76 protein-coding genes and 1 tRNA gene (1 of these 77 running past the window's edge) are annotated in these 52,103 nt (G+C 60.9%); 51 read left to right on the top strand and 26 right to left on the bottom strand.

Features of this window, described 5'->3' with window-relative positions:
- Nucleotides 1-341 carry the 5' portion of a hypothetical protein gene (locus BN2476_RS37245; protein ID WP_087739201.1) on the bottom strand. Its footprint begins 19 nt before the window's first position, so 341 of the gene's 360 nt are visible here — the first part of the coding sequence; the start codon lies at nt 339-341; its stop codon lies off the left edge, out of view.
- Nucleotides 342-515: 174 nt separating this feature from the next.
- Nucleotides 516-740 (bottom strand): hypothetical protein, encoded by a 225-nt coding sequence (locus tag BN2476_RS37240; protein ID WP_087739200.1) that lies wholly within the window; start codon nt 738-740, stop codon nt 516-518.
- 263 nt (nt 741-1,003) lie between these two features.
- Between BN2476_RS37240 and BN2476_RS37235 the strand changes: the two genes are divergently transcribed.
- Entirely contained in the window at nt 1,004-1,279 is a 276-nt protein-coding gene (locus BN2476_RS37235; RefSeq protein WP_087739199.1) for a hypothetical protein, read from the top strand.
- 264 nt (nt 1,280-1,543) lie between these two features.
- The gene (locus tag BN2476_RS37230; protein ID WP_087739198.1) at nt 1,544-1,831 is read left to right on the top strand and encodes a DUF1488 family protein; all 288 of its coding nucleotides are present in this window, start codon (nt 1,544-1,546) and stop codon (nt 1,829-1,831) included.
- Nucleotides 1,832-1,932: 101 nt separating this feature from the next.
- Here BN2476_RS37230 and BN2476_RS37225 read toward each other — a convergent pair whose 3' ends face one another.
- Nucleotides 1,933-2,925, bottom strand: a complete 993-nt coding sequence (locus BN2476_RS37225) for an NAD-dependent epimerase/dehydratase family protein (RefSeq protein WP_087739197.1) — start codon at nt 2,923-2,925, stop codon at nt 1,933-1,935.
- Between the two features lie 143 nt (nt 2,926-3,068).
- Here BN2476_RS37225 and BN2476_RS37220 point away from each other — a divergent pair, with 143 nt between their 5' ends.
- Both BN2476_RS37220 and BN2476_RS37215 read left to right on the top strand, forming a co-directional pair.
- Nucleotides 3,069-3,803 carry a TetR/AcrR family transcriptional regulator gene (locus tag BN2476_RS37220; protein ID WP_087739196.1) on the top strand — a complete coding sequence of 245 codons (735 nt, stop codon included), beginning with the start codon at nt 3,069-3,071 and terminating at the stop codon, nt 3,801-3,803.
- A 124-nt stretch (nt 3,804-3,927) separates the two neighbouring features.
- Nucleotides 3,928-5,058, top strand: coding sequence for an enoyl-CoA hydratase/isomerase family protein (locus BN2476_RS37215; RefSeq protein ID WP_087739195.1), 1,131 nt, complete (start codon nt 3,928-3,930; stop codon nt 5,056-5,058).
- A 49-nt stretch (nt 5,059-5,107) separates the two neighbouring features.
- Here the strand turns inward: BN2476_RS37215 and BN2476_RS37210 are convergent, their stop codons facing one another.
- Nucleotides 5,108-5,527 (bottom strand): hypothetical protein, encoded by a 420-nt coding sequence (locus BN2476_RS37210; protein ID WP_087739215.1) that lies wholly within the window; start codon nt 5,525-5,527, stop codon nt 5,108-5,110.
- Between the two features lie 664 nt (nt 5,528-6,191).
- On the opposite strand from BN2476_RS37210, the gene ssuD reads away from it, so the two are divergent.
- From ssuD to BN2476_RS37175, 7 genes are all read left to right on the top strand, one after another.
- Nucleotides 6,192-7,349 carry an FMNH2-dependent alkanesulfonate monooxygenase gene (gene ssuD, locus BN2476_RS37205; protein WP_087739194.1) on the top strand — a complete coding sequence of 386 codons (1,158 nt, stop codon included), beginning with the start codon at nt 6,192-6,194 and terminating at the stop codon, nt 7,347-7,349.
- Between the two features lie 62 nt (nt 7,350-7,411).
- On the top strand, nt 7,412-8,251 hold the full coding sequence (gene ssuC, locus BN2476_RS37200; protein WP_087739193.1) for an aliphatic sulfonate ABC transporter permease SsuC: 840 nt from the start codon (nt 7,412-7,414) through the stop codon (nt 8,249-8,251).
- Nucleotides 8,248-9,264, top strand: coding sequence for an ATP-binding cassette domain-containing protein (locus BN2476_RS37195; RefSeq protein ID WP_087739192.1), 1,017 nt, complete (start codon nt 8,248-8,250; stop codon nt 9,262-9,264). Before ssuC ends, BN2476_RS37195 begins: the two co-directional genes overlap by 4 nt.
- Nucleotides 9,265-9,310: 46 nt before the next feature.
- Nucleotides 9,311-9,526, top strand: a complete 216-nt coding sequence (locus BN2476_RS37190; protein ID WP_087739191.1) for a TOBE domain-containing protein — start codon at nt 9,311-9,313, stop codon at nt 9,524-9,526.
- A gap of 40 nt (nt 9,527-9,566) precedes the next feature.
- Entirely contained in the window at nt 9,567-9,896 is a 330-nt protein-coding gene (locus BN2476_RS49575; protein ID WP_160111829.1) for a hypothetical protein, read from the top strand.
- 272 nt (nt 9,897-10,168) lie between these two features.
- Nucleotides 10,169-10,369: a hypothetical protein gene (locus BN2476_RS37180; RefSeq protein WP_087739190.1), complete on the top strand. Its 201-nt coding sequence runs from the start codon at nt 10,169-10,171 to the stop codon at nt 10,367-10,369.
- A 55-nt stretch (nt 10,370-10,424) separates the two neighbouring features.
- Entirely contained in the window at nt 10,425-10,676 is a 252-nt protein-coding gene (locus tag BN2476_RS37175) for a hypothetical protein (protein ID WP_087739189.1), read from the top strand.
- 284 nt (nt 10,677-10,960) lie between these two features.
- Here the strand turns inward: BN2476_RS37175 and BN2476_RS37170 are convergent, their stop codons facing one another.
- The 9 genes from BN2476_RS37170 to BN2476_RS37135 all read right to left on the bottom strand — a co-directional run bounded on the left by BN2476_RS37170 (nt 10,961) and on the right by BN2476_RS37135 (nt 15,113).
- Nucleotides 10,961-11,227 carry a hypothetical protein gene (locus BN2476_RS37170; RefSeq protein WP_087739188.1) on the bottom strand — a complete coding sequence of 89 codons (267 nt, stop codon included), beginning with the start codon at nt 11,225-11,227 and terminating at the stop codon, nt 10,961-10,963.
- A 611-nt stretch (nt 11,228-11,838) separates the two neighbouring features.
- A complete protein-coding gene (locus BN2476_RS37165; protein ID WP_235851131.1) occupies nt 11,839-12,093 on the bottom strand; it encodes a helix-turn-helix transcriptional regulator in 255 nt (84 codons plus the stop codon).
- An 18-nt stretch (nt 12,094-12,111) separates the two neighbouring features.
- Entirely contained in the window at nt 12,112-12,579 is a 468-nt protein-coding gene (locus tag BN2476_RS37160) for a hypothetical protein (RefSeq protein WP_143811133.1), read from the bottom strand.
- Nucleotide 12,580: 1 nt separating this feature from the next.
- Nucleotides 12,581-13,135: a YfbR-like 5'-deoxynucleotidase gene (locus BN2476_RS37155; protein ID WP_087739186.1), complete on the bottom strand. Its 555-nt coding sequence runs from the start codon at nt 13,133-13,135 to the stop codon at nt 12,581-12,583.
- A gap of 115 nt (nt 13,136-13,250) precedes the next feature.
- Nucleotides 13,251-13,409, bottom strand: a complete 159-nt coding sequence (locus BN2476_RS46800) for a hypothetical protein (RefSeq protein WP_160111828.1) — start codon at nt 13,407-13,409, stop codon at nt 13,251-13,253.
- 25 nt (nt 13,410-13,434) lie between these two features.
- Complete coding sequence (locus BN2476_RS37150) at nt 13,435-13,749, bottom strand: hypothetical protein (RefSeq protein ID WP_143811132.1); 315 nt, start codon at nt 13,747-13,749, stop codon at nt 13,435-13,437.
- A 41-nt stretch (nt 13,750-13,790) separates the two neighbouring features.
- The gene (locus tag BN2476_RS37145; protein ID WP_268958000.1) at nt 13,791-14,111 is read right to left on the bottom strand and encodes a Ref family recombination enhancement nuclease; all 321 of its coding nucleotides are present in this window, start codon (nt 14,109-14,111) and stop codon (nt 13,791-13,793) included.
- A gap of 82 nt (nt 14,112-14,193) precedes the next feature.
- On the bottom strand, nt 14,194-14,595 hold the full coding sequence (locus BN2476_RS37140) for a recombination protein NinB (RefSeq protein WP_087739183.1): 402 nt from the start codon (nt 14,593-14,595) through the stop codon (nt 14,194-14,196).
- A gap of 14 nt (nt 14,596-14,609) precedes the next feature.
- A complete protein-coding gene (locus BN2476_RS37135; protein ID WP_087739182.1) occupies nt 14,610-15,113 on the bottom strand; it encodes a siphovirus Gp157 family protein in 504 nt (167 codons plus the stop codon).
- A gap of 135 nt (nt 15,114-15,248) precedes the next feature.
- Here BN2476_RS37135 and BN2476_RS37130 point away from each other — a divergent pair, with 135 nt between their 5' ends.
- On the top strand, nt 15,249-15,455 hold the full coding sequence (locus BN2476_RS37130; RefSeq protein WP_087739181.1) for a hypothetical protein: 207 nt from the start codon (nt 15,249-15,251) through the stop codon (nt 15,453-15,455).
- Between the two features lie 30 nt (nt 15,456-15,485).
- Here the strand turns inward: BN2476_RS37130 and BN2476_RS37125 are convergent, their stop codons facing one another.
- The 10 genes from BN2476_RS37125 to BN2476_RS37080 form a co-directional block, all read right to left on the bottom strand.
- Nucleotides 15,486-15,722, bottom strand: coding sequence for a hypothetical protein (locus BN2476_RS37125; protein WP_087739180.1), 237 nt, complete (start codon nt 15,720-15,722; stop codon nt 15,486-15,488).
- Between the two features lie 515 nt (nt 15,723-16,237).
- Entirely contained in the window at nt 16,238-17,146 is a 909-nt protein-coding gene (locus tag BN2476_RS37115; RefSeq protein ID WP_143811131.1) for a ParB/RepB/Spo0J family partition protein, read from the bottom strand.
- Nucleotides 17,147-17,215: 69 nt separating this feature from the next.
- On the bottom strand, nt 17,216-17,653 hold the full coding sequence (gene ssb, locus BN2476_RS37110) for a single-stranded DNA-binding protein (protein ID WP_087739177.1): 438 nt from the start codon (nt 17,651-17,653) through the stop codon (nt 17,216-17,218).
- Nucleotides 17,650-18,312, bottom strand: coding sequence for an ERF family protein (locus tag BN2476_RS37105; protein WP_087739176.1), 663 nt, complete (start codon nt 18,310-18,312; stop codon nt 17,650-17,652). Before BN2476_RS37105 ends, ssb begins: the two co-directional genes overlap by 4 nt.
- On the bottom strand, nt 18,309-18,473 hold the full coding sequence (locus BN2476_RS46795) for a hypothetical protein (protein WP_160111827.1): 165 nt from the start codon (nt 18,471-18,473) through the stop codon (nt 18,309-18,311). Before BN2476_RS46795 ends, BN2476_RS37105 begins: the two co-directional genes overlap by 4 nt.
- Entirely contained in the window at nt 18,470-18,910 is a 441-nt protein-coding gene (locus tag BN2476_RS37100; RefSeq protein WP_087739175.1) for a hypothetical protein, read from the bottom strand. The genes BN2476_RS46795 and BN2476_RS37100 overlap by 4 nt, the downstream gene beginning before the upstream one ends.
- Nucleotides 18,911-19,007: 97 nt before the next feature.
- Entirely contained in the window at nt 19,008-19,553 is a 546-nt protein-coding gene (locus BN2476_RS37095; RefSeq protein WP_087739174.1) for a hypothetical protein, read from the bottom strand.
- A 16-nt stretch (nt 19,554-19,569) separates the two neighbouring features.
- Nucleotides 19,570-19,857, bottom strand: a complete 288-nt coding sequence (locus BN2476_RS37090) for a helix-turn-helix domain-containing protein (RefSeq protein ID WP_087739173.1) — start codon at nt 19,855-19,857, stop codon at nt 19,570-19,572.
- Nucleotides 19,858-19,867: 10 nt separating this feature from the next.
- Complete coding sequence (locus BN2476_RS37085) at nt 19,868-20,905, bottom strand: helix-turn-helix domain-containing protein (protein ID WP_087739172.1); 1,038 nt, start codon at nt 20,903-20,905, stop codon at nt 19,868-19,870.
- Nucleotides 20,902-21,195 carry a hypothetical protein gene (locus BN2476_RS37080; protein ID WP_087739171.1) on the bottom strand — a complete coding sequence of 98 codons (294 nt, stop codon included), beginning with the start codon at nt 21,193-21,195 and terminating at the stop codon, nt 20,902-20,904. The genes BN2476_RS37085 and BN2476_RS37080 overlap by 4 nt, the downstream gene beginning before the upstream one ends.
- Before the next feature lie 163 nt (nt 21,196-21,358).
- On the opposite strand from BN2476_RS37080, the gene BN2476_RS37075 reads away from it, so the two are divergent.
- The 3 genes from BN2476_RS37075 to BN2476_RS37065 all read left to right on the top strand — a co-directional run bounded on the left by BN2476_RS37075 (nt 21,359) and on the right by BN2476_RS37065 (nt 22,994).
- Nucleotides 21,359-21,766, top strand: coding sequence for a hypothetical protein (locus BN2476_RS37075; RefSeq protein ID WP_087739170.1), 408 nt, complete (start codon nt 21,359-21,361; stop codon nt 21,764-21,766).
- Nucleotides 21,767-22,392: 626 nt separating this feature from the next.
- A complete protein-coding gene (locus tag BN2476_RS37070; protein WP_087739169.1) occupies nt 22,393-22,770 on the top strand; it encodes a RyR domain-containing protein in 378 nt (125 codons plus the stop codon).
- Entirely contained in the window at nt 22,767-22,994 is a 228-nt protein-coding gene (locus BN2476_RS37065) for a hypothetical protein (protein WP_087739168.1), read from the top strand. The genes BN2476_RS37070 and BN2476_RS37065 overlap by 4 nt, the downstream gene beginning before the upstream one ends.
- Nucleotides 22,995-23,138: 144 nt before the next feature.
- Here BN2476_RS37065 and BN2476_RS37060 read toward each other — a convergent pair whose 3' ends face one another.
- Genes BN2476_RS37060 through BN2476_RS37050 form a run of 3 tightly spaced genes read right to left on the bottom strand, consistent with a single transcriptional unit; the run spans nt 23,139 to nt 24,921 of the window.
- Nucleotides 23,139-23,765 (bottom strand): hypothetical protein, encoded by a 627-nt coding sequence (locus BN2476_RS37060; RefSeq protein WP_087739167.1) that lies wholly within the window; start codon nt 23,763-23,765, stop codon nt 23,139-23,141.
- Nucleotides 23,762-24,169, bottom strand: a complete 408-nt coding sequence (locus tag BN2476_RS37055) for a YoqU family phage-derived protein (RefSeq protein WP_087739166.1) — start codon at nt 24,167-24,169, stop codon at nt 23,762-23,764. Before BN2476_RS37055 ends, BN2476_RS37060 begins: the two co-directional genes overlap by 4 nt.
- Nucleotides 24,166-24,921, bottom strand: a complete 756-nt coding sequence (locus tag BN2476_RS37050; protein WP_087739165.1) for a hypothetical protein — start codon at nt 24,919-24,921, stop codon at nt 24,166-24,168. The genes BN2476_RS37055 and BN2476_RS37050 overlap by 4 nt, the downstream gene beginning before the upstream one ends.
- Nucleotides 24,922-25,542: 621 nt before the next feature.
- Here BN2476_RS37050 and BN2476_RS37040 point away from each other — a divergent pair.
- From BN2476_RS37040 to BN2476_RS36865, 36 genes are all read left to right on the top strand, one after another.
- A complete protein-coding gene (locus BN2476_RS37040) occupies nt 25,543-25,722 on the top strand; it encodes a hypothetical protein (RefSeq protein WP_087739163.1) in 180 nt (59 codons plus the stop codon).
- On the top strand, nt 25,722-25,892 hold the full coding sequence (locus BN2476_RS46790) for a hypothetical protein (protein ID WP_160111826.1): 171 nt from the start codon (nt 25,722-25,724) through the stop codon (nt 25,890-25,892). Before BN2476_RS37040 ends, BN2476_RS46790 begins: the two co-directional genes overlap by 1 nt.
- A gap of 160 nt (nt 25,893-26,052) precedes the next feature.
- Nucleotides 26,053-26,128: transfer RNA gene (locus BN2476_RS37035), tRNA-Gly, on the top strand.
- 291 nt (nt 26,129-26,419) lie between these two features.
- Nucleotides 26,420-26,806 (top strand): hypothetical protein, encoded by a 387-nt coding sequence (locus BN2476_RS48760; RefSeq protein ID WP_235851130.1) that lies wholly within the window; start codon nt 26,420-26,422, stop codon nt 26,804-26,806.
- A gap of 108 nt (nt 26,807-26,914) precedes the next feature.
- On the top strand, nt 26,915-27,304 hold the full coding sequence (locus BN2476_RS37025) for a hypothetical protein (RefSeq protein ID WP_143811130.1): 390 nt from the start codon (nt 26,915-26,917) through the stop codon (nt 27,302-27,304).
- Nucleotides 27,291-27,653 carry a phage protein NinX family protein gene (locus tag BN2476_RS37020; RefSeq protein WP_160111825.1) on the top strand — a complete coding sequence of 121 codons (363 nt, stop codon included), beginning with the start codon at nt 27,291-27,293 and terminating at the stop codon, nt 27,651-27,653. Before BN2476_RS37025 ends, BN2476_RS37020 begins: the two co-directional genes overlap by 14 nt.
- The gene (locus tag BN2476_RS37015) at nt 27,650-27,967 is read left to right on the top strand and encodes a hypothetical protein (RefSeq protein ID WP_087739159.1); all 318 of its coding nucleotides are present in this window, start codon (nt 27,650-27,652) and stop codon (nt 27,965-27,967) included. The genes BN2476_RS37020 and BN2476_RS37015 overlap by 4 nt, the downstream gene beginning before the upstream one ends.
- A gap of 310 nt (nt 27,968-28,277) precedes the next feature.
- Nucleotides 28,278-29,114 (top strand): hypothetical protein, encoded by an 837-nt coding sequence (locus tag BN2476_RS37005; protein ID WP_143811129.1) that lies wholly within the window; start codon nt 28,278-28,280, stop codon nt 29,112-29,114.
- A gap of 425 nt (nt 29,115-29,539) precedes the next feature.
- Nucleotides 29,540-29,767 (top strand): hypothetical protein, encoded by a 228-nt coding sequence (locus tag BN2476_RS37000; RefSeq protein ID WP_087739156.1) that lies wholly within the window; start codon nt 29,540-29,542, stop codon nt 29,765-29,767.
- Between the two features lie 8 nt (nt 29,768-29,775).
- A complete protein-coding gene (locus BN2476_RS36995; protein ID WP_235851129.1) occupies nt 29,776-30,261 on the top strand; it encodes an HD domain-containing protein in 486 nt (161 codons plus the stop codon).
- A gap of 396 nt (nt 30,262-30,657) precedes the next feature.
- The gene (locus tag BN2476_RS45955) at nt 30,658-30,843 is read left to right on the top strand and encodes a hypothetical protein (protein ID WP_143811128.1); all 186 of its coding nucleotides are present in this window, start codon (nt 30,658-30,660) and stop codon (nt 30,841-30,843) included.
- Nucleotides 30,840-31,175: a hypothetical protein gene (locus tag BN2476_RS36985; protein WP_087739153.1), complete on the top strand. Its 336-nt coding sequence runs from the start codon at nt 30,840-30,842 to the stop codon at nt 31,173-31,175. Before BN2476_RS45955 ends, BN2476_RS36985 begins: the two co-directional genes overlap by 4 nt.
- On the top strand, nt 31,172-31,519 hold the full coding sequence (locus tag BN2476_RS36980; RefSeq protein WP_143811127.1) for a hypothetical protein: 348 nt from the start codon (nt 31,172-31,174) through the stop codon (nt 31,517-31,519). Before BN2476_RS36985 ends, BN2476_RS36980 begins: the two co-directional genes overlap by 4 nt.
- Before the next feature lie 426 nt (nt 31,520-31,945).
- Nucleotides 31,946-32,659 carry a hypothetical protein gene (locus BN2476_RS36975; RefSeq protein ID WP_087739151.1) on the top strand — a complete coding sequence of 238 codons (714 nt, stop codon included), beginning with the start codon at nt 31,946-31,948 and terminating at the stop codon, nt 32,657-32,659.
- Nucleotides 32,601-34,736, top strand: a complete 2,136-nt coding sequence (locus BN2476_RS36970; RefSeq protein ID WP_087739150.1) for a phage terminase large subunit family protein — start codon at nt 32,601-32,603, stop codon at nt 34,734-34,736. Before BN2476_RS36975 ends, BN2476_RS36970 begins: the two co-directional genes overlap by 59 nt.
- Before the next feature lie 17 nt (nt 34,737-34,753).
- A complete protein-coding gene (gene gpW / locus BN2476_RS36965) occupies nt 34,754-34,999 on the top strand; it encodes a gpW family head-tail joining protein (protein WP_087739149.1) in 246 nt (81 codons plus the stop codon).
- A gap of 125 nt (nt 35,000-35,124) precedes the next feature.
- Nucleotides 35,125-36,630 carry a phage portal protein gene (locus tag BN2476_RS36960; protein ID WP_235851128.1) on the top strand — a complete coding sequence of 502 codons (1,506 nt, stop codon included), beginning with the start codon at nt 35,125-35,127 and terminating at the stop codon, nt 36,628-36,630.
- A 74-nt stretch (nt 36,631-36,704) separates the two neighbouring features.
- Nucleotides 36,705-37,502: a S49 family peptidase gene (locus tag BN2476_RS36955; protein WP_235851127.1), complete on the top strand. Its 798-nt coding sequence runs from the start codon at nt 36,705-36,707 to the stop codon at nt 37,500-37,502.
- Nucleotides 37,503-37,522: 20 nt separating this feature from the next.
- The gene (locus BN2476_RS36950) at nt 37,523-38,146 is read left to right on the top strand and encodes a DNA primase (RefSeq protein ID WP_087739146.1); all 624 of its coding nucleotides are present in this window, start codon (nt 37,523-37,525) and stop codon (nt 38,144-38,146) included.
- Between the two features lie 28 nt (nt 38,147-38,174).
- Nucleotides 38,175-38,852, top strand: coding sequence for a head decoration protein (locus BN2476_RS36945; RefSeq protein ID WP_143811126.1), 678 nt, complete (start codon nt 38,175-38,177; stop codon nt 38,850-38,852).
- Nucleotides 38,853-38,934: 82 nt separating this feature from the next.
- A complete protein-coding gene (locus BN2476_RS36940; protein ID WP_087739145.1) occupies nt 38,935-39,999 on the top strand; it encodes a major capsid protein in 1,065 nt (354 codons plus the stop codon).
- Nucleotides 39,999-40,232 carry a hypothetical protein gene (locus tag BN2476_RS36935; RefSeq protein ID WP_087739144.1) on the top strand — a complete coding sequence of 78 codons (234 nt, stop codon included), beginning with the start codon at nt 39,999-40,001 and terminating at the stop codon, nt 40,230-40,232. Before BN2476_RS36940 ends, BN2476_RS36935 begins: the two co-directional genes overlap by 1 nt.
- Complete coding sequence (locus BN2476_RS36930; RefSeq protein WP_087739143.1) at nt 40,229-40,552, top strand: head-tail joining protein; 324 nt, start codon at nt 40,229-40,231, stop codon at nt 40,550-40,552. The genes BN2476_RS36935 and BN2476_RS36930 overlap by 4 nt, the downstream gene beginning before the upstream one ends.
- Entirely contained in the window at nt 40,549-41,103 is a 555-nt protein-coding gene (locus tag BN2476_RS36925; protein ID WP_087739142.1) for a phage tail protein, read from the top strand. The genes BN2476_RS36930 and BN2476_RS36925 overlap by 4 nt, the downstream gene beginning before the upstream one ends.
- 8 nt (nt 41,104-41,111) lie before the next feature.
- Complete coding sequence (locus BN2476_RS36920; RefSeq protein WP_087739141.1) at nt 41,112-41,291, top strand: DUF2635 domain-containing protein; 180 nt, start codon at nt 41,112-41,114, stop codon at nt 41,289-41,291.
- The gene (locus BN2476_RS36915) at nt 41,291-42,784 is read left to right on the top strand and encodes a phage tail sheath subtilisin-like domain-containing protein (protein ID WP_087739140.1); all 1,494 of its coding nucleotides are present in this window, start codon (nt 41,291-41,293) and stop codon (nt 42,782-42,784) included. Before BN2476_RS36920 ends, BN2476_RS36915 begins: the two co-directional genes overlap by 1 nt.
- Before the next feature lie 63 nt (nt 42,785-42,847).
- Nucleotides 42,848-43,213 (top strand): phage tail tube protein, encoded by a 366-nt coding sequence (locus BN2476_RS36910; protein ID WP_235851126.1) that lies wholly within the window; start codon nt 42,848-42,850, stop codon nt 43,211-43,213.
- 6 nt (nt 43,214-43,219) lie between these two features.
- Complete coding sequence (locus BN2476_RS36905) at nt 43,220-43,492, top strand: phage tail assembly protein (RefSeq protein WP_087739138.1); 273 nt, start codon at nt 43,220-43,222, stop codon at nt 43,490-43,492.
- A 115-nt stretch (nt 43,493-43,607) separates the two neighbouring features.
- Nucleotides 43,608-45,641 carry a transglycosylase SLT domain-containing protein gene (locus BN2476_RS46785; RefSeq protein ID WP_087739137.1) on the top strand — a complete coding sequence of 678 codons (2,034 nt, stop codon included), beginning with the start codon at nt 43,608-43,610 and terminating at the stop codon, nt 45,639-45,641.
- Nucleotides 45,638-47,059: a DNA circularization protein gene (locus BN2476_RS36895; protein ID WP_087739136.1), complete on the top strand. Its 1,422-nt coding sequence runs from the start codon at nt 45,638-45,640 to the stop codon at nt 47,057-47,059. The genes BN2476_RS46785 and BN2476_RS36895 overlap by 4 nt, the downstream gene beginning before the upstream one ends.
- A gap of 14 nt (nt 47,060-47,073) precedes the next feature.
- Complete coding sequence (locus BN2476_RS36890; protein WP_087739135.1) at nt 47,074-48,138, top strand: phage baseplate assembly protein; 1,065 nt, start codon at nt 47,074-47,076, stop codon at nt 48,136-48,138.
- Between the two features lie 44 nt (nt 48,139-48,182).
- Complete coding sequence (locus tag BN2476_RS36885; protein ID WP_235851125.1) at nt 48,183-48,782, top strand: phage baseplate assembly protein V; 600 nt, start codon at nt 48,183-48,185, stop codon at nt 48,780-48,782.
- 59 nt (nt 48,783-48,841) lie between these two features.
- Complete coding sequence (locus tag BN2476_RS36880) at nt 48,842-49,288, top strand: phage GP46 family protein (RefSeq protein ID WP_087739133.1); 447 nt, start codon at nt 48,842-48,844, stop codon at nt 49,286-49,288.
- A 1-nt stretch (nt 49,289) separates the two neighbouring features.
- Nucleotides 49,290-50,450, top strand: a complete 1,161-nt coding sequence (locus BN2476_RS36875) for a baseplate J/gp47 family protein (protein WP_087739132.1) — start codon at nt 49,290-49,292, stop codon at nt 50,448-50,450.
- A 10-nt stretch (nt 50,451-50,460) separates the two neighbouring features.
- Nucleotides 50,461-51,057: a YmfQ family protein gene (locus tag BN2476_RS36870; RefSeq protein ID WP_087739131.1), complete on the top strand. Its 597-nt coding sequence runs from the start codon at nt 50,461-50,463 to the stop codon at nt 51,055-51,057.
- 9 nt (nt 51,058-51,066) lie between these two features.
- On the top strand, nt 51,067-52,103 hold a 1,037-nt coding region (locus BN2476_RS36865; protein ID WP_218274576.1), incomplete at its 3' end, for a hypothetical protein.

Below are 52,103 nucleotides of genomic sequence, written 5' to 3'. Positions count from 1 at the left end.
ATCGAGCGGTTCTTCACGTTCGCCGACACCACGTTCGTGATCCCGCCGCCCGCCGTGCCGCCTTCGTCGGTGTCCTTCGACACGATGTCGTAGCCCGTCGCCCCGCACGCCTTGCCCGCCTGCACGTAGCACGATGCCCAGCTCGACGCCGCGTCCGCGCCGCTGCAGTTGACCGCGAAGCCCGATTCCCCGTTGGGCAGGTTGATCAGCGTCGTGTTGTTGGACGACGCGCATGCGCCGAGGCTCGCGATTCCAAGCGCGGCCAGTGCAGCAAGAGCCGCCGGGGGCAGGGCGGCAAGTCGCTTCGCGCGGGACAAAACGGCAGTCGACTTCGACTTCATTGTGTTTTCCTTCAAGAAATAGGGTGTGAGCGAAGAGCCGCATGGCGGTCGCTGCAAGGCCGCCGCCATGGCTGTTGCAGGGCCGGCCGACGCGCAGGCGCAAACTGTCGTCGGGAGGAGGGCTGGCGCAGCAGATGAGCGCCGATGGCGGCAAGGCGTGCCTTCGCGTGTGCATCAGCCTTCGGGTCTGAGGCTGGGGTGTCCCGTTTCGGACACGTCGATGCGAATGCCCGCCTGTTCGACGAGGCGCCGGCTCCCGGCGCCGTCCTCTGTCGCGGCGTCTTCCCAGATGCTGATCGCCTTTGGAATGTCGATGCCATGACTTTCCGCGTATGCAAACCACGCATTGGCTGCATCCGGCTCGGCGATTTCGCTGTCTCGAAGAAAATATTTTCCCATATCGTCGGTGCTCGTCCGGAAATTGCGGACGCTTTCCCTCGAATCGCGTTGAGCGCGCGTCGGGTTGGCGTCATGTCCGCGGAGCGGTTCGACCGCCGCCGCGTCCGAAAGTGCGCGACGATGCGCACTGCACGGCGCCGCTGGGTACGCCTCAACCTGTCGTAGAACTTATCGCGCGACGAAATGACTTACTGTGTATCGCACGCGGCGTGCCCCGTGCCTTTGATCTAACGAAACCGTAACTGAGAGAACGAGAGGCGAGTATGGCTGAGAGGGTCAGCGGCCCTTACCGGGGTTATTTCATCAGCGCATCGGCGCGTCTCGTGCCGCCGCACGACCAGGCGCGGCGCGCGGGCGAACGCGAAGGCGTGTACGTCGGGGCGGTCAGCCTGTCGGAGCGCGGACCGGACGATCCGCACCGGATGGAGACGCTCGTCGAAATCGGCGACGAACATCGCTTCGCGACGGAAGACGAGGCGCTTGCTTTCGTCGAACAGGCGGGCCGCGCGTACGTCGATCGGCTGCTCGACGGGCATTGAGCTCGCGCGGGCGACGGCCGGACCTGTCGCATGTGTGCTTTCAGGCGACGCGCGAAGGCCGCGACGCGCATGTGCCGACACGCAATTCGCCGGTGCGCAAGCCCGAAGGCCCACAGTCTGCAGCGTGGCCGTCGCTGGACCGCCGTATGCCGCTACGAGTACCATAAGGCCCGCTGACCGGGCCAGCCGTGCGCATCTCGCGCCGTTCGCGCGCTTACGCGGCCGCGTGTGCCTTTTCCTCCGGATTTTCCCGATGAGGTCACCATGGAGATTCGATTCCCTGCGGACGCACCCGATTACCGCGACTTCAACCTGACGCTGGAGTTTCCGGCGCTCGTCGATGGTGAGCGGGTGCCGTGCGCGATTTCCGTCGAAGCGCTCGAAGATCATTTCGGCGCCGAATCGAACGATACGGAAGGATGGCGCCGCGCGTTCGACGCCGGCCGCGCGCATATCGAAGCCGTCGCCCGAGAGCATCTGCTGATCAGCAATGGCACGCCCGTTCTGCTCAAGAGCGGCCACTTTCCGCCTGGCAATCTGGCGGGCGCGTAAGCGCGGTTCGTCCACGAAGTGCCAGGCGCGCGATCTTCCCCGCTTGTTCCTTTCCTCGTCCGCTCTTCGTCCGCTCACCCGATGGGCGCGGTCCGCGCCTGTTACGCGGGCTGCTCATCCGCGCGCTGCGCAGCCTGTTGTGCCACCTGTCGTGCAGCCGCAAACGACTGCGCGATGCCCGCTTCATACGACGTCTTTCTGACGGGGCCGATCAGCGTGGTCAGCGCTGTATCGTGGAGCACGACGGGGTCCGTCAGCAGGTAATGCATTTCCACGAGTTCTCGCAGCATCGGGTTGAAAAGGCCCAGCACGCGCAGCATCGTCTTGCCCGCGACCATCACCCTGGGCTCGCGTTGCGCGAGTGCATACGCGCGTTCGGCGATTTCGCGCTGGGTGATCGTGCCCGCGCCCGCGAGATGCAGCACGCGGCCGAAAGCCTCCGGCGTGCGCGACAGGCGTTCGACGACAGGCCCGACGTCCGGCATGAATACGAACTCGTGCGGCACGTCGATGGGGCCGATCATCTGCGCGCGCTTGCCGAGCGCCGCGCCTTCGAATAGGCCGTGAAGAAAGCTGCGTTCGACGCCCGGTCCGTAGAAGTCAGGCAAGCGCAGAACGAGCGTTTCGAGCCCGTCGCGTCCGTGCGCGTCGATGACGAGATTTTCCTGCGCGAGCCGCATCTTTCCCTTGAACGTATGCGGCTCGCGCGGATGCGATTCCGTGACTGGCCGGGCGCGCGCGCGGCCGTACGGGTACACGGTGCCGATCAGGATCAGCCGCTGCACGCCTGCCGCGCGCAGGCCGTCGAGCGTCTTTTGCATCAGCACCGGATGCTTTTCGAACTGGTGATAGGGCACGCCGACGAGATACACGGCCGTCTGCAATCCGGCGGCGGCCGACGCGACGGAAGCCGGATCATCCGGATTCCACGTGACGATTTCCGCGAGGGGATCGTGGCCGAACGACGCTTGCAGCGCTGCCCGCCCACGTCCGATCACGCGATAGCGGCGGCCCGCCGCGCTCAGCGCGTGGGCGATGCTTTGTCCAGCGGCGCCCGCCGCGCCGAACAGGCCGATCTGTGCTGCATTGTCCATGACGACTCCCGCAAACGCGCCCGCTGGTTGCCGCACCGTCGAAACGGTGACGCACTGAGCGCAAGAATTTTGATGAACAGTGTTCAGTGAACGGTGTTCAGTTTAATTTGACTTTTCAGTTTGTCAACCTGAAAATTGGTTGTATGGGAATCGCCGAAAGAAAGACACGTCAGAAGCTGGAACTGCGCGAGCGCATCCTCGATGCCGCACGGCGTATCGTCATGCGCGAAGGTTTTGGCGCGCTGTCGATGCGCAAGATTGCCGAGGCGATCGAATATTCGCCTGCCACGCTGTATCTGCACTTCGAAAGCCGCGACGCGATTGCGCGCGCGCTGTGCGCGGAGGGCTACGCGCAACTGCTGGCCACCTTCGAGCCGCTGATTCCGATCGCTGATCCCGCCGAGCGGCTGCGAGCGATCGGGCGCGCGTATGTCGCGTTCGGCGTCGCGCATCCGCAGACGTACCGGCTGATCTTCATGGAAGATCCGTCGTACACGGGCGCCGCACTGATCGGCGACGCCGGCGCGTCCGGAGACGATGCCGGCGATACTGCGTTTCGTCTGATGGTCGAGTCGATCGATGCGCTCAAGGCGCAGGGGCGCCTGCCCGGCTCGCTCGACAGCCCGATCTGCGCGGAAGCGCTGTGGGCGGCGATGCATGGCATCGTCGCGTTGCATCTGACTTGCCCCATGTTTCCGCGCGCGCCGCTCGATGCCGTGGTGGACGCGGCGCTCGTCGCGTGGTTCGGCGCACGGCAGACGGACGCATCCGGCGAGGCGGACGCGAGCGCCGCAGAGGACCCGGCCGACAGCGACGCGAAGGCATCGAAAGTATCGAAAGCACGCCGCGCGACTTCATCGAAAACGAAGGCCGCGTAGTGCGCGCAGTCAACGCACATTTAGCGCACGCTTGCGTCGGGTGCGACCGCTTGTGTCACTGAAGAACTCATGCGCGTGCTAACGTGTGTGCCGCACATCCATTCAACCGCCTGACGTACGAACCATGTCGACACCCGAAACGCGCAGCGCCTCCGACGAACTCATCGCCTATGTCGCCAACCGCATTGGCTTCATCGAACTGAACCGGCCGAAGGCGCTCAACGCGCTGTCGCCCGGCATGATGCGCGCGATGCACGTGGCGCTCGATCAATGGCGCGACGATCCCGGCGTGCTAGCCGTCGTCGTGCGCAGCACGAGCGAGCGCGCGTTCTGCGCGGGCGGCGACATCCGCTTCCTGTACGAGTCGTTCCGGCGCGGCGACCACGAAGCCGTCGACACCTTCTTCGTCGACGAATACCGGCTCGATCACGCGATCTTCGCGTACACGAAGCCCTATATCGCGTTCATGAACGGCGTTGTGATGGGCGGCGGGATGGGCATTTCGCTGGGCGCGCATCGCACGGGTGGTCTGCGCGTCGTGACATCGTCGACGCGCATGGCGATGCCCGAGACGCGCATCGGGCTCTTTCCCGATGTCGGCGCGGGCTGGTTTCTCGCGCGCACGCCGGGCGCGATCGGCCGCTACCTGGCCGTGACGGGCGAGACGATCGGCGCTGCCGATGCGCTCTACGCGGGGCTCGCCGATGCATACCTGCCCGACGATGCGATCCCCGCGCTGATCGACGGGCTCAAGACGCAGACGTTCGAGCAGGGCGCGGACGTCGTTGCGTGCGTCGAGCGCGAGGCGCAGTGCCACAAGGTCGTGCCGCTGCCCGACATCTCGCCGCTCGCCGACGCGCGCGCGTTGATCGACAGGCACTTCGCGTTGCCCGATGTCGCGCAGATCGTCCGCTCGCTCGATCTCGAAGGCGATTGCGCGAGCGCCGACTGGGCCGAGCGGACAGTCGCCGTGCTGCGCGAGCGCTCGCCGCTGTCGATGGCCGTTTCGCTCGAAGTGGTGACGCGCGCCGAAGGGACGATGGCCGAATGTCTGCGGCGCGATCTCGATCTGACGCGCTCGTCGTTCGAACGGGGCGACGCGCCGGAAGGCATCCGTGCTCGCATCGTCGACAAGGACAACAAGCCGGACTGGCGCTTTGCGCGCATCGAAGACGTGACACGCGCGGACGTCGAGAAGATGTTCGAAAGCCCGTGGCCCGCGCACGAACATCCGTTGCGCGACCTGCAGGGCTAAAGCCAACGCACGCCGGAACAGAAGTCAGGCCCGGAGAAAAAGAGCGGGCTCAGTCCTCGGCTGTCATGAAGGCGCGCATGAAGACGAGCGCGCCCCAGCCCCACATCGCATTCGACGCGAAGCCGAGCGCAAGGCGCGGCAGCATGTTACCCGTCGGCCAGATGCCGCGAATGGGATCGACGACGAACACGGTCGCCGCCGTCAGCACGATCCCGCCGAACACGAATGCCGGAATCCACGGCGCGGGGCGCTCGGGCGACACCCGCAGCAGCCACGCCATCAGCACGGCCCACACGGAACTCCAGATCGCGTTCGCGATGAATTCGGGCAAGCCGATGGGAGCGAATGGCGCCGTCGAAAACCCTGTCGGGTCGATGAGGCCGGCCGCGTGCAGAAGCGCGAGCGTCGACTCGTGAAAGAACAGCGACGCGAGAAAGCCGGACACGAACGGCAGGATGATTTTTTGCATGCTTGACAGCGTCAGTCGCCGGGCATCGATGACAAAGCGTTGCGCCCGCGCAGGTTGATTGGATCGAGCGCCATTATATCGGCGGCGCGCTGCCGTTTTGGTGCGAGGACGCGCGGAACGTGCGGCGACGATGCTCGCGCGCGACGTATGCTGCAGCGTCAGGTAAATCACGAAAGTCGAAAACCTAAGCTCAAAAAAATCGTTCAAAAGAAAGCGCGCGATCCATAGACTCTTTTCCCATGCAGACGGCGGCGGCGTGCCTGGCACGCATTGCACTGCCGCCGGATTAACACGCCGCGCGCCGCGCGCGCGTTCTACGTGATTCACATGAGAGAAGCTGTCGCGATGTTTGATCCGATGTCCATTCGCGCGTGCACGGCGGCTTCGTGCGCTGCACGCGATCCATGCGTCGCGCGCAGGCCGCCACGCTGTCGCCGCTGACGCAATTTTCCGCGGTTTCGCGCGGTTTCGCGTAGTTTCGCTTACGCGGTTTTATCCGTTTCCCCGTCCGGTTCGATGCGCCGCCTCGCGCGCCGCAACGCGCGGTCACGTCCGTTCGAAACGCGGCCACTCAGTCACGCGAGCGCGGAAGCAGGCGGGCGACGCAACCGGCCAGCCACCCGGCATCCACTGACATCAACTCGAACAAACGCAGGAGCAGCCCATGAATGTGTTCTGGTTCATTCCGACTCACGGCGACAGCCGCTATCTCGGCACCTCGCAAGGCGCGCGCGCAGCCGACTACGATTACTTCCGGCAGATCGCCGTCGCCGCCGATACGCTCGGCTACGAAGGCGTGCTGCTGCCGACGGGCCGTTCGTGTGAAGACGCATGGGTCGTCGCATCGAGCCTGATTCCCGTCACGCAGCGGCTCAAGTTTCTGGTTGCGATCCGGCCGGGCATCGCGTCGCCGGGCCTGTCGGCGCGCATGGCGGCGACTTTCGACCGGCTGTCAGGCGGGCGTCTGCTGATCAACGTCGTGACGGGCGGCGATGCCGCCGAGCTGGAAGGCGACGGGCTCTTCGTCGATCACGACACGCGCTACGAAATCACTGACGAATTCCTGCGCATCTGGCGCGGCCTGCTGACGGGCGCGCATGGCGGCGAAGCGATCGATTTCATCGGCAAGCATCTGAAGTCGAAGGGCGGCAAGCTGCTGTATCCGCCCGTGCAGAATCCGCATCCGCCGCTGTGGTTCGGCGGATCGTCGCCGGCTGCGCACGAGATGGCGGGCGAGCACATCGACACGTATCTGACCTGGGGCGAGCCGCCCGATGCCGTCGCGAACAAGATCGCGGACATTCGCGCGCGCGCCGAGCGACATGGACGCAAGATCAGGTTTGGCATCCGTCTGCATGTGATCGTGCGCGAGACGGAGGACGAAGCGTGGGCCGCCGCCGACACGCTCATCAGCAAGCTCGACGACGACACGATCGCACGCGCGCAGGCCTCGTTCGCGAAGATGGATTCCGAAGGCCAGCGGCGCATGGCCGCGTTGCACGGCGGCAAGCGCGGCACGCGCAAGGAACTCGAGATCTATCCGAACCTGTGGGCGGGCGTGGGGCTTGTGCGGGGCGGCGCGGGCACGGCGCTCGTCGGCAGCCCGGAGCAGGTCGTCGCGCGCATGCAGGAATACGCGGACCTCGGCATCGAGACGTTCATCTTTTCCGGCTATCCGCATCTCGAAGAGTCGTATCGCTTCGCCGAACTCGTGTTCCCGCTGCTGCCGGGCCGTCAGCGCACGAGCGCGAACGGTCCGCTGTCGGGGCCGTTCGGCGAGATCGTCGGCAACAACTATGTGCCGAAGGCGGCGCAAAGCTAACCTGATCTAAAGCACACGGGCGAGGCGTGATCGAACGCATCGCCCGCGCAAAGGAGTCGTGTATGCCGACTGTTTCCGGCAAAGACCGCGCAAGCCTCACTTACCTCACGTTCGCGCGGATCACGTTCGCGCGTGTCGCACACAAGGCCGCGCCGTGGATCGTGCCGCTCGTCATCCTCATCGCATGGGAACTCGCCGCGCGCAGCGGCGTGCTGTCGACGCGCGTGCTGCCCGAGCCGCTCGCCGTCGTGAAGGCCGCATGGTCGCTGATCGAGTCGGGCGAGATGTGGGCCGACGTGAAGGTGAGCACGTGGCGCGCGGTCTCGGGTTTCGCGATCGGCGGCGGCATCGGCTTCGTGCTCGGGCTCGCGACAGGCCTCTTCAAGCCCGTCGATATCGCAATCGACACGACCGTGCAGATGATCCGCAACATCCCCGCGCTCGCGATGATTCCGCTCGTGATCCTCTGGTTCGGCATCGAAGAGGAGGCGAAGGTGTTGCTCGTCGCGCTCGGTGTGTTCTTTCCGATCTACGTGAACACGTATCACGGCATCCGTTCCGTCGACGCCAATCTGATCGAAATGGCGCGCAGCTACGGCGTGAAGGGATTCGCGCTATATCGCGACGTGATCCTGCCGGGCGCGCTGCCGTCGATTCTCGTCGGCGTGCGCTTCGCGTTCGGGCTGATGTGGGTCACGCTGATCGTCGCGGAAACGATCTCCGCGCAATCGGGCATCGGCTACATGACGATGAACGCGCGCGAGTTTCTGCAAACGGATGTGGTCGTGGTCGGCATTCTGCTGTACGCGGCGCTCGGCAAGCTCGCCGACATGCTCGCGAAAGGGCTCGAGCGCGTGTCGTTGCGGTGGCATCCCGCTTATCAGCAAGGAGCGAAAGCATGAGTGCGAGCACGTTGACGTCATCGATCGGCGGCGCTGCACGCGCCGATCTCGAAGCGCAACGCCAGCAGCCGCGCGCGCACGAGCGCACATCGGCTGAAAATACGGCTGCCGCTATCGACACTGTCGAGCGCGACGCGAATGCGCTGCACGACGTGACGGACCGTTCGCGCGACGCCGACACGCTCGCGCTGCGCAAGACCGCGCGCGACGCGCTCGATGCGTCCGTCGAATTGCGCGGCGTCGGCAAGCGCTACGGCGAGCGAGCGGTGCTCGCGGACTTCGATCTGTCGATCGAACGTGGCAGCTTCGTATCGATTGTCGGGCGCAGCGGCTGCGGCAAGTCGACCTTGTTGCGGCTGATCGCCGGTCTCGAAGCGCCGAGCGCGGGCACGCTCGACAAACGCGCGGACGGCTCGCGGCCGTTCGACACGCGGATCATGTTTCAGGACGCGCGTCTCTTGCCATGGAAGACGGTGCTGCAGAACGTGATGCTGGGCGTCGGCCGTTCGTCGCGCGACGATGCGCGTGCGGTGCTCGCCGAAGTCGGTCTGCTGGAGCGCGCGAACGAGTGGCCCGCGCAGCTGTCGGGCGGCCAGCGGCAGCGGGTCGCATTGGCTCGCGCGCTGGTGCATCGGCCGCAGCTGCTGTTGCTCGACGAACCGCTCGGCGCACTCGATGCGTTGACCCGCATCGAAATGCACGCGCTGATCGAACGGCTGTGGCGCGAGCATCGCTTCACCGCGTTGCTCGTCACACATGACGTGCAGGAGGCCGTTGCGCTCGGCGACCGCATTCTGCTGATCGAAGACGGCCGGATCGCGCTCGACCAGCCGGTGCCGCTCGCGCGTCCGCGCGAACGAGCGTCGGCGGCATTCGCGAAACTCGATGAGCGCGTCTTGCAGCGCGTGATGAAAACGCGCGCGCTGCACGAGTCCCCGGCAATCGATGCGGGCGCGAGCGCGATCAGCGAATCGGTCAGCGTGCATCCGCGCGACGTGCGCTGGGCGGTGTGAGCGCTGGCCTCCGAAACCTCTTTATCCACTCACGGAGCCATCCGACATGAGCATTTCCGCCATCAACGTACGTAATCAGTTCAAAGGCAAGGTGAAGGAGATCATCCGGGGACCCGTCGTGTCCGAAGTCGACGTCGATACGCCGTTCGGCGTCGTCACGTCGGTGATCACGACGCGCTCGATCGACGAACTCGAACTGAAGGTCGGCGCGGAAGTCGTCGCGCTCGTGAAGTCGACGGAGGTGTCGCTCGCCAGGTTGTGAACGCTTGAGCGTGTGAGCGGCGTCGCCCGGCGACCGTCTCGTGCGTGCCAGCGACCGCGCGCCGTCCGCGCTTCCCGCGCCGGCGACGCTGCGCTATCTTGCGTTCGTCGCGCTGGCGGGCGGGTTGTGCATCATCTTGTCATTGGTGGGCTTGCGCGGCTTCTTGACGGGCATGTTGTCGGGATTGGTCGCGCTCGCGGTGCCCGACGCCGCCGGGGGCGGCCGCTTCACCATCGGCGCGCCGGATTCGGACGCCGCGCTCTGCGCCAGCGCCGTCGCCGCAACGCCTGCGGACGCTGCAAGCAAGACGCCCGCGCCGATTCGCGCCAATGCCTTTCGCCCGAATGGCCTGGGCGTGTTGATCGTGTGAATCATCGCGTTCTCCATGCTGTTTCTTTTCGGCTCCGTGGCGCCGTGCGCGCCAGCCTGCGCACGGCGTGTGCCGCTCTCTTGTAGACCGCGCCCCTGCGTGGAAATTCTGCGTATTTGCGTGGGTTTCGGCCCCTTTGCATCCATTTCCGATCGGCGCCGCGCAGCCTGCAATCCCGGCTGGAAGTGCTAGCATGAATTCAGCGATGAATTGAGCGTCGAAGGGCGCATCGCCAGTCGGGCGGTGCGCCCCCAGCGCATGCGGAGGCGGCGATGACGAAATCCCTGAGTGCGGATGCAATCGATACCTTGCGGCAACTGAACGATATCGGGACGGGTCAGCCACCACCTGCCGTCGAGCCTGTCGTCGAAAAGGAACTGCTGGGCGCGGGGCTGGTGGCGAAATCGTCGAAGGGCGCGGGTGTCGAAATCACTTGCGACGGCAGAAAGTACCTGTCCGGCGATTGCGACTGAGTGCGGGCGCAACGGCGACGCTAAACGACACTGCGGAAAGAAAGTGGGAGGCGCGATGGAGCCAAAAGGCATCGATATGGGCGACTATCAGGAACGCTACAAGGATTTCGACATGGAGGTCGCAGTCGAGCAGGTGCTGACGGGCGTGAAGGCGCATTTCCGCGTGCTCAAGGACGATGCGGTGATGCTGGACTGGCGGCTTGTGCATATCGACCGCTTCTGGCCGACGGAGCACGCCGCCGCCGAAGCGGCCTTTCAGGCGGCGCGCGAAGCGATCAATACCGAGCTGCTTGCCGCAGGCGGATAAGTCCCGGGCATCACATTTGATCGCGCAAAAACAAAGCCGGACGCTCCGTGGAGAACATCCGGCTCGACTGCACCTGCAACAACAGACTGCGTGGTACTTCCAGGGTACGGCAACTGCGTGGTACTTCCATCTACACCATCAACGGTACTTCTTGACTGCTTCGACTGCGGTACTGCCACTTCTGGAACTGCCATTTCAACACTACCGGGTACTGCCAGAACTGCGTACTACCTGTGCTGCGCGGTACTGCCTGCTACGAAACCTGTTGCTGGCTCAGCTTCGGCTTAGTGGCCGAAGAACACCGAGCCCGGGCCCGTCTGCGGCTCATGCTTGCCGCCTTGCGAAGAACCGTTTTGCACGCCGCCATAAGCGACGTTGGCTTGCTGTGCCTGTTCGGCTGCCAGCGTCTGTGCGCTCTGGCCTTGCTGCGAAGCGGGCGCGCCGGCCGTCGGGTTGTAATGCGGAGCCGGACCGTAGCCGCTTGCGAAAGCGGGGGCAGCCAGCGTAGCGGAAGCGGCGATCAGAACTGCAGCGATAAGCTTGGTCTTCATGGTGAACTCTCCGTCATATTTGATTCAGTAAGACGTTGCGTGGTGCTTGGGTCTGTTCGCAACGTCGATGGAAAGCAGTGTATACCCCTACTATCAATTCTTTGTGCCGATAATTCGAAATTACTATTCTTCGATCAGGAACAATGCTGAGACGCCCGCCAGACGGGGATTTCGCGTGTATGCGCCCTGATAAGCCGGTCTTGCCGCTCGGAAAAACCTCATGTAAATCATGGGCTTCCGAGGTTGTTGCGACGCGGAACGAGGGGCGGGAGGGCGGCTTGCGGTAAAATGAGCGGTTTGCTTCATGCGCGTTTGTCGTTCGCGTTTTTACTTCGCGTTTCCTTCGTCGTTTTCGTTCTGTCTTGCGCCCCATGTCTTCGAAGCCCATTGCCAGTCCCCGCCGCGTGTCCGTCGCGCCGATGATGGATCGGACCGAAGTAATCGCGCTGAGCCGCGCTGCGTAAGGCTCTCGGCGATTCTACAGGGCGTCGCGTAACACTGGGGTAACAGTGCGTAGCAGCCGCGAATTTGACGGGACCGACCGGCATTGCGGCGCCAGAAATGAAAAAAGCGCGACTAGGTCGCGCTTCGTTCGTCTGAATGTCTCGGGCTCAGGCCGCGAGCTTCCTCTTCAGGGCGTCGTGTGCTTCGCGCGCTTCCTTGCGCATAAGGTCGAGATACTCGGCGATGTCGCGAGCGTCTGCGACCCACTTCCGGCCGTTTTTCCGGAGCGGGATCGGGAAGGTTCCGGCGTCAATCTGGTTGTAAGCGGTCTGGAGCGCCATTCCGAGCATGTCGGCGGTTTCTTCCAGCGTCAGGACGAGGCGTCCGTCTACGCATCCCATGACGAAAAACAGAGCGTTCATTTTCTTCCTTCGGGCCGCTCAAGCGGCGAGTCTTTCAAGTTCAAACTTGATTTGCGTGTCGCGGACAATCTGATTCGCGTAATCCGCCGTGAAGTTCATCGACTCGGCGCGCATCAGGCGGACGGACTCGCGAGCGATCGCGATGTCGTCGTCGTCGACCTCTTCCTTCGCTTCGAGCTTCGCGAGCAGGGCGAGTAGGCCCGCCGTCGTGACCGGGCGAGTATTCCGCGACGAGTGCAGGTCGAAGGCATCGGTCAGGCCGCGAAGCGACGGCGCCATCTCGTAGAAACATTGATCGCTGTCGTCCCGGAAAAGCGGCGTTCCGTCTTCCGCGGTCGTGATCGTGCCGTCGGTGTCTAGCTGGTCGAGGATTTTCTCGACCGAGCCGAAGACTGCGGCGACCTTCCAAGGCTGAGTGCGCAACATGACGCCGCCGCGATTCCAGCTAGGGCGAAACGGCTTGCGGGGTTTCTTCGTGCCTGGCATGTCAGAGTTTCTCGGAAATCAGTTCGTGGAAGCGCGAGAGAAACTGGATAAACGCGGCATCGGGAGGGAGAGGGCTGATCCGTCCGGGAAGTGGTGTCACTCCCGAAATCAAAGCCCATTCGTCGTCGTGGTGAGGCATCAAGTCCCGTTGCTCGGTTGCGAGCATGACAAGGTCGGCGTGCTTGATTTCGGGCGGGAGCGGCAGATTGATGCCGAACCTAGTCATAACAACACGCTCGACGCGCTTTTCGACTTCGCGATAATCGGGGAGAAGTTGCTTCAGTGGTCGGGCAACGTCACCGACGAATGCCTCCGCGGCGTCGTGCATCAGCCCCGCGAGCGCCATGCTCGGCGGAACAATCTGGCTCACGAAGACCGAATGCTGAGCGACCGAGTAAAAGCGGCTTGTGTGGCCCGCGAATCGGCACACATTAGACAGCGCGTGTGCGATGTCCCGGATGCTGAACTCGGATTCCTCGGGGCGAAGGAAATCGAAGTATCGACCGCTCGACATGAGGATGTCGGGTCGAATCGACGCGGCTTGAGTTGTGTCCATATTCACTCGGTTACTTGAATCGGTCGTTGAGGTAGGCGATCGCAACGCCGAGGAGGGCCGCGGCGGCGATCGCTGCGCAGAGGGCTTCGATTCCGTTCATGCGCGCGTGGAGTGGTTAGCGGATGGTCGTTTGCGCGACGAGCTTCGCCGCGCTGTGGCCTGTCAGGTCGGATGCTTGCGCGATCGCGCCGCGATCCGTCATTGCGCTGACGACGGCGACGAGCTTGTCAGCGGCGTAGACGTAGAACTTTTTGAGTTGTGAGCGGGGATACATTCTGATGGTCTCCGGGTGCGGATGGTTACGATCTAAAGAGGGTTCGGGATGCCTCGCAGACCGCGCGATGACGGCCTAGCGTCGCCTCATAGCCGGTCAGCGAGCCGCGCATCCATTCGGGGATGTCGACGCGGTCAGCGCGACGCGTGCGCATGTCGTCGAAGTCCTGTGTGGACAGTCGGACGTATTCCCATCGACCGCCGTTATAGGTTTTCCAGACGTCGCCTTTTTTGACGAGCCCGAGGAGTGCGTCCTTAACGGCGGGCTTCGGAGCGTCGGGAATCAGGTTCGCGACCGCGTCGACGCGGTAGCTTTTTCCCTCGACCATCGCGTCGAGCAATTCGCTTTCTGTAACCAAAATCGGCATTCGAGACGCCCCGTTCAGTGAATGGTCTCGGACGGGGGTAGGTGTTGCTTCAGTCGCTCACGGACCTCGTCGACGAGTTCGGCCTCGCTGAAGCCGAACATCGCGAGGTATTGGTCCTCGCCCATGTCATGTATCCCGACGCCGCTATGCTGGTGATGAATCGGGCATACAGGAATGGTTCGGAAGTGACTGGACCTCCCCCATCCTCCGCGCCCGCGTATCTGGTGATGGACAATCGCGGGCGTTCCTTCGTGTCCGAGGCGCTCACAGACGATGCAGCCGAGTTCGGCGACCTTGCCCATGTAGCGCCTTTCGGCTGCTGTTGGCGTTGGCAACTACAAAACCTCCCAACTTGGTAGCGATAATATCACACAACTACCGAAACGATAGCCGTGAAGGGCGAAAAAAAGACAGCCCTCAGAGGCGCCCGAGATAGTGGTCTTTGGGCGCCGCGAATCGGACCTCTCGATCGGCGCCGAAGGCGAAAATCAGTTCGATCAGGTCGGAAAATTTCCGCTTCGACATGGTCGACGTCGCCTCGCCCAGTGCGACGAAGCCGGTCCCGTCGATGTTCGGAACGACGTCGAGGCCGCTCAATGCCGCGGTGAAAAACGACTTCCATTGATTCGGCGTGAGCCGTCGACCGTACCAAACGACCTGACGCGAGACCTCGGTCAGAAGCGGCCAGAGGAGCGCGTTTTGATCGAGCGAGCGCGTCGGCTCGCTGATGACGACCATATGGCCGTTTGGCGAGTCGCGGATCGCCTCGGCGACGAGGCGTCGATTCGTGCCCGTGAGCGTGAAAATCTTCTTGTCCATCGTCGCCGCTCCGGTCAGTGAAGGAGGCTCAGACGGTCTTTCTTCAGAAGCTCGGCGCCGGGGACCGTGCCGCCGCCCTTCAGGGCCGCTTTGATTGCTGTCTTGTCCGGATACGTTTCCGTCTTTGTGCGGATGAAATTAATCGGCACTTCATCCGGGTTGCTGATGATGATTTGCTCGTCGCGTCCGATGTAGAGCTTCACGCGAATCAGTTCATGGTCGACGCTGGTTCGGCCAGTCGCCGACATCGAGCGTGAGAGATACGCGCGGAGCGATTTCGAGCGATTGTCGAGGAGTGTTGCCTCCTCGCTGAACTTCTTCGCGAGGGCCTTCTTAGCTTCAGCCATTGCGTCGAATTCCTCGATCACCATCGCAACGCGCGAGACCTTTTCGTCGTAATCGCCCGACTCGGCGTCGAGTGTGTCGGTGATCGTCGTTTCGTCGAAGCCAGCGTCCGCGAGTTGGTCGCGCATCGCAAGCCATTGTCCAGTCAAGTTGTAAAGCGAAAGGGACGACATAGAAGCTCCTGAAAGGGTAGTTTAGGCGGAGCCTATCCTAGTGGAGTGGCGCCCGATTTGGTAGCGGTTTTGCGGGCTGTGGCGGCGCTTTCACGTTCGCGGTAAAGTCGGCGACAAACACGAACGGGGGAAGCAATGAAGCGAAGCGAAAAGATCGCGCTCGGGAGCATCGTCGGCGGGATCGCCGCGGGCGCGGCGCTGTGGCATTTCACGGACGACGCTTTCAGTACATGGGTCTACTGGGTCGTCGGCGCCGTCGTAGCGGGCGGGCTGTTCAAAAACCTTCTGAGCATGATCGCCGACGAGAGCATCATCGACAGTCGGACGGTCAATCGGAAATGACGCGGCCCGACGAATCGGGCCGCTTCGTGCTTAGCTGGCGGCTTCGGGTTGCCAGGCGGATTCGCGGGCGCGCTTGATGCGCTTTGCGGCCTTGCGGCTATCCGCATGCTCGATTTCCGTTTGAGCGAGGAGGCGCTTCGCGTGTCGGACGTTGTCCCGCGCAAGCTGGACCGAATCGGCCGTCGGGCCGTTCGCGATCGATTCGCCGAAGGCGACGAGCGTCTTTCGATTGTCGAGGAAAAGCTCGGCGCTGTTGGTGGTGGTCATCGTGTGATCCGTCCTTTAGTCGTAAGTGTGGCGACGCCTTCGGTTACTTCGTGGATCGCGAAACAGGCGTCGCAGTGATGTAAAACGGTTTTGAACCAATGCGATATGACGTAGGGCGGGAGAGTGTGTGTCTTCCTGCATGTCCCGCACTCATACGAGGGCGTATCGCGAAAGTCTCGTTTCGGGACTGTGTTCATGCGGCGATCAGCGCGGCGACTTCGTCATCCGTTAGATTGCGATCGGCGAAGTCCGGGTCTCCGGGATAGCGATTCGAGCCGTCGGCTCGATGCCAGCAATACAGGCTTCCGCGTCGATGCCAGAACCAGTAACCGGCGCATGCGCATGTCATTGCTCGGACGTTGCGCTTCATCATCCAGGCGTCGAGACGGTAATTTCGCTCGCCGCAGCAACGGCACTTCGGCGCCTTGTCATGCGAGTTGTACTGTTCAGGGTGGAAAGGCAAGACGCGGCGCGTCTCGCATTTCCGGCATCGGACGTGGAAGCGCGCCATTGACTTAGCCCTCGTCCTTCGTTGCTTCGATCGCGTTGTCGATCGCTTCGCGCAGGGTCGGGCCTTCGGCGATAACCTCATCGCTGGAGTCGGTTATCTGCCAGAAGGCGACTTGTCCTTCTCGATACCATTGACGGATTGCGACGTCGCGGCGTACCTCGATCCAGTTGAGCCGATCCGTTTCGCTGATCGTCGGCGTTTCGACCTTCGGCGTCGCTTTCGGCTTCAGGTGCTTCTCTGTGACCTTCGTCTTTCCCGCGGCCTTCGCCGTAGCCTTCGCCTCTTCGAGGACTGCGACGGCCTCGGCGCCGTTCTCCTTGATCGCCTTGACAGCCGTCGTCGCCGACACTTCGCCGGATGCGACCATTTCACGGATAGGCGCCGGGGCAGCGACGAGCGTCAGCGCTTTCGCGATGGTCGTTACCGAGTAGCCCAGTCGACGGGCGATTTCCTTCTCTTCGATGCCGCGCCCGAGAAGTTGCTTGATGACCATTGCCTCGCCGAGCGGCGTCAGCTTGCGCCCGTTGTTGTCGAGGATCAGGCCGAAAATGCGGTCCTCTTCGGTCGTGCCGCGCATTTCGTTGATGACCGGGACTGACTCAATGCCGGCGCCTTCGCTGTTCGCGAGTTGCACGGCGGCGAAGCGCGTATGACCGTCGGCGATGTAGAGGAAGCCGTCGGACGCCGCGGAGACCTTGAGCGGCTTGTGGCGAAAGAAGCCGTTAGCCTTCATCGACTCGGCATATTCGCGCACGGCGAGCGGATATTCCGGATCGGCCTCGCGAGCCGCATTGAAGCCGGGGCGGACGCGGAGCGCGTCGAGTCTGACCATGTAGACGTCTGCGACGCCCGTCTTGAAGGTGCGCATAACGTCTTTGACGTTGCCGGGGACGATCTCTTGAATTTGTTCCATTTTTATCTCTCGTCGGTGTGGACTACTAAGCGGTGTCAGAGTGGGCGCCGAGGCGCCCGTCGGTTACTGCTAGAAGGGGATGTCGTCGTCAGGAATTTCGTTTTCCCCCATCGAGTGACGCGATCCGGTTTGCTGCGAGCCGCGTTCATTGCGGGAGTCGCCTCGATCACCGGAAGGGCGTCCGCCGAGGAGTTGAAGGGTCAGCGCGGCAATCTCGGTCGAGTAGCGATCGCTACCGTCTTGCGCTTGCCATTTGCGTGTCCTGATCTTTCCCTCGACGTAGACCTGAGAGCCTTTTCGGGTGTACTCCTTCACGACTTCGGCGAGCCTCCCGAAAAAGCTCACCCGATGCCACTCGGTAATCTCTTTCATTTCGCCGCTTTGCTTGTCGCGATAGCGGTCGGTCGTCGCGAGGCGGATCGAGGCGATCGCGTCGCCACTCGGCATGTAGCGGATTTCCGGATCGGCGCCGAGGTTGCCGACTAAAATTGCCTTGTTGACGCTCATTTGGTGGTCGCCTCCGCAGGATTCTGTTCGGTCGACGAGCCCTTCGACTCGGCAAGCTCGGCGGTGCGCTTCTTCTTCGCTTCGTTGAAAGCCGTTCGAGCTTCAGCGTCAGCGACGCGCACGGCGGCAGCGACGGCGAGCTTATGGGCGTTCGTGACGGCCTTCGCATTCGGCGCCGCGAGAATCGCGCGTTCATGCTTCGTGCGCTCTTGCTCGGTCATGCGGGCCGCGGCGTTATGAGTCGTCGCGTCGGCGTCGAGGTTGTGCTTCGTCGCGATGCAGAAGGTTTGCGTCACAGCGACCTTGTATGCGGCTGTCATGGCCTTATTGGTCGCCTTGTCGGCGGTGTCCATCGCTTCGCCGTAGACCTCGACCGATGCGACGCTTTCGTCAATCGTCGACGTGAAGTCGTAGCGGACGCGAACGGTCGCAAAGAAAAGCGCCATGCCCGTAGCCGTGCGGCGCTCGACTGATTCGCGCTCGATGACGGTCGGTAGGATGAGGAGGTCGTGATCCGCGAGGAGCGTCGACAGCTTTTCGAGGATGTCGTCGATCGTGCGGAACGAGTAGCCGTCTTCGGCGTTTTGTCCGGACTTCGCGATGCCTTCGACGGAAATTGCTTTCACGACGTTTTTGATCGCGGTATGAACGTGCTTCATGTGTTCAGTCGTTCCATTTTGGTTTGAATCCCGCGCGCTTCTTGCGGGGCTTGTTTTCTGCTATCAGCCGAAAAGGATTCGTGTCCAGCGATCGCGCCGATCGCGACTGCAATCAGCGCGGCGACGATCCAGTCGGCGAACTTCGCCGACCGTTCGCTCATCGCTGGAGTTGATGCAGAAGGGTTGCGGCTCGGCCCGCGAGGAGTGCGATCCATTCGGGACGCGTCTCATGCGGGAACGCGGCGCGGCGGCGCTCGGGTTCCGTCGCGAGGTCAGCGAGGAGGCGGAAGATTTCGGGGAATGCCTCGATCGCGGCAATCTGATGCTCGACGAGCTTCTCGACGCGCTCCGCTTCGCCGACCGCTTGACTCGCGTGCTGATCGTTGAAGTAGCGGCATGCTTTCGCGACGTTCAGGTTATGGGCCGTCGACGCGCGTGCATGCGCAATCAGTTCGTTAAACCCGATCCGGCGAGAAAGTACCGTTTCGGTAGCCAATGCGGGCGCAAGAATGCCAGCTTGAGCGCGTGCGGCAGACTCCCGAATTGCGACGCGAGCCGCTTCGGTATTGACGGCAGTGGGGTAAGACAGGTTTTCCATCCTCAAATCTCCCGTGTCGGGTTGTTTGGAGTGTTTTTAATGCTACCGAAAAGGTAGTCTACGCGCAAGCAAAAACTTACTTTCGCGCTGGCATCGCTCAGGCCGCTTTCAACTCTCGGGCGCGGAGCCATCCGCGTGGCTCAAATGTCGCTCGAAGTGCGGCCTCGACCTCGCTTTGTAGCCCTTTGATGATGGACCGGGCCTTGCGTGCTGACTTCTCGACGGTGCTTAGCGATACCTGGCATTCGAGCGCGATTTGCGGGAGCGATTTCGAGTAGGTCTCGCCGAAATCAAATTCGCGGATGAGAAGTTCGCGAACCAACGTTGCGCGGCGTGCGATTTCCGCATATGTGCGCGTCAGCAGATCGAGCGCGTCGTCCCGATCGACGCCGAGGCCGTCATACGTCCCGGTCACGTAGGCGCGCTGCGCCTCGTTGAGCGTCGCGTCGACGACCTGAATCACCCATGTTGCTTCTGTGAGTCGGTCCGTCGCGCTCAGTCGATCGGTCGAGCTACTCGCGGCGGTCTGAATGCCGTAAGAAGCGACCTTGACGCCCGATGCGGCGCGGACCTCGTAGGCCTTCGCCAGCGCCTGATCGACGCTTTTGAACAACGGGAATTGCTTAAGCGGCTTGCCCTGCATTGCGTATGCCTCCGGGTTAGTGCGTCGTGACGGGGTCGAGTGCGGCGCGGACGGGCTTAACCATGCGCTCCGTTCCGGGATCGAACTTCGGTGCGTCCTCGATGACGAGACCTTGCTCCTTCAGCTCTCCGATGCGCCCGCAAACGGACTGGATCGGGAGGTCGAAGAAGCGCGCGATTTCGTTCCGGCTCATCGCGCGTGCCGGGTCTTCGCGAAGGTGTTTCAGAATCGCAAGACGTTGTCCCGCGGCCTTCCCGGACTCCTTGTGTGCGATCAGCGAATCAACGCTAGTCGAGGCGATCATTGCGGCTCCTTCAGGGTTGCTGCGACGGATGAGCCAATGCGCCCGCGTTGCGAGCGCGGAGCATGGCGAGAGATTCGGACAGGGACGCGCGTGACACTTCCGACGGGCCGCGCTTCTCGGACTCGTTCGGCAGCGTCATTTGTGGCGTAGCGGTCAGCATCGGGCGCGGAGCGGGCGGCTTCCCGCCGTTCTCGATCGCAGCGCGAATGCGCGCATGCCATGCGTCACGGCTTTCGGTCTGCAACGCCGGGCCGACTCCGACCTCAATCGCCTTCGCGAGTGCGGTCTCGTCGCTTGCCCACCATGCGCCGTGTCCGCCGTTTTTCGCGGTCTTCATCGGACCGGCTTTCCGGACCCAGTTGCGCCACGTTCCCGGCCAGTCGGTTTTATTCGCAGCCTTCCCGGCGACGCCGCACCAATAGTCGCGGAACTTCTCGGACTCAAAAAGCGTGTGTTGCACGGACCATGCTCCGCCTTTCCATGCTTCGAGTTCTTCAGCGAAGCGGGCCGTCGATTGGGTCGTCCAGTCGATCCATTCCGGTTTGATAGTCCAATCGTTGGGGAGGCGCGAACCTCGCGCCGTGCTGACTGGTTCAGTTAAACCTTTAGGTTTAACTATGACTGGTTCATGTCCGGCAGATTTCGCCGGTTGGTTCTGCTGTTTTTCGCCGTCGGCGAAATCTGCCGTCGGCGGATTCTGCCGGTTGTTCTTCGGCTTTTCGCTTGCGGCGAAATCTGCCGGTTGCTTCTTCCGCTTCGTCTTGAATTCGGCGGGAGGCTTTTCAAGGTTGAGGTAGTACGCGTCGCTTGCGTTCGTGCCGTCCGGACGCTTGCGGGCGCAACGAGACAGATAGCCGTTTGATTCGAGCCAGACGAGATGCTCGCGGACGGTCCGCTCGCCTTGCTCGGTGTACTCGGCAAGCATGCGTTGTCCCGGCCAGCAATAGCCGTCCTCGTCGGCGAACTGGGCGACGCCCATCAGCGTAGCTTTTCGGCCCGAGCTACCGGTCTTCTGATTCCATGCCCAGGCGAGTGCATCAAAGCTCATACGGCCGCCTCCGCAAGTGAAGCGGCGAACGCTGCTGCGCGCTCTTTGCGACGAGCTTCCCGCTTGCTCTCCGCTGTCTCGCCAATGGGCGAACGCATTGAAGCTGCATCGACCTTGAACCCCGTCAGGTGCAATGCGGCCTTTGCGATCGCGTCCGCGAGAGCCTCGCTCGGGCGCTTGCGTCTGTGCGCGATGTGTTCAAAATATTCGAAGGTTGTTCCGGCGAGGCCGCACACTTCGCGGGCCTTCGGCGTTCCGACCTTCTTCCAAAACTCGATTGCGGTAAGCATCGATTTATCGCCTCCTAGTTCAGCTACCGAAATGGTAGCTTAAAGGAAAGCGGCGTGCGGTGTCTAGCATTTGTCGCTACCTGTGGGGTAGTCGCAAAACCTACCGATATGGTAATCTGCGCCTGTTCGCAGTTACAACGCATTCAAATCCGGGGAGAACCAAGTGGAAAACCAAGAAGCGCGGGTCAAGGAAATTCGTCGTGAAAACTTCCTTTTCCTGTTTGAGCAGTTCAAGGAGCGCGTCCGTCAGACGCTTCCCTCCGAGCCTGATCGCGGCATGCTCAAGCGTTTCGCGGAACAGCTTGATATTTCGGATAAGTTCGTTTCGCACATCAACACAGGCCGCAAGCCGATCGGCGACAAGACGGCTATGAAGATCGAGGACTCAATGGGCCTTCCTCGCGGTTGGATGGACGAGACCCATTCCGAAGAATCAGTTGAGAATCTTTCTCCGCTGAAGCAAGAAGTCGTCGCGATGGTAGTCGAACTGCTGAAGAGCGGTAGCGAAGAAGGCGCCGCCGAGGTTATGAAGATCGTTCGGGAAAAAATGACCGGCGCGAAGAAAGACTGATTCGTAGCCCGGTAACAACGTTGTATTTTTATGTGTGTTTGGTAACAAAACGTTTCCGTGAAGTGCTACCATGTCGGTAGTTGTTTAGTGGTGTTGAAACAAAAACCGACGTTCGAAACGGAGCCGTGAACGTGATAGAAGAAGCAGTATCCCGAGGGGTCTCCCTAAAAAATGTAGGGAGCGCATACCCGGTCAGAGGGGGCAATGAAAAAGGACCGCCGCTTTCCTTGGCAGAGGAAGAAACAGTAAGGGATTTGGTCCGCATGTTGAGTGCGGTCGATGAGAGTCAGGTCCCCGAAATTCACAGCCTCGCAGCAGCAACACTGACGCGCGATCGAGCGCGAAGGGGACGAACTGGGCTTGCTTGACGTCTCCTCGCCACTCCAATACGATTCCGCTATCGTTTCGGTAGCGGAAGCCGGTTTTTCCCGTTTTCCCAAGAAAGGGCCGTAACGTTTCGACGTCACGGCCCTTTTCGCATGTTGCGCATCTGCAACGCAAAACCAAAAATCTGAGGAATAGCCAGAAGTTAGGGTAATCCCTCGAAGTAGCCGTATTGGCTACCGAAACGATAGTTTCAAATGTTAAAGGTTCGGTAGCCGTATATCTATTTTGAGGGATCGAAAATGAACGTAACGCAAGTCGCGCGAGTGGTGCATGAGGTCGAGCGCGCGTATCGAATGTCGGTCGGTGAGACTGAAGTCCCTTCGTGGGAGAAGGCGTCGGCGCAAGCACGCGAGGGCGCGATCTTTTCCGTTCGTGCTGTCGCTGGTGGCTTCATGACGCCCGAGTCGACACATGAGCAATGGGTCCGTGAAATGACGCGGCTCGGCTGGTCGCGAGGCGACGCGCTCGACACGGAAGCGAAGACGCATCCGCACCTGATCGAATACGCCGCGCTCCCGCGCGAAGTCCAGACGCGAGACGCTCTGATGGTCGCCGTCGTGCGCGGTGCGCTCGGCATTCGCGAGCCTGAAGACGAAGAAGAGGCGGAGGCCGCGTGACGGTTCGGCAGATCGCATCGGCGCTGAAGGCGGACATCGACCGTCATGTCCCGAAGCTCCATGTACATGCGCCCGAACTGGGCGAGGCGCTCCATACGCTCAATGAGGCGCGAGCATGGCCCGACGATGTCGAGGTCAGCGTAAAACAGGCGGTCGAGTGTTGGCGGGTCGTGCAGTACATCCGGGAGCTTCCGGGGCCGCTTAACGAGGCGTTCAAGCTGTGAGCGCTGTCGTCGAGGGCGAGGCGGTCATCCCGCCGACGAAGCCGCCGTCGACGTGTGCGGTAGAAACAGAAGAGCCCTCGGGCAGTTGCCGACATTGCCGGTCCGCCGTCGGGCTCTCGGGTTATTGCGTGAAGTGTTGGGCGATTACGTATAGCCAAGCTCCCGGCGCTCCCAGTCGGTAAGCGGCGCGCGGTTAAACATCGGCTCGGGCTTGTATTTCGTTGGCTCTATGACATTCGCCAGAAGGATTCGCCACTTCGCGCGCGTGTTGAGAATCGCGGGGCCGTCGGCGCCGTCGAACTGATCGGCGGGAGTCGTCATCACGGTTAGCGCGTCGAGTATTCCAGTCGGGACCGCGATATTGCTGCATCCGCAATTGTAGTAGCCAAGATGCGCGCGGATCGTCTCAGCGGAATATCGGCCAGCGGTCGACGCGCGATACGTATAGCCCTTATTGTCCGGACGCCACAAAAGGATGTATCGATCCTCTCGGCGCGTATGGTGGACGCTGATGACGTAATAGTCGCGCGGCTCAACGCGCTCGGGCCGTTCGTTGTCGTAGGGAAGATATTCGAAGCCGGGGTCTCGGCGGAATTCGTCAGTCGCCGCGGCGTCGCATTCCGGGTGAAACTTCCCGACCTGAAAGTCGCCGTCGTTGATTCCCGCTGTGCGCATGTACATCGAGCCTGACTCGATGCGCTCGCCGCACCATGAGCAGTGGTGATTCTTGCGGGCAATCGGCGTGCTGTCTGAGAGTTGGGTGTAGCTCATGCATGGCCTCTGATGTGGTCGGCGTCGACGATCGGCAGCAGGAATGCGGCATTACGGACCGCCTCGGCAGATTCCTTGTCATAGCCCCAAGTATTCGAGCCGTCCTCGCGCGGGCGCGTGATCTTCCAGCTTCCGATTCTTTTTCCCGTCATGATGTAGTCGCGCATATCGTCGACGAGGTCGCGGAGCGTCCCGCCGTGCGTGAACCCGCGCCAGTTCCCATAGTTGTGCGTGTAGATCGGCTTTGCCGAATAGTCGTCGATGAACCAAACGCGACCGCGCGGGTCAAGTTCGATTCGGGCATAGCGATCCGTCGGCACGCAGTAGAAGAAGCGGCGACCATGCGAGGCGATAACGCGGATAAGTTGGTTCGCGTGGACGGCGCGATCGATCTTCGTCGTCATTGCGCCTCCTCAGCCGGGATGGGAAGCGCGAGGATTTCAGAGAGCTTATAAATATAAACTTCCGCATTGCTCAGGACGAAGTCTCCAGCGCGGGTGCGGTTGTAGTTGTCGAACTTGACGACCTTTGCCGACGGAATGCGCTCGGCGAACAGATCAATTATCGCTTTGCGGCTCGTATCGCAATCGAGGATCGCCCATTCACGTCCATCCTTGATGAGTTCGAATCCTCGCTCACGCAGGCTATCAATCCAAGTAGCCTTGTTTTCCTTGTCAGAGACAGGGGTATCAGAGTCGATGAGTCGGAACGTGCCGTGAAGGCTGCACGAAAAGCGACCATGACACACACCATACTGACCGAATTCGAGGTCGTGAACATACCCGAACCCGTCGAGGTTCCACCACTTATTCAGATGCGCGGCGATGTTCTTGATCGCTTCTTGTGTCGCTTCCGGACTTAGCGTCTTGCCAAGCTGGGTTTGTAATTCGTGAATCTCCAGATTGGCGGCACGGAGTTTTGCGTGACGTTCTTCGCGCTCCTTCGTTCCGAACGTCTCGATACCGAGTGTTTTGCACAGATCGCTGAGCTTGTATTCGGTGACGCATGCGACGGTTTTCGCGAATTCGACATCAATCGGACGACCTTCTTCGATGTATCGGTGAAGGGTTCCGACCGCCTGGCTTAGGTCGACGATTTTCTTCTTGGCTACGGTTTTTTGATCTTCGGAAAGGCTGATAGCTGTTTCGACGGTCATGACGTTCTCTCGGTTATTGGTTGCGGACTGTGACAGACCAAACGCGCAGCGCTCGGCGGTGACTGCAAGTGACCTTCTTCTTCCGGTAGTGGTATGCGACCCGTAGTGCGGACAGCTCATCGCCGAAAAACGCGATGAATCCGTCCGGTCGGGCTTCTACAAACGTCGGTTCGCTTCCGGCGACCTCGGTCAGTTTCTTCGTAAGCTGGCTCTTCGCATCACGCATAAAAGCTCCCGTATCGGTAGTTTTACGTCTGCGGGGCAAAGATACCAATTTGGTAGCCGTCATGCAACGAATTTCATATGTGTTCGTGCGGTGAGCTACCGATTAGGGGGAATTTGGCGGAAAACGCTTGACGGCTTTACGGGGTTCCAATACCATTCAGCTACCGTAACGATAGTCTATCTGAACGGTTCTCCTCGGTGTCGGGCTGGGCCGCTTCCTGTTGTGGGGAGCGGCCTTTTTACTTGATGGGGGCGAATCGTGCAGCGGGGAAAGCGTTGCGAAATGAATGCCGCGTCCTGTAGAAGCGGCGAATCGGCGCCTCGCGCTCGTATTCGCCTTGCACCGTGAGCGCTGGAGTCCACAGCGCACACAGCAGAAACAGAAGAGGAGCAAGCATGTCCGATGCAGCAACGAACGCGACGACCGCGGCGCCCGCCGATACGGAGGTCGTCGAAACGCCCCTGATGAAGCGCCTTAAGGCCGAAATCAAGGAATTCGAATTCGCGCCGATCCATATCCTCGAAAAGATCGAGGCGATCGCGCGAAATCACTTCGGCATCGCGCCCGCGGCCTAATGGCGTTGCGCCAGTGGGCTGAAGACGCCGCCGACAGTATCGACGCGGGCTTCTTCAGTGGCGATACGTTTAACGACCGCGAGGCGCTCGATCGTATCGAGTGGTACATCGCGCGATGGCAGCGTCAGATAGTCAACATCAAGGCGATGTTGGCGGAGTCTGAAATGTAGTTTCGAGCCCGCTTCGGCGGGCCTCTCACGCATGGCGGTGCTAAATGGTCGTCTAGACCGACCGGGGACTGTGCTTCCCGGATGGCGACGCCTAACTGACGGGAATCATAGCTGCGCTAGGTCGGCGCGAACGGTCAGTCGCCAGTCGTGAGAGTTCATGGCGGGTTTAGTTCAGTTGGCAGAACGACAGCCTTCCAAGCTGTATGTCATCGGTTCGAATCCGATAACCCGCTCCATATTCAAAGCCGCGCCCGTTCCCGTTCGTCGGGGCGGGCGCTTTTATTTGCTAGGTCATGTTCGATATACGCGTAGCGGCGGACGTGAAGAAGCTCGCGAAGGACTTCAGTTTCTTCGCGCAAGGGCAAATCCCGTTTGCAACGGCGAAGGCGCTAAACGCAGTCGCCGAGCGTGTCCGCGACGATGAGCGTGCGAACATGCAAAAGGTCTTTGACGGTCCGACGCCTTTCACATTGAACGCGATCCGGATCAAGAAGGCGACGAAGGCGAAGCCCGAGGCGGTCGTCTACGTGATGGATAAGACGGCGGCATATCTGGAGCCGTATGAAAACGGCGGTCTAAACAAGCTCAACAGTCGAGCGCTGCTGAAGCCCGTCGAACAGAAGGTCAACCAATTCGGGAACCTCCCGGCGCGAACGCTTCAGCGTTTGAACGCCCGGTCGGACGTCTTCGTCGGCAAGGTCAAGACGAAAAACGGCGTCGTAAATGGTTTCTGGCAGCGCACGAAAGCGAAGCGCGGCAAGCAAGGCGGTTTGAAGCTCCTCATCAAATTCGAAGACGCGCACGAAGCAAAGCAGCGTCTCAATTATCGACAGGTTGCGAAGCGATCCGTCGACGCGGGGTTTAAGCGGGAATTCTTAAAGGCAATGGACGCGGCGCTCAAGTCGGCGCGTTAAGACCGGGAGAGTCAATGAAACGGGTTCGAGCGAAGTTCGATTCCTTCCTTCAATGGTTGGATCGACAAATCACGATGTACGCCTGGCCGTCGACGGGAGTCGCCGCCAATGTCTAAGTTGATTCAGCGCGTACATGCGCCCCGCCAGTCGGGGAAAACGACCGCCGCGGCGGCGCTTATTCTCGGTTACGGGCAAATCGGCATTCACGCCGCGTACATCGCCGAGAAGGAAGTCTACGCCGTCGGAACGGCGATGCGGTTCGGCTTGCCGAAGGCCAATGTCTACGGTTGGTCGCTGGAGCTTCTCAATAGCGGCGTCCTCGATCGCTATCAGGCGATCATCGTCGACAACGCAGAGCGCTTGCGCACGGTCGAGGGCGATGCGATCGACTTGATCGCGCAACGGTATCGGACGCGTATCGTCCCGTTTCCGTCGATCGTCGGCTTCTACCGCGGCGATCCGCCTGATGAGGAGGGCCGCGACAATGCATCCTATTGAAGTCGCCTCGCTCGTCGGCGCCGCGCTCGACTACTGGGTCGCGCGATCGCTCGACATGCGGACGCCTGTCATCGTCGCCGAAAGGCACGGGACGGACGAATGTCTCGTCGAGGTCGACGGAACGGTATTCGAGACCTTCGCGCCGTCCGCTGATGAGGAAGTCTGCGACAAGATCATCGGCGCTTCGCCGGTCCGTCTGATGCGCATCGGGACTCCGATCGGCCCCGCGTGGGCAGCGCTCACTCCGACGGGCCTCCGTTTCATTTCCGTTAGCTGGAGGATCGCCGCGCTTCGTGCGCTGGTGGCCCTCCGCTATGGCGCGTTTGTATTCGACGAGGTCGAGACATGACAAACATCGAACTGATGCGACGTGCCGCGAAAGCGGCGGGCATCGAGCTAGACGTATGGCAGCAGCATCGCGAAGACGGCTCGAAGGTCGAAGCGCTCCGCTATCGCGGTGCGCCTCATTCGACGTTTGATCCGCTCGCGTCGGACGCCGACGCGTTTCAGGTGCAGATCGGGGCGGAGATTCTCGTCCAGGCGGGCGAGTACTCGATCCGCGCTGAAGCTCCGCCGAACATCCTCTTTAACCTGCATTACACGGGCGACCGTGCCGCGGCGACGCGTAAGGCGATCGTCGAGGTTGCGGCCGTTTTGGCGTAATGGCGATCGTCCTCGAAGGGACCCTCGTCATTAACGGTATCGAGTTCAAGGGCGTTTCGCTTGAATGGGGTCAGCGGACGCCGAGCGAAGACATTCAGCGATGGTCTGAGGAGATCATGATTCGGCCCGAGCCGATAACGATCCCGCTCACGATAACGCCTGAAGAGGAGGCGAACGTCCGGAGGTTTATGGACGAGTTAGACCGTCTCGCCGGGTGGCATGCGCCGCCGACGCGCGAGAGGACGCGCCGACGTCGGGCTCAATGGAAGGACGAACAGTCGCGCTACGGGCGCAAACGATAGGGGGAAGTGTGAGCGGAACAGTACAGCAATTGCAACGCGCCTTGACGGCGCATGTCGGCGCGGAAGCGGACTCGGCGATGTTCGCGCAAGGCTTATGCCGTGAGGACGTGAGCCTCGAAGTCGAGGCGGTCCGGATGTCGATCGATCACGGCGTCCCGCGCTACGAGGTCATGCTCCGCGAACGCGAGGACATCAAGATCGTCGAGTGTGATGTATGCGGCGCGGAGCCGGAAGTCGAGCAGGATGAGGCGGGAATTCCGATGCTCGTCGCGGGCGAGCCGATGAATAGCGGGTATCTGATCGGCGACGATCCGTTCGACAGCCTCGCGGCGATGGTAGCCGTCCTTCCGTATCTGTTCGGGAACGTTCCGCTGTTCTATACGGAAATCGATGTCGACTACCCGTCGCATCAATCGCGCCGCGACCTGAACATCGAAATTTGTTTTCGCCAGTGGGGCAAGGGCGACCCGGGTTCTCTGTCGGACATCGAGCTTGAGTCGCTCGCCGAAGTCGCGCTGATGGACGCGCGTAACGAAGCGCGCGCCGAAAACAAGCGTATCGACGCGTTGCGCCGTGCATTTGACCTCGAAATCTGCGAGCGGCATTGGCCGTTGGGCTTCATCGGATGGGCCGATTATTCGGATGCGTATCTCGCGCACTATGCGTCGCTCGCGCTCGATGAGGCGTGGGATATGGCGCATCGCGAGGACGCGAGCCGGGAGCGTGGGAAGCGCATCGATGCATGCGTCGAGTACTACACGCAGCGCGATCGGGCGCACTTTGAGGCGATGGACGATGCGACGCTCGCGCAGTGGCATTCGGCGGTTTCGCGCTTTCGTCGATGACCTGGTCATTATCTAAGGGTCGCTTCCTGTGGAATGCATCGTTTTGGGTGCTCACCATCCACGCGCCGACTTGGCCCGCATTCTGGCTGACGTGGGCGATATGGATGGCGCTCGATTGCAACCTTTGACGCCGCCTTCGGGCGGCTTCTCTTTTTGTGGAGGCGGAATGCCGTCGCACATCACATACGAGCGCAGCAAACCGGCGCGTAAGACGCTCCTCGGCGGTCTGCTGAAGCGAGCGGGACTGTAGTTCAAGGAAAGCGCTCAGGTTTCAAACCTTCGGCGGGTGTCTGATCGCCGCTGAGCGCTTTCCCTCTGTCGCATGGCGATTGTGTACCTCTCCGCATGTTCCGGGCTGTCTAGCCCGGTCCCTCTGCGCGGTCAGTCGCCAGTCGAGAGAGATTCCATCCTACGGAGATAGTCAGATGCTCAAGTTTGCCGCACTCCTCGCCGCTTGCCTGATCGCGATCCCGGCGCACGCCGACACGCTTCGCGACGTCGAGCAACACGACTTGCCGACGCACAAGGCATGGGGGCAGTTTCACGACACGCTAGACGTCGTCGAGGACGCTCAGCGCGGCGTCGTCTGCTATGTGGCGCGTCAGAGCGACAGCCATGCATTGCAGCTTCAATGTGTGAAGGTGAAGCCTTGACGTCGAGTGTGTTCGCGGCGATGCACTTCGCGCGCCGGGTGCATCGCGAGCAGAAGCGCAAATACACGGGCGCTCCGTACTTCGATCACCTGGCCGAAGTCGCGGGCATCGTGGCGACGGTGGATAGCTCGCCGGAAGCGATCGCGGTCGCCTGGCTGCATGACTGCGTAGAGGATCAGCGCGTCATTGAGGTTGAACTGATTTCCCTGTTCGGCGGATTCATCGCCGAGGGCGTCATGTGGCTGTCCGATTTAGAGGTCGGGAATCGCGCGGAGCGCAAAGCGGCATCGCGTGAGCGGCTTGCGCGGGCGCCGGGATGGGTGCAGACCATCAAATGCGCTGACCTCATCAGCAATACGTCGAGCATCGTTCGGCACGATCCGAAATTCGCGGTGACATACCTCGAAGAGAAACGCCTGTTGCTCGACGTGCTGACGAAGGCGGATCGGCGCCTGTGGGTGATCGCCAAAGAGCAAGCGGAGGCGCCGGTTTGAAACCAGTCTACAGGCGCGCATATGAGCGCTACGCCCGCTCGCATCAGCTCTCGTCGTGCGGTCGGCGCGTACTTCGTCGGCAGATTCGCCATTGCGATACGCGCATCCGTCGAGCGCTGAAGCGATTCGAGGGGATGAAACTGAAACCTGAAACCTTCGACGCCGTGAAAGCGGCGATCGTCGACGCGCTACGGGAGGCGCAGCTATGAGGGCGGGCCGCATAGGATCAATCGCCGCGCTGTCGTTGGGTGCGGCTCTCGCTCAAATTCAGTCGGATTCGTGGGCTGTGCGGCGCGATGAATACGTCACGGCGTATCGGGGCGTCAATGAGGTGCGCGCTCGTCGGGCCGCGCAATGGCAGCGTGAAACAGGTCAGGTAAAGAGGAAGGGTCGGCAATGAAGAAGATTTCAAGGGTTCGCGCGGTGCGTCCCACGCACGCTGAAGGGAAGGAAGTCGGACGTCTATACGAGACCTCGCTCGACGGTAAAAGCTGGCTACCGGTGACGCGGGGTGAGTTCGATCGTCACAAGGGCGTCGGGCCGCGGCGGATTCTCCTCTCGATTGATCCGGACGCAGCATGACGGATACGTCTCGGTTCAATAAGCCGAAGGATCGCTACGTCGCCGCGCTGTTCGTGTGCGTCGGCTTCGTGTTCATTCCGCTATCAGTGCTGTGGTATCTGCTGGTGGCGGTCAAGGATTCGGTAGTCGAGTCGTGTCAAGGGTTGCGCAGGGAATTCGCGGGCGGTCCGAAGGCGACGGCGATCTACGCGCATCGGATGGTAATGGAGGCGTTCGCGCATCGTCGGGCGCGGCGTGAGAGGGAGCGCGCGGGGCAGATGTTGACTGCTGGCGCCGATGTATCGAATGACCGTATAGAGGTCGAAGTCGACGGATGGGGGAAGCAAGGATGACGGAAGCAGAAACGCGCGGGCTCTTCGAAGTTTCAGGTTTCAGGGTCGAGCGCATCTATCGGCTAGAAAACCAATACTGGCCGTTGGCGCCTGACTACGATCAGCTTCGTCGTGAATCGCCGTGGTGGTTGGTGAAGACGCCGATCGGGTTGATTATGGTCGGATGGCGTAAGCGCGTGCTTTCTATCGATTGGGAGGATACGTCGATCCGTGCGGTCGTTACGGAAGACGATGTCACGAAGGACCAAACGATGGTGCATGCCTACAGCATGGCGAAGGCCGTTGAATATCTGACGGGGCTCCGACAGGCATTGAACGGTCAGGCGCGGGAGGCAACAGCATGAAGGATCGTATCCGTCGCTATGCCGTCACGTTCATTCCGTCGATTGCTGGTTATCTGTTCGGCGCGGCGCTTGTATATGCCGCGCAGCATTGGCGCTAAGGGTAAGGCATGACAGGTAAGCCGCACTTCTACCGGACGCATGGCTATTGGTCGTGTCGGTGCGATGGCTTCACGGGCTCAGGGTGGACGATGGTTGATGCGTTTCAGTCGGTCGCACGGCTGAGCCAGTGGTGGCGGGCAGCGATGGACCTGTCGCACGAGACCTGAAGGGGTGGTCAGTAGCCGGGAGGGTGGCCCTCCCCCGCATGGGGGGGTGTCTTGGGTCCTCCCTAGGGGGCCCCTACATCGAGGGCAGTTGCGCACCGCGTTCCGGCTCCAGCTAAGAACTTCCAAATTTGGTTTCAAGTTTCAATTCTGAGGTTTCAATGTGACTCTCGTTTCCAAGTCCGAATTCGCCCGCATGCATGACGTTTCGCATACGGCGGTCAGCAAGTGGCAAAAGTCGGGATGGCTTGTGCTGCAAGGCTCGAAGGTGGACGTCGAGGGATCGAATGCGAAGCTCGCGAAGTATCGGGATTCCGGCGACGCGCGAGCGACGCGGGGGCGCGAGCAGGTTTCAACTTCGGAGAAAATTGAAACCAAATCTGAAACCAAGGTTGCAAAGCAGGTTTCAAAAAAGGTTTCAGCGAAGGTTTCAAAATCGGCGGGTGCAACGCCCGCCAAAAGCGCCGACGAGGCGCGTGTCACGGCTCCGGGTTCCTTCGACGATGAGCCGCTTTTTTTGCCGGGTGAGTCCGCCGAAGACGCTGCCGATCGTCTGATGTCCGGGGCGCCAGTCGATACGGAAATGTCGATCGAGGAGGCGCGTCGCGTCAAAGAGGTCTATCTAGCGCTCCTGAATCGCCTCACCTATGAGGAGAAATCGGGCGCGCTCATCAGTCTTGACCTCGCGCGGACGGTACTTTTCGATTGCTCGCGCGCTGCGCGCGATTCGTGGCTCAACTGGCCCGCGCGCGTCGCGCCGCTCATCGCCGCAGACCTCGGCATCGAGGCGGACAAAATGACCGAGATTCTGACTGAGCATGTACACAAACAAATCGCATCGCTCGGCGAGCCAGAGGGGGATTTCACGGCATCCTAAAGCCGAAAGGATTCGACGGGACTTCCTAGCCGGATGGACGCCTCCGCCGCGTATCAGCGTCCCCGACTGGGCGGACGAATACCGAAAGCTCGCCAAGGAGGCGGGAAGTACGTCGGGTGACTGGCAAACGTCGACAGTAGAAGTAGCCCGCGGGGTCATGCTTGCCGTGACCGAGCCGGGAGTCCACGTCGTTACGGCGATGGTCAGTACGCAGCTTCTGAAGACGGCGCTTCTCGAAAACGTCTTTGGGTATTTCGCGCACCTGGACCCGTGTCCCATCCTCCTCCTTCAGCCGAAGGAAGCGGCGGCGGAACAGTTCAGTAAAGAGCGCATTACGCCGATGATTCGGGTCACGCCTGTTTTGCGTGAAATCATCGGGTCGAGCAAAAGTCGCAACGCCGACGAGACGCTCCTCTACAAGTCCTTTCCCGGTGGCTTTCTCGCCCTAGCTGGCGCGGGTAGCCCTGACAACCTCGCGCGTCGTCCGGTGCGCGTCATTCTTGCCGACGAAATCGACAAATATCCGGTAACGCGCGAAGGCGATCCGATCACGCTTGCGGAAGAGCGGACGGCAACCTTCGGTGTCAACTGGCTTTCGGTGCGCGCATGCTCGCCGACGGTTGAAAACGAGTCGCGCATTGAGGCGAGCTACAAGGATTCGGACCAGCGTCGCGCATCGGTCAAGTGCCCGCATTGCGGTCATCGCATGTTCCCGGACTTCTTCAAGCATGTCGACTGGAAGAAGGACGAGCGCGGCGTCCATCATCCGAAGACGGCCCGCATCTATTGCGAGCATTGCGGATGCGAATGGTCGGAAGGCGATCGCCTCCGCTCGCTCGCTACCGTTCGATGGCATCAGACACGCGTTTTCGAGTGTTGCGGTCAGCGGCATGTCCCGATGGAGGACTATGAGCGCGGATGGCGGGCTCCGGAAGGCGGTCAGAACGGCGACAGTGGCGCCGCACTTCAGAAGGTTTGGGATTGGTGGGAGGGGCCGCGGCATGCGGTCTATCGCGCTAAATGTCGGGTTTGCGGCGAATGGGGCGTCGACAATTCTCACGCGGGATTCCAAGCGTCGAAACTCTTCAGCCCGTGGCAGAAGGACAAGCCGTCCGACATAGCCGAGAAATGGCTCAAGGCCGCAGAGGACGAGGACAAAAAACAGGCTTGGTTCAATACCCAAATGGGGATGCCTTACCGGCCTCATGCTGGCAAGGAGATTGACCTCGAAGCGCTTGCGGCTCGCGGCGAACGCTGGCCCGCGCGCGTGCCGTTCGGTGTCGGAGTATTGACCGCTGGCGTCGACGTGCAGGACGACCGCCTCGAAGTCGAGGTCGTCGGGTGGGGCCGCGATGAGGAGAGCTGGTCCGTAGACTACGAGACGTTTGTCGGCGATCCGGGGTCTCCGGAAGTTTGGGGCCGTCTCGACGCCTACCTTTTGAAAAACTGGTATCGGTACGATGGGCGCGAGTATCACATCGAGGCCGTCTGTCTCGACACTGGCGGGCACCATACGGAAGCCGCCTATCAGTTTGCGAAGGCTCGACTCGGGCGCCGCGTCTACGGTATCAAGGGCGAGTCCGCCAAGAACGGCAAGCGTAGCCCCGTTTGGCCGACAAAGAGGCCGACTCAGCGGACGGCAAAGACTTATCAGCCGTTCATCATCGGCGTCAATTCGGCGAAGGATTCGATCCGCAATCGCCTTCAGAAAGAGACCCCCGGTCCCGGTTACATGCACTTCCCGCACGACCGGGACATCAACTATTACGCGCAACTGACCGCCGAGCGGATTCTCATCAAAGAGACCGCGGGCGTCCGGTACCGCGTTTGGGACTTGCCTCCCGGCAAGCGTAACGAGGCGCTCGATTGCCGCGTCTATGCATACGCCGCGCTCTCTAGCCTCCTTCATTTCGGGTTGCGTCTCAATCGACTGGTCGACGACCTTTCCGAGGTGCTGAAGGGTAGTCCTCCCGTCGAGGATGACAAGCCGGAATTCAAGCTGACGCAGCGCGGGCCGTCCGTGACGGTGGTCGGGGGCAATGCTCCCGCGAAGTCGCGCGTCAGCATGCTCGCGTAATCACAAGGAAAAACCGAATGGGTGTCTACGATGGATTAACAAACGCACAACTTCAAACCCAGTTACAGGCGCTTCAAAACGCCTATTTCGCCCTCAATACGGGACAGCAGGTCGTGAGCGTGAGCTACGCGCAAGGTGACGGATCGAAGTCTGTCACGTTCCGGCCCGCCGACATCCTACGGCTTCAGGCAGACATCGCGCTTATTCAGACGAAGCTCGGTATCTCGCACGGTCGCCGATCAATCCGGTTTTCGATGCGATGACAAATCAGGTTCGAATTCTCGGGGCGAATGGTTCTCCGTTGCCTCCGAGTCGATCGTCGCGCGCCTCGATGCTCGCCGGTCGGCAAAACACGCCATATGATGCCGCCGACATTTCAGGCGGTCACATGCAGGATTGGAATCCTTACGTGTGGTCGCCCGACGGCGAAATCAACATGTTCCGCGACCGCATGGTCTCGCGGGTGCGTGACCTTGTGCGTAATGACGGATGGGCGTCAGCAGCGGTAACGCGGACGCTAGACAACGTCATCGGGCCTAACTTCAGCCCGACGTCTCAACCTGACTATGCGGTCCTTCAGGCAATGAGCGGAAACAAGAAGTTCGATCACAAATGGGCCGAAGAATGGGGTCAGGCCGCGTCGGCGAACTATCGCGCGTGGGCTAACGATCCCGGCAGGTATTGTGATTCGACTCGATTCCAGACCGTTCCGCAAATGTTCCGACTTGCCTTCCGTCATTATCTGGCCGAAGGCGAGGCGATCGGTCGCTCTCACTGGATCGAGGAGCGCGTCCGACGCGGCGGGGCGCGGTATGCGACGGCGATCGAGGTTGTCGATCCCGATCGGCTGTCGAACCCTCAACTCAAGTTCGATCAGCAAAACATGCGCGGCGGCGTTGAGGTCGATTCCCGCTGGACCGCGGTCGCATACTGGCTCCGCGAGGCGCATCAGGGCGACTATTTCAGCGCGGCGAAGAGCGTCACATGGGAGCGCGTCCCGCGTGAAACTGCGTTTGGGCGACCTCTTCTGATTCACTACTTCGACCGCGATCGTGCGAATCAGCATCGAGGCGTCGGCTTTCTGACGCCGATCGTCAATCGGCTAAAGATGCTCATCAAGTACGACTCGACCGAACTTGATGCAGCGATCATCAATGCGTTCTTCGCCGCTTATATCGAAAGCCCATTCGATCAAGAGCTAGTTGAGGGAGCGCTCGGACAGTCGACCAAGATCAACGCATATCAGGCGGAGCGCTCCGCGTATCACAAGGAGCGAAAAACGTCACTGGGCGACGTCGGGATGACGATGCTCTATCCCGGTGAAAAGATCGGGTCAGTCGCTGCGAATCGTCCGAGCGGGAACTACGACGGATTTCAGAGCGCAATGCTCCGCAACGTCGCCGCTGCTACCGGTCTTGCCGCTCAGCAAATTAGCCAGAACTGGGCGGAAATCAATTATTCGTCGTTTCGTGCGGCGATGCTTGAGGCGTGGAAGACGTTCCATCGACGCCGATTCGATTTCGTTGTCGGCTTCGCTCAGCCGGTCTACGCGAACTTTCTAGAAGAATCGGTCGAGGTCGATGACTATCCGATGCCGAACAGCGGAGAAATCCCCGCCTTTATGGAGGCTCGCGGAGCTTACTCGCGCGCGCGTTGGATGGGTCCCGGTAAGGGATACGTCGATCCGGTGAAGGAAAAGCAAGGCGCAATACTCGGTCTCGATGCCGGTATGTCTTCGCTCGAAGACGAATGCGCGGAGCAAGGCATCGACTGGCGCGAGGTCGCCGATCGTCGCGCGATCGAACAGGAGTACTACCGCGAGCGCGGACTCCCGCTCCCGAACTGGAACAACAACCCGGCAAACAAGGCCGATCAGCCCGAGGAGGTTCATTAATGCGGTTTGGACATTTGGCGCAACGCCTTTTCAATACGCCGATAGCGATCCGACCGGAAAAGGCGGAGGTCATCATGGCGTCCCTCGCGGAGCGCCTCGGTATCTCAAAGATGATCCGGCTCGATGGTGCGGAACTCGCGTTGACTCCGCAAGCCTTCGGTGGCGAGTTCTCGCAGAAGGGCCGCGAGGCCGTCGAAGGCTACTTCAACGTCGGCGGCGTCGCTGTGATTCAGGTCGAAGGAACGCTTGTTCAGAAGCTCGGCACGCTGGAGCCGTATTCGGGAATGACGGGCTATGACGGCATCCGTCAAAACTTCCTGACCGCGCTCGGCGATCCGGACGTCAGGGCGATCGCGTTCAATATCGACTCGCCGGGAGGCGAGGTCGCGGGGTGCTTCGATCTCGTCGACCTGATCTACGAGGCGCGCGGAGAGAAGCCGATCGCGGCAATTCTCGATGAAGGCGCGTATTCCGCCGCATATGCGATCGCAAGCGCGGCGGATGAAATCTATGTCCCGCGCACGGGCGGCGTCGGTTCGATCGGCGTTATCTCGATGCATGTCGATTGGTCGAAGGCGATCACTCAAGCGGGCGTCAAGGTGACTTTCATCACGTACGGCGATCGCAAGGCCGACGGACATCCGGAAATTCCGCTTTCCGACGAGGCTCGCGAGAGCTTTCAAACCGACATCGACACGATGGGCGAACTTTTCGTCGAGACCGTCGCCCGAAATCGCGGGCTAGCGGCTTCGAAAGTACGCGCGACACAAGCAGCGACCTATCTCGGCGAGCGCGGCGTCGCGCTCAAACTCGCCGACGCGGTCATGTCTCCCGATGCGGCGTTTAACGCGCTGTATTCCAAGCTGAAGTAAACACATTTTCAGGAAAAAAGATGAGCAAGTTTCTAGCGTCGCCGTTCGCGTCGCTGATGGGCTATGGCAAACCGAAGGGCGCACGCGCCGAAGACGACGAGGACAAGGACAAGGACGCGAAGGGCGCCAAGGCCGAAGACGACGAGAAAAAGGACGACAAGGACGCCAAGGGCTCGAAGGCGAACGACGAAGACGGCGACGACGCCGACGCGAAGTCGGAAGACGACGACGGCAGCACGGACGCGAAGGGCGCAAAAGCCGAAGACGAAGAAGACGACGACGCCGCGAGCGACGACGCCGCGGAAGACGACGACGGCGACGACAAGAAGGACGCGAAGGGGCAGAAGGCCGCGAAGGCTGAGCGCGCTCGATGCGCTCGCATCATTTCGCATGGTTTCAAATGCGGTCGTGCGGAACAGGCTGCGGTATTCGCATTCGATACTGGCATGTCGTCCGCCGCGGCGATCGCCGCGCTCAACGCCGCGGGTTCGGCGGCTCCGCGCAAGCCGCAGGGGTCGAGCCTCCGCGACCGTATGAACAGCGAGCCCGCGCCGAATAAGGTGCAAGGCAAACAGGCGTCTGGCAATAGCTCGGCAGCAGATCGCATCATAGCGGCTGGAAAGGCTCGCCGCGGCGAGAAGTAAGCACACAACATCCAATTCTGGAGAATAAATGTCTCTGAACATCAGCACCATCGGCGACAACTCGGCGCAGCCGTTTATGCGCGCCGAAACCTACGTCCCGGATCAGCTCATCGCGGGCAATCTGAAACTTGTCACGCAGCCGGTGATTATCGCGTCCGGGACGCTCTCGCGCGGGACCGTGATTGGTCAGGTTTCGTCGCTCAACGTCGAGACGAAGGCCGGTGCAAACGCGGGTAACGGCGCCGTCGGCTCGATCAGCCTCGGAGCTTCGCCCCTGAATGGCGCATACGTGCTGACCGCGAAGTCGGCGACAGATTTCGGCGTCGTCGATCCGGAAGGCAACGCACTTGCCGACGCGACTGTCGGCACGGCGTACACGAGTGCGGAACTCAATTTCACGATCACGGCTGGCGGGACCGCGTTCTCCGCAGGCGACTCCTTCACGTTGACCGTTGTCGACGCAGTCGGCACTTTCAAGGAAAGCGTCAAGACGGCGTCGGACGGCAGTCAAACGCCCGTCGGCGTCCTCGTCGACAACGTCGACGCGTCCGCTGGTGCGGTCGAAGGCGCCGCATATGTCATGGGCGAATTCAACGCGCGCGCTCTGATCTACGACGCGTCCTGGTCGATTCCGACCCTGACGACGGCCCTCCGCCCCTACGGGATTTTCGTCAAGTCGTCCGTCTCGGCGGCTGACCCGAGCTAACCGACTCCGCTCCTGAATAAAGCCCGCTTCGGCGGGTTTTTTTTCGTCCGGAAAAACACAATCTCATTAGGAGTTCGAGGTAATGTCCTCGTTTGTTTACGATACCAATACCCTGATTCAGGTCGTCCCTAACCTGAAGACGTCGCAAAACTTCCTTCTCGACCGCTTCTTTCCGAATATCGCAATGGCGGATTCGGAAGAAATCTCGATCGACGTCGACGTCGGTAAGCGCCGTATGGCGCCGTTCGTCTCGCCGCTCGTCGAGGGTAAGCTCGTCGAGCAACGTCGCTATCAGACGAACACTTTCAAGCCCGCATACATCAAGGACAAGCGGGCTCCGGACCTCCGCAAGCCCGTTCGCCGCATGATCGGTGAGCGCATCGGCGGGGAACTGACCGGCGAGGATCGCGAGGCAGCGAACCTCGAAGCGGAGTTGACCGACCAGATCGACATCCTCAACCGTCGTCTCGAATGGATGGCGGCTCAGGCTCTCCAGTCCGGAACCGTGAAGGTCGAAGGCGAAGGCTTCGAGACCGTCATCGTCGATTTCGGTCGCGATCCCGAACTGACTGAAGTCCTCGCGGGCGGAGCGCAATGGACCCGCGCGAACATCGGTACGGAGCTTTCGCCGGGAACCGTTTCGCCGACGGACGACCTGACCGACTGGGCGCAACTTGTCCTGAAGAAGTCGGGCGCGCAGGTGACGGACGTCGTTTTCTCGGTCGACGCATTCCGCGCGTTCAAGCTCGATCCCGAACTGAAGCGTAACGCGATCACGTTCCCGGCTCAGGCCCCGTTCGGTAACGTCGTGAATCCGGCCGTCTCGCCGGTGAAGGGCGGGATGTACATGGGCCATTGGGGTCAATGGGACCTGTGGGTCTATACCGATTGGTTTGTCGATGACAACGACGTCGAGCAGCCCATGTTGCCGGAAGGCGGTCTGATCATGAGCGGGCCGGACATGACCGGTACTCGCGCGTTCGGTCAGATTCTGGACCCGGAATTCTCTTACGAGGCGATGCCGTACGCGCCGAAGACGTGGGTCGAGAAAGACCCGGCCCAACGCCTCATCCTCATGCAGTCTGCGCCGCTCGTTATCCCGAGCCGCGTCAATGCATCGTTCTTTGCTCAAGTGGTGACCGAGTAATGACAGTGACCGTCAAAACTGAAAAGGCGACGGTCGCCTATGGGCGAACGGTTCGCGGTCCCGATCGGAAAAAGTACCGTCCCGGCGATGAGGTCGAATTGCCTGTCGCTGAAGTGAAGGCGCTTCGCGAACGCGGGTTCCTCGTCGACCCGAAGGCGGCGTCGGTCAAGCGCGGGAATGGTCCGGAATTCGGCGGATCGCGCCGTCCAGCCGTGCGGCGTGTCGGCGAATGATTGACTTCGACGCGCTCGTCAATGGTCCCGCCGCAGCGGCATTCGGCGAGCCGTTGACCTATCAGCCCGTTTCAGGCCCGGCGTACCCGATCACGGGCATTTTCGCTGAGCCGTATCGTCGACAGGAATTCGATGGCGACGGCGCCGCGCACTGGGTCACAGTCGCGCCGTCCGTCGGTCTACAGCAGTCACAACTGAAGGCGCCCGTCGCGAAAAACGATCGCCTCACACGGGCGAAGACGGGTGAGGCCTATCTCGTCATTGAGCCGCAGCCGAACGGAATCGGCTGGCTCAATCTCAAGCTGAAGGAGTCTGCATGACGACTTCCGCTCAATTACGCGCAATCGCCGTCGAGGCTTTGACCGGGACGACGATCGCGGGCGCGAACGTATTTTCTCCGCGCGACATTCCGTCGTGGGATCAGAGCTATCCGATGCTCATCGTCACGGCTGGCGATGAGGACGGCGACGGCCTCGGGCGAAACGGTCCTCCGCAATTCAATGTGACTTCGACTCTGAAGGTCGTCGGTCGCGTCGAGCGAGAAGCCGAAAACGACGACGTCGGCGCGGCGTTGTGCTACGTGGACCTCGAAACGATCCGCGATCAGGTGAAGTCCGCCGTCATCAACTATCCAGCGCTGATGACGCTACTTCAGCAATACCCGTTCTTCCGGTCCCGTATGGAGGTCGGCGGGAAAGAGGATAGCGCTTTCCATCAAGGACAGGTCGTCATCGAGATAGGTATGGAGTTTTTTCAAGGCCCCGACGACTTCTACCAAGCGCCGACGGTCGCCTTCGAAGAGACGGACGTCGTTCTGACAGTCGCGGACGGGACGCCGCAGCCAGGCGCGGTTATCACGCTCCCTCAATAGGACAAACCATGAAAGTTAAGCCCGCTCCGGGTCTCAAAGTGCGGGACCCGGTTCTGAAGGACTACTTACCGGATGAAGGCCGGGAAGTAGGCGACTTCGATCTCTACTACATCCGACGCTTGCGCGACGGCGACGTCGTTCTCGTCGACGAAGCGGCGTCGGTGGCAGACACAAAGGACGTTGAATAATGGGAAATGTTTCGTTCCCGAATATCCCGCAAAACATCCGTGTTCCGCTGTTCTATGCGGACCTCGATAACAGCAAGGCGAACACGGGCGCGACGACTCAGCGCGCGCTCATCATCGGTCAGATGACGTCGAGCGGGACGGGTGTCGCGAATACGCCTGTGATTTCGCAGGGCACGGGCGATGCTAAGAACGTCGGCGGTGTTGGCTCGATGCTGGCTCTCATGACTGCGGCTTATCGTGCGGCGGACGACTTCGGCGAGGTTTGGTATCTCCCGCTAGCGGACGATGCGTCAGCCGTGGCGGCGTCGGGCGCAATCAACTTCTCGACCGCGTCGACGGCGACGGGCGTCCTGTATCTCTACATCGCCGGTCAACTCGTCACGATGACAGTTACGTCGACACAGACGCCCGCGAATCTCGCGACCGCGCTCGCGGCTGCGATCAACGCAGCGAGCGACCTCCCGGTAACGGCGGTAGTCGACGCAACGACGACGAGCAAGGTAGATATTACGGCGAAGAATAAGGGCCTCGCCGCGGGCGACATTGACATCCGTCTCAACTACAAGGGCGCGGCAAATGGCGAGTCGACGCCGACGGGTCTCGGCGTGACCATTACGGCGATGACTGGCGGATTGGTCAATCCGTCGCTGACGACGGGCCTCGCGAATTTGCTCGATCAGGAATTCGACTTCATCGCGCTTCCGTACACGGATTCGACGTCGCTCGATGCGATGAAGGCGTTTCTCAGCACGAAAACGGGCCGCTGGTCGTGGTCGAAACAGATTTACGGCCATGCCTTCGCCGCATATCGCGGAACGCTCGCCAGCGTGACGACCTTCGGCGTGACGCGCAATGACGAGCATGTCTCCGTCATGGGCTTCTACGACTCGCCGAGTCCTTCCTACGTGTGGGCGGCTGACATTTGCGCGACCTCCGCGGTCGCGCTGCGCGCTGATCCGGCCCGTCCGCTTCAGACTCTCGCGCTGTCGACGGTCCTCGCGCCTCCGCTTGCATCGCGCTTCGATCTTACGGATCGGAATGTGTTGCTATGGGACGGTATCTCGACCTTTACGGTCGCGGACGACGGTACGGTCGCGCTCGAAAACGTCGTCACGACCTATCAGACGAACAGTTACGGACAAGCGGACGACAGCTATCTCGAAGTCGAGACGATGTCGACGCTGACGTATGTGCTGCGTCGCCTGAAGTCGGTCATTACGAGTCAGTTCCCGCGGATGAAGCTCGCCGACGATGGAACGCGTATTACGCCGGGGACCAATGTCGTCACGCCCTCGATCATCAAGGGCGCTCTCGTCGCGATGTATGTCGAGATGGAAGACAACGGCTATGTCCAGGACAGCGCGACGTTCGCATCGAAGCTGATCGTCCAGAAGAACACGACGAATCCGAATCGCGTCGACGTCATCTATCCGGCTGTTCTGATGGATCAGCTTCGCATCTTCGCGTTGCTGATGCAATTCACGCTGCAATAACCCGCCGTCTAACCGACGCAAAGCCGCCCATCGAGGCGGCTTTTTTCATTTTTGGAGGCAGTTTTGAGCCTGTTAGCTGGTACTGGGTCGATCACGGTCGACGGTACGACTTACATGGTCGTTGGTGACGTCAAATACAAGGTATCGAAGAAGAAGCGAGATACCAAGACGGGATACGACGGCGTTCACGGCTACGGCGAAGCCTACATTCCCGGCGCAATCGCGATGAAGTTCCGCGACGCGGGCGGGTTGGTGGTCGCCGAATTTAACGACATGACCGATGTAACGGTCGTGTTGACCCTCGCCAATAAGAAGGTCGTCACGGGCAAAGGAATGTGGACCGTTGACGATCAGGAAGTCGACGCAATGGAAGCAACCTTCGACGTTCGTTTCGAAGGCCCGAGCGTAACGGAATCTCCTTCGAGCTAAAGAGACATGGAAGACCAAAAGATCATCACTCTCGATAACCCGATCAAGGTCGGCGACATCGAAGTTACTTCGCTCACGCTGCGCGAGCCGACGGCGGGCGAATTGGAGCGCGCGACGCTCAAGGACCGGCCTATCTCGGTAACGCTCGACCTCCTCGCGATGGTTGCGGGCGTCCCGCGCTCGATCGTCGAGAAGCTCCCGAGCCGAAAACTGAAGGAGGCGAGTCAGTTCATTTCGGGTTTTACCGAGGATGGCCCGTCAACTGGCGAGACACAGTAGCCGCGGTCACGAAGTTTTACGGATGGGGTCCCCATGACGCGTGGGGCCTTCCGCTAAGCCGTCTGATGTGGTGGCACGAACAGGCGCTTAGGTTGCGTACCTCGGGGGTTACGTAGTGGCGAATAATTTTACGATCACGATCAGCGCGGTCGACAAGGCTACAGACGTCGCGCGTAAGGTCAATAAGTCGCTCGCGCAGATTACCGACCCGATCAACAAACTCGGAAAGGAAACGAAGGCCCTCGGCGATCATTTCAGCGTCATCGGGAAGATGACGGGCATTACGCAAATCGGCAAGGGCTTTACCAAGTTGAGCGGCGCCGCGGTCAATGCTGCGCGCAGTGTCGCGAGTGTTGTTACGCCGATCGCTGCGCTCACTGGCGCGGGCACGGTCGCGGGCATCGTCGCGCTCGCAATGGCATTCGGGCGGACGGCGACGTCGGTCAAGAATGTTGCGGGCGTCCTCGGTATGCCGACGCAGCAGTTACAGGCATTTACCGGCGCGGCCCGCCTCGTCGGGCTTTCCGCCGAGGACATGAGCGGCGGTCTGAAGTCGCTCGGTAACGTCTTCGAGGACTCGGTCACGGGCCGGAATCTGGAAGCCGCGGGCGCAATGAATCAGTTCGGGATCGAGGTCCATCGTCTCAAAAATGGCTCGATTGACACGACGCGGGCGCTTAAAGACATCGCGAACGTGATTCAGAAGATGCCGAATGCACAGGCTCAGCAGAAGTTCGCGAGCATCTTCGGCGTCGAGCAACTCCTCCCGATGCTCCAGAAGGGCGGGGAGGGTATCGACAAACTCGTCAACAAAGCGAAATCGCTCGGCGCCGTCATGACGCCCGAGCAGATCGCGGCGGGCGAGCGATATAACGAACAGATGGTCGCGCTCGATCTTCAGGCGGAAAAGCTCAAGATCACATTCGGAAACGCGCTCGCGCCCGCCGTCGAGCGAGTCGTCGGTGTTGTCGGTCGCCTCGTCGACAAATACGGCGCCGTCGTTGGGACGAAGATCGCCGAGTATGCGGAGCGCCTTGCGAACTGGATCGACCGGACGGACTGGGGGAAGGTCGCGACTGATGTCGGCTCCTTCCTCGACAAGATCGGCGGCGTTCAAACCATTGCGATCGCGATTGCCGCTATTACCTTCGCAACGCCGATCGCCGGGATTCTGTCGATGGTGACGGGCCTTGTTAGGCTCGCGACGTTCGCGATTCCACTCGCGATTACAGCGTTCGGGCGGCTCGGTAAAGCAAAGGGCGCGGCAGACGCGGCGGGAGCCGCTGTAGAGGCCGCCGAAGGCGCGGCGGGCGCCGCAGGTGCGGCAGGCGCGGGCGGAGCCGCCAAATCAGCCGGAAAGGGCCTTCTCGGACGTTTCGCGCCGTGGGCGATGCGGCTCGGGTTGCCATTGTGGTTGATGACGCATTCGGAAGGGCTGAATACGGGCGAGGATGCGTATCTCGCGCAGCATCAGGCCGCGCCGGGTTCGACGTGGCAGGGAGACCCGCTACAGGCGCAAAACGCGTCGACCGATCAGAAAGGCCCCGCCTCGCTCTTCTCCGACCTGGAATCGAAATACTCGCTTCCGAAGGGATTGCTCGACAGCGTATGGAATGTCGAGTCAAGCCGCGGTAAGGGATCGATGCTTTCGCCCAAGGGGGCGCAAGGTCATTTCCAGTTCATGCCGGATACGGCGCGCGCCTATGGCGTGCATGACCCGTTCAATCTCCGCGAGTCGGCAACGGGAGCCGCAAAGATGTATTCAGACCTTTTGCGGCAGAACGGCGGGAATCTCTCGATGGCTCTCGCGGCATACAACTGGGGTCAAGGGAATCTCTCGCGCAAAGGTATGAACAACGCGCCCGGCGAGACGCGCGACTACATCCGTAAGGTCATGGCGGGCATGTCGGGAGGTTCTTCTAGCCTCGCCATGTCAACGCCGCTCTATCCGCCTCCGCAACAAGGCGCGGCGGCTGACGCGGGGGACCAATCCGGCGCTTCCGAAGCGATGTCGGCAATTCAGCATATCTACGTGGAGGTCGATTTGAAGAACGCGCCTCCGGGCACGACGGCGCGCGTGCGTCCGTCGGCAAACGTGACGGCGTCCGTCAAGATTGGTCAGTCGTCGGTCGGAGGTGAGCAGGTATGAGCTTTACCTCGACCATAGGGAGCCTGTCCGCGGCTTCGCGCGCGGTCGGCTCTCTCGCATCGACGCTGTCGGGCGGATCATTCGCGACCAATCTTCGAACCGCGAGCTATGGCGGTATCCCATTCGGGATCGAAGGCGTTACGACTTCGGGCGGCCGCCGCGTGAGCGTCCATAGCTACCCGTTCCGCGATACGGTTTGGATCGAAGACCTCGGGCTTTTGCCGAAGGTCTTTCGCATCAGTGGCTTTCTGATTGAGAACAGCGCGATTTACGGCGGGGGAGGCGTTGTCTCTCAGGCTAATGCGTTGATGGCCGTCTGTAATGCGGCGGGCGGAAAGACGTTCGTTCATCCGACGCTAGGCACGATTCAAAACGTGTCCTGTATCGAACCGCTCCAGATCAGCGAGCGAAAGGACCTCGGGCGCGTCTTTGAAATCGGCTTGACGCTGATGCAAGGAGGCGCCCGCGTCTATCCGAAGGCGTCCAATGCTACCGGCGATCAGGTGAAATTGTCGGGCCTCGCGGCGATCGCCGCAGCTCTCCTCAACTTCGCTTCCAAGGTCGCGAGCTATGTCACGTTAGGCGTCTCGATTGTCAATCAGGCGATCGCGACTGTCTCGAAATGGTATGCGGTCGTGAAGTCGGTCATCGCGGACGTGAAGGCTGTCATCGGCGCTGTCTCTTCGCTGAGCGGTAGCTACGGACGGTACGCCTCGGGCGCGAATACCGGCTATGCGAAGTCGAATGCAAAAGCGTCGTCGACGGCGACGGTCGCGAGCCTCTTGTCAGCGGCTGTCACGCAGCGCACGGCTGTTCAAACGGCGGGCGCGAACATGGTAAGCGCGGCATCGTCCGTGGGCGACACGGCGGCATTCTCCGCCGCGATTACGGCTGTTGCCGCGTCCGTCGCCGCGACGGCGGCCAATCCGGCTGACGCGATTCGCATGCTTTCAACGTTGGCGGACTTTTATCCGGACGATCCGACGACCTCTTCGGTTATCGGCGACGGGATGGCGGGCATGCAATCGGCTATCGGCGCGCTCGTCCGCACGACCGTAATCGCGCAAATGGCGATGGCCGCTACGTCGTATCAGCCGTCGTCGGCAGATGACGCGGCATCGGTGCGCGACCTGATTGTTTCGCTCGTCGACGACGAGGTCGTGACGGCGGGCGATGCCGGGGACGATGAGACATACGGCGCATTGCGCACGCTGCGCACAGCAGTAATCGCCGACATCAACAGTCGAGGCGGGAGCCTTCCAGCCATGACGACGTTTTCCTTCGCGTCGGCGCTTCCGGCTCTCGCGCTCTCATCGCGGATGTACCGCGACGCCAGTCGCGCTGACGAAATCATCGCGGAAGCGAATCCAATTCATCCGGCCTTTATGCCGTCTTCGTTCGCCGCGCTGGCGACGTAACCTGATGGGGTGCAATGTCTGATGAACTTACCTTAACCGTAGGCGGGAAGGTCATTTCCGGGTGGACGGATGTTCGCGTCACGCGAGGCATTGAGCGCATCCCGGGTGACTTCGATATTGGATTGACGGAACTCTTTCCCGGCGAACTCGATGAGGTCGTCGTGACGCCAGGCGACGCGTGCGTCGTCCAGATTGGCGGCGATACGGTCGTCACTGGCTATATCGATCGCTACATCCCGAGCTTTGACACATACGACCATCGAATCCGCGTCGTAGGACGTGGTAAGTGTCAGGACCTCGTCGACTGTTCGGCTGAGTGGTCGAACGGGCAAATAAGCGGCGCCTCGGCGCTCGCGGTCGCATCGAAGCTCGCGGCTCCTTACGGGATCACGGCGTCATGTAACGAGTCCGGATTGCGGGTCATTCCGCAATTTAACCTGATGCTCGGCGAGACGCCTTTCGAAATCATAGACCGCGTCTCGAAATACAGTTCGCTCCTTGCCTACGAGGAGACAGACGGCAATCTGATCCTAGCCCGCGCGAGCACGCTTCAGCATGCGACAAACCTCGAAGAAGGGCAAAACGTAGAGGGCGCGAGCGTCGAGTATTCCGCGGATCAGCGGTTTCAGACATACAGGGCGTTTCTACAGGCGATTAACACGTTCAAGGAAGGTGGCGACGGCGGAAACCTGATCGCAACGACGACCGATAGCGGCGTTTTGCGGAATCGCCAGAAGTTCATCATCGCCGAGGCGGTCGCGGGTTACATGGATGTCGCCGCGCAGCGCGCCGCGTGGGAAATGAACCGGCGAAACGGCCGATCCGTCGTCGTGCGCGTTGTGGTTGATAGCTGGCGCGATGGCGACGGAATGCTATGGGCGCCGAACATGCTCGTATCGGTCTATCTGCCGTCTCTGAAACTTGATCGCAAAACGTGGCTGATTAGTGAAGTGACTTTCCGGACAGATGAGAACGGCACACACGCCGAGCTTGTCATCATGAGTCCGGATGCCTTCGCGGTTGAGCCTACGGCGTTGCAATACGGCTTTGTCGATGGGTCGACTCTCTCAACACAGTAATGGAAAACGAAAGCATCGCATCGCGATTGGCTCGGCGAGTCCTTATGGCGATCGGGCGCGGTCGCGTCTCAACGTCGAATGACTCGGGAGTCGTCCAGCTTGTACAAGCCAAGTTCAACGATCTACAAACGATAGACGATATGCCTCGGGTCGCTGAGTTTGGTTTTACTTCGCGTCCGCCTGACGGCTCCGACGTCCTCGCGGTCTTCATTGGAGGCGACCGATCAAATGGGGTAATCGTCGGGACGAACCATCAGGGAAGTCGACCGACGGGCCTTTCTGTCGGAGAGACGATGATATTCAGCCAGGACGGGAAGTCGATCTATCTGACCGCGGGCGGCGGAATCGTCGTAGAGGCGAAGGGTCAGGACGTCGTCGTCAATGACGCGCGAAACGTGACTTGGAATTGCTCAGGCGATTTCACGCTGGCGCTCGGCGGCAAATTCAAGGTTATCGCGCCCGGTGGAACAAACTTCACGACGCCGACCCTCCAGTCGAGCGGCGACATGCAAGACAACGTCGCGACAAATCCTCACACGATGGCGCAAATGCGCACGATCTACGACGGACACAATCACATCGTGACCGGCGTACAAGCCGGATCAAGTCAGGTTACGTCGAATACGCCGACGCAGACGGAATAAGCGCCGAGTCAGTCAACACACAAGCCCGCCTAGCGCGGGCTTTTTTTCGTCCTCACGAAATGGCAGACACAAAAACGGCATGGGACCCGACGCTAGGCCGTGGCGATTGGGTTTTATCTGGGGCGTTGCTTCAAACGGGCGACGACCTCGAAACGGCAGTCCTCATCAGTCTTTTTTCGGACCGTCAGGCCGCGGCAGACGACGAGATTCCGGACGGGACGACGAACCCTCGCGGATGGTGGGGCGACCTCGATTCCGACACGCAGATCGGCTCGCGCCTTTGGCTGCTGAGCCGCGCAAAGCAAACGACCGAAACCCTTCAGCGCGCGAATGACTACATCGTCGAGGCTCTTCAATGGCTTATCGATGACGGCGTCGTCGCGTCGTTTGACATCGCTGTCGAGTGGACTCAGGCAGGGCGCCTCGGCGCGCTGATCGTCGCTCACAAGACGAACGGGACGACAACTTCGGTCGCCTATCAATCGCTATGGAGCGCTATCACCTGACATGCCATATGCACGTCCAACACTGACCGAATTGCGGTCGGAAGTGGCGTCCGACATCGCTTCGAGTCTGAAGGGATCGGACCCGCTCCTCCGCTATTCGAATCTGAAAATTACGGGCGACGCTCAGGCGGGGCTCGCTCATTTGCACTTCGGTTACCTTGACTGGATCGCGAAACAGGCGGTCCCGTGGACGGCGACGGGCGAATATCTCGCAGCTTGGGGAGCGCTGAAGAAGGTGGCGCAGAAAGACGCGACCTTTTCTAGTGGCTCCGTCACGTTCTCCGGCGCATCTGGGACCATCGATGCGGGGGCGCAATTTGTCCTCGGCGATGGCACAGCCTATACCGCGACGTCGTCAGGGACGATTTCGTCCGGAAGCGTGACTGTTACCGCGAAAGCGGTCGAGGCGGGCTCCGCTGGAAACTGTTCGGCGGGCGCCGTCATGACCCTCTCGACGGCGATTCCTGGAATCCAGTCTAACGGTGTGGCCGCGACGGATTTCACAGGTGGCGCCGATCAGGAGGAGGAAGACTCATTTAGCGACCGAGTAATCGCCGCGTATCAGGCGTCTCCTCAGGGCGGCGCAAAGACGGATTATGTGACGTGGGCGACCGACGTCGCGGGCGTTACTCGCGCGTGGTGCGCGCCGAATGGATTCGGCGCCGGAACCGTCGTTGTCTATGTGATGTTCGATGACGCAGATGCGGCCTTTAACGGGTTTCCGCAAGGTTCTAACGGTGTTTCTTCGAGTGACGTCCTCCCGAACGGGCATCCGCGCGGTACGGTCGCGTCTGGCGATCAATTGACGGTCGCTAATTCGATCTATCCAGAGCAGCCCGTTACGGCTCTTGTTTATGTGTGCGCGCCTCTGCCGAATAGCCTGACGTTCACAGTCAGCGGGTTGTCGAGCGCAAGCACAACAGTTCGGAACGCTGTAAAAGCCGCTATCACTGAGGTTCTCGTCTCTTACGGGGACCCTCGCGCAGGAACGGTCGAGCTTTCTTATATCGAATCGGCGATCGCCTCAGTGCCAGGGACAGCTGGCTTCGTCATTACGTCTGTTGTCGGCGTGCAAAGTGGGTCGTCGACTACTTATCCGGGAAATATCACGTCGCTAACAGGCTATCTGCCTGTTTTGGCTGACGTGACGTTCTCGTCGTAAGGGGAGGGAAATGACGACTCCTGTTTATTCCGCTGGCGACTTCGCGCGCGCGCTACAAGCCCTTATGCCTCAGGGCAAGGTCTGGCCCCGCGATTCTGATTCCGTTCAGTCTCAGGTATTCGAAGGTCTCGCGGCGGTTTATGAGCGTAATTCTGACCGTGCGCAAAACCTGATTTCGGATGCGTTTCCGGCGAACACAGTCGAACTGTTGCCCGAGTGGGAATCGACGTTAGGACTCCCCGATCCATGCGCGGGACCATCGCCAACGATTCAGCAGCGACGAAATCAGGTTGTTGCGCGTTTCGCGAACAGCGGAGGGCAATCCTCCGCTTATTACATCAACTTTGCTCTCAATCTCGGCTACACGGTAACGGTCAATCAATATGCGCCGTTCCGTTGCGGTCAGAGTCGGTGCGGCGATTCGCTCGGCGGAGTCGAGTGGTTTTACACCTGGGCGATTCGCGCCCCTCTCAATACGGTTACGCGATTCAGGGTCGGTAGTTCGACTGTAGGAGAGGCGCTCGCTACGTGGAATAACAAAGTCCTCGAATGCGAACTCTCGTCAGTCGCTCCCGCGCATACCTATTTGCAATTTCAATACTCGTAAGGACATCGAATGTATCAGATTGATGTCTCGACCGCGGCGAGCGCGCAGCCCGCTTCGTCCGCGCTCGGGACCGTTGGCTATTTCACCGATGGCAATGCCGCGACTGGAGTTGCGTCGACGATTCTTCCGGCTGAATTCATGAACGCGCTCATGCTGGAAATCATGAATGCGATCACGGGCGCTGGCCTAACCCTATCGAAATCGTCGTTCAATCAGTTATACACGGCGATCAAGACGATCGGGCAGTCGGGATCGACCAACTATGCGGCGGACTTTGGTGTCGCAAACGCCTATGCGGCGACCTACGCTCCGACGGTCTCTGCGCCTGCTGACGGGATTGTCCGAACTTTCAAAGTCAAGACGGCCAACACGGGCGCATCGACCTTCATTCTCGACGGGTCGGGTACGTCCTATCCGATCTACGGTCTTAATGGCACTCCATTGCAGGGCGGCGAACTGTCAGTAAACGGAATCGCCGTGATCCGGTTCAATTCTTCGCTGTCGACGTCCGGTGCATGGGTTCTGTATCACTGTGGTGCGTCTCCGATGCAGATCGCGGACGGTACGGCATCGCATCATGCCGCGTCCGTTGGTCAGGTTCAGTCGGGGGCGTCATCTTATGCGGTGGATACGGGAAGCGCTAACGCTTGCGTGATTGCCTTCGCTCCAGCAATGACGTCTGTTCCCGACGGCTTCGCGTTCCGCGTCAAAGTCAAGGCGTCGAATACGGGGGCATCAACCGTCGCGATTAACGGCCTTGCCGCGATCCCGATTGTTGGTGCGGCGCATTCCGCGCTTCAAGGTGGGGAACTGATAGCGAACGGCGACGCGGTTCTTATGTATAACTCGTCGCTTGGCGCGTGTGTTCTACTGGAAAGCACTGGCGGTGCGGCGCAAGTTGGTTCCGCAACTCAGCCGCTGCATGCTCTCCAGCAGCAGCAAAAGGGCTACAGTCGCGCGACGGCATCGGGGAGTCTAGTTGTTCCGGCTGGCGTCACGACGATGTATCTGTCGGGATGCGCTCCTGGCGGCGGCGGTGGTGGTGG

The organism is Paraburkholderia piptadeniae, from assembly GCF_900007165.1.
GTDB classification, from domain to species: Bacteria; Pseudomonadota; Gammaproteobacteria; order Burkholderiales; family Burkholderiaceae; genus Paraburkholderia; species Paraburkholderia piptadeniae.
The sequence above is the reverse complement of the archived record's forward strand: the minus strand, read 5'-3'. Positions and strand labels throughout refer to the sequence as shown.

Bases quoted from the DNA above. Each gene is read 5' to 3' on its own strand.
- BN2476_RS36955 (WP_235851127.1), top strand. From the start codon at position 36,705: ATGGCGTCCCTCGCGGAGCGCCTCGGTATCTCAAAGATGATCCGGCTC.
- BN2476_RS36950 (WP_087739146.1), top strand. From the start codon at position 37,523: ATGAGCAAGTTTCTAGCGTCGCCGTTCGCGTCGCTGATGGGCTATGGC.
- BN2476_RS37020 (WP_160111825.1), top strand. From the start codon at position 27,291: ATGCATCCTATTGAAGTCGCCTCGCTCGTCGGCGCCGCGCTCGACTAC.
- BN2476_RS36920 (WP_087739141.1), top strand. From the start codon at position 41,112: ATGAAAGTTAAGCCCGCTCCGGGTCTCAAAGTGCGGGACCCGGTTCTG.
- BN2476_RS37105 (WP_087739176.1), bottom strand. From the start codon at position 18,312: ATGAAGCACGTTCATACCGCGATCAAAAACGTCGTGAAAGCAATTTCC.
- BN2476_RS46790 (WP_160111826.1), top strand. From the start codon at position 25,722: ATGGCGTTGCGCCAGTGGGCTGAAGACGCCGCCGACAGTATCGACGCG.
- BN2476_RS36970 (WP_087739150.1), top strand. From the start codon at position 32,601: ATGTACACAAACAAATCGCATCGCTCGGCGAGCCAGAGGGGGATTTCA.
- BN2476_RS36885 (WP_235851125.1), top strand. From the start codon at position 48,183: ATGGCGATCGGGCGCGGTCGCGTCTCAACGTCGAATGACTCGGGAGTC.
- BN2476_RS37040 (WP_087739163.1), top strand. From the start codon at position 25,543: ATGTCCGATGCAGCAACGAACGCGACGACCGCGGCGCCCGCCGATACG.
- BN2476_RS36985 (WP_087739153.1), top strand. From the start codon at position 30,840: ATGACGGATACGTCTCGGTTCAATAAGCCGAAGGATCGCTACGTCGCC.
- BN2476_RS45955 (WP_143811128.1), top strand. From the start codon at position 30,658: ATGAAGAAGATTTCAAGGGTTCGCGCGGTGCGTCCCACGCACGCTGAA.
- BN2476_RS36870 (WP_087739131.1), top strand. From the start codon at position 50,461: ATGACGACTCCTGTTTATTCCGCTGGCGACTTCGCGCGCGCGCTACAA.
- BN2476_RS37155 (WP_087739186.1), bottom strand. From the start codon at position 13,135: ATGGACACAACTCAAGCCGCGTCGATTCGACCCGACATCCTCATGTCG.
- BN2476_RS37220 (WP_087739196.1), top strand. From the start codon at position 3,069: ATGGGAATCGCCGAAAGAAAGACACGTCAGAAGCTGGAACTGCGCGAG.
- BN2476_RS37055 (WP_087739166.1), bottom strand. From the start codon at position 24,169: ATGACGACGAAGATCGATCGCGCCGTCCACGCGAACCAACTTATCCGC.
- BN2476_RS37235 (WP_087739199.1), top strand. From the start codon at position 1,004: ATGGCTGAGAGGGTCAGCGGCCCTTACCGGGGTTATTTCATCAGCGCA.
- BN2476_RS37170 (WP_087739188.1), bottom strand. From the start codon at position 11,227: ATGAAGACCAAGCTTATCGCTGCAGTTCTGATCGCCGCTTCCGCTACG.
- BN2476_RS37085 (WP_087739172.1), bottom strand. From the start codon at position 20,905: ATGAGCTTTGATGCACTCGCCTGGGCATGGAATCAGAAGACCGGTAGC.
- BN2476_RS37190 (WP_087739191.1), top strand. From the start codon at position 9,311: ATGAGCATTTCCGCCATCAACGTACGTAATCAGTTCAAAGGCAAGGTG.
- BN2476_RS37000 (WP_087739156.1), top strand. From the start codon at position 29,540: ATGCTCAAGTTTGCCGCACTCCTCGCCGCTTGCCTGATCGCGATCCCG.
- BN2476_RS37095 (WP_087739174.1), bottom strand. From the start codon at position 19,553: ATGCAGGGCAAGCCGCTTAAGCAATTCCCGTTGTTCAAAAGCGTCGAT.
- BN2476_RS36875 (WP_087739132.1), top strand. From the start codon at position 49,290: ATGCCATATGCACGTCCAACACTGACCGAATTGCGGTCGGAAGTGGCG.
- BN2476_RS37225 (WP_087739197.1), bottom strand. From the start codon at position 2,925: ATGGACAATGCAGCACAGATCGGCCTGTTCGGCGCGGCGGGCGCCGCT.
- BN2476_RS36905 (WP_087739138.1), top strand. From the start codon at position 43,220: ATGGAAGACCAAAAGATCATCACTCTCGATAACCCGATCAAGGTCGGC.
- BN2476_RS46795 (WP_160111827.1), bottom strand. From the start codon at position 18,473: ATGAGCGAACGGTCGGCGAAGTTCGCCGACTGGATCGTCGCCGCGCTG.
- BN2476_RS37130 (WP_087739181.1), top strand. From the start codon at position 15,249: ATGAAGCGAAGCGAAAAGATCGCGCTCGGGAGCATCGTCGGCGGGATC.
- BN2476_RS37125 (WP_087739180.1), bottom strand. From the start codon at position 15,722: ATGACCACCACCAACAGCGCCGAGCTTTTCCTCGACAATCGAAAGACG.
- BN2476_RS37165 (WP_235851131.1), bottom strand. From the start codon at position 12,093: ATGAACGCTCTGTTTTTCGTCATGGGATGCGTAGACGGACGCCTCGTC.
- BN2476_RS37050 (WP_087739165.1), bottom strand. From the start codon at position 24,921: ATGACCGTCGAAACAGCTATCAGCCTTTCCGAAGATCAAAAAACCGTA.
- BN2476_RS37015 (WP_087739159.1), top strand. From the start codon at position 27,650: ATGACAAACATCGAACTGATGCGACGTGCCGCGAAAGCGGCGGGCATC.
- ssuD (WP_087739194.1), top strand. From the start codon at position 6,192: ATGAATGTGTTCTGGTTCATTCCGACTCACGGCGACAGCCGCTATCTC.
- BN2476_RS37195 (WP_087739192.1), top strand. From the start codon at position 8,248: ATGAGTGCGAGCACGTTGACGTCATCGATCGGCGGCGCTGCACGCGCC.
- BN2476_RS36935 (WP_087739144.1), top strand. From the start codon at position 39,999: ATGACAGTGACCGTCAAAACTGAAAAGGCGACGGTCGCCTATGGGCGA.
- BN2476_RS37070 (WP_087739169.1), top strand. From the start codon at position 22,393: ATGAACGTAACGCAAGTCGCGCGAGTGGTGCATGAGGTCGAGCGCGCG.
- ssuC (WP_087739193.1), top strand. From the start codon at position 7,412: ATGCCGACTGTTTCCGGCAAAGACCGCGCAAGCCTCACTTACCTCACG.
- BN2476_RS37175 (WP_087739189.1), top strand. From the start codon at position 10,425: ATGGAGCCAAAAGGCATCGATATGGGCGACTATCAGGAACGCTACAAG.
- BN2476_RS36945 (WP_143811126.1), top strand. From the start codon at position 38,175: ATGTCTCTGAACATCAGCACCATCGGCGACAACTCGGCGCAGCCGTTT.
- BN2476_RS37230 (WP_087739198.1), top strand. From the start codon at position 1,544: ATGGAGATTCGATTCCCTGCGGACGCACCCGATTACCGCGACTTCAAC.
- BN2476_RS36915 (WP_087739140.1), top strand. From the start codon at position 41,291: ATGGGAAATGTTTCGTTCCCGAATATCCCGCAAAACATCCGTGTTCCG.
- BN2476_RS36940 (WP_087739145.1), top strand. From the start codon at position 38,935: ATGTCCTCGTTTGTTTACGATACCAATACCCTGATTCAGGTCGTCCCT.
- BN2476_RS37215 (WP_087739195.1), top strand. From the start codon at position 3,928: ATGTCGACACCCGAAACGCGCAGCGCCTCCGACGAACTCATCGCCTAT.
- BN2476_RS36960 (WP_235851128.1), top strand. From the start codon at position 35,125: ATGCAGGATTGGAATCCTTACGTGTGGTCGCCCGACGGCGAAATCAAC.
- BN2476_RS37240 (WP_087739200.1), bottom strand. From the start codon at position 740: ATGGGAAAATATTTTCTTCGAGACAGCGAAATCGCCGAGCCGGATGCA.
- gpW (WP_087739149.1), top strand. From the start codon at position 34,754: ATGGGTGTCTACGATGGATTAACAAACGCACAACTTCAAACCCAGTTA.
- BN2476_RS37080 (WP_087739171.1), bottom strand. From the start codon at position 21,195: ATGCTTACCGCAATCGAGTTTTGGAAGAAGGTCGGAACGCCGAAGGCC.
- BN2476_RS37210 (WP_087739215.1), bottom strand. From the start codon at position 5,527: ATGCAAAAAATCATCCTGCCGTTCGTGTCCGGCTTTCTCGCGTCGCTG.
- BN2476_RS36880 (WP_087739133.1), top strand. From the start codon at position 48,842: ATGGCAGACACAAAAACGGCATGGGACCCGACGCTAGGCCGTGGCGAT.
- BN2476_RS37140 (WP_087739183.1), bottom strand. From the start codon at position 14,595: ATGGACAAGAAGATTTTCACGCTCACGGGCACGAATCGACGCCTCGTC.
- BN2476_RS37135 (WP_087739182.1), bottom strand. From the start codon at position 15,113: ATGTCGTCCCTTTCGCTTTACAACTTGACTGGACAATGGCTTGCGATG.
- BN2476_RS46800 (WP_160111828.1), bottom strand. From the start codon at position 13,409: ATGTATCCCCGCTCACAACTCAAAAAGTTCTACGTCTACGCCGCTGAC.
- BN2476_RS37090 (WP_087739173.1), bottom strand. From the start codon at position 19,857: ATGATCGCCTCGACTAGCGTTGATTCGCTGATCGCACACAAGGAGTCC.
- BN2476_RS36930 (WP_087739143.1), top strand. From the start codon at position 40,229: ATGATTGACTTCGACGCGCTCGTCAATGGTCCCGCCGCAGCGGCATTC.
- BN2476_RS37060 (WP_087739167.1), bottom strand. From the start codon at position 23,765: ATGAGCTACACCCAACTCTCAGACAGCACGCCGATTGCCCGCAAGAAT.
- BN2476_RS36890 (WP_087739135.1), top strand. From the start codon at position 47,074: ATGTCTGATGAACTTACCTTAACCGTAGGCGGGAAGGTCATTTCCGGG.
- BN2476_RS37115 (WP_143811131.1), bottom strand. From the start codon at position 17,146: ATGGAACAAATTCAAGAGATCGTCCCCGGCAACGTCAAAGACGTTATG.
- BN2476_RS37160 (WP_143811133.1), bottom strand. From the start codon at position 12,579: ATGCCAGGCACGAAGAAACCCCGCAAGCCGTTTCGCCCTAGCTGGAAT.
- BN2476_RS36925 (WP_087739142.1), top strand. From the start codon at position 40,549: ATGACGACTTCCGCTCAATTACGCGCAATCGCCGTCGAGGCTTTGACC.
- BN2476_RS37180 (WP_087739190.1), top strand. From the start codon at position 10,169: ATGACGAAATCCCTGAGTGCGGATGCAATCGATACCTTGCGGCAACTG.
- BN2476_RS36895 (WP_087739136.1), top strand. From the start codon at position 45,638: ATGAGCTTTACCTCGACCATAGGGAGCCTGTCCGCGGCTTCGCGCGCG.
- BN2476_RS37100 (WP_087739175.1), bottom strand. From the start codon at position 18,910: ATGGAAAACCTGTCTTACCCCACTGCCGTCAATACCGAAGCGGCTCGC.
- BN2476_RS37025 (WP_143811130.1), top strand. From the start codon at position 26,915: ATGTCTAAGTTGATTCAGCGCGTACATGCGCCCCGCCAGTCGGGGAAA.
- ssb (WP_087739177.1), bottom strand. From the start codon at position 17,653: ATGAGCGTCAACAAGGCAATTTTAGTCGGCAACCTCGGCGCCGATCCG.
- BN2476_RS36980 (WP_143811127.1), top strand. From the start codon at position 31,172: ATGACGGAAGCAGAAACGCGCGGGCTCTTCGAAGTTTCAGGTTTCAGG.